The sequence below is a fragment of the Rhizobium sp. Pop5 genome (assembly GCF_024721175.1).
Lineage (GTDB): Bacteria > Pseudomonadota > Alphaproteobacteria > Rhizobiales > Rhizobiaceae > Rhizobium.
The window spans coordinates 229,408-285,881 of record NZ_CP099400.1 but is presented as its reverse complement, the minus strand read 5'-3'; the positions used below and the strand labels follow the sequence as shown (position 1 = coordinate 285,881).

Here is a 56,474-nt window from a genome sequence, read left to right as displayed (position 1 = left end):
CTCGGAGAAGATCGGCAGGGCGGCGGCGCCGAGGATCGCCGTATCCTTGCCGGTCATGCCGATCATGACGCGAGGAGCGGTGCGCTTCTGGCCGGGATCGATCGGGGTGTGCAGCGGCTCCAGCCGCTCCGCAAGCCGGAGCATCAACGATGTGGATATGCTGCCGCCGAGCACGATGGTCTGCGGATCGAAGGCAAGCTCCAGAAAATCGACGGTCTGGCGCAGCGGCTGCACGGCCTGATCGAGCCAGGCGTCCAGACCCTCGCCGCCCTTGGCGATCAGCGCATCGAGATCGTCTGGCAAAAGCTCCTCGGCGTTGGCGATGCCCATGAATTCGTAGGCGACGGTCGGCGAGATGTAGCGATCCAGACAGCCGCGTTTGCCGCAGCTGCAAAGCTTGCCCTGCGGTTCGACGATGATGTGCCCGATCTCGCCGGCATTGTTGCGGCTGCCTTTGTAGAGGTGGCCGTCGAGGAACATCCCGGCGCCGATGCCGCCTCCGCCTGCGAGAAAAAGATAGACGAAGCTGGCAAAACCGCGGGCGACGCCATGAAGGCGCTCGCCGATCGCTGCCGCCGTCGCATCGTTCTCAACCAGCACAGGTACCTTCACCCGCTGTTCTAATTCATGCCCCACAGGAAAATCCTGCCAGCCGGGCAGGTTCTGTGGGCTGAGAGAAGTGGTGCCGCCGTCGGCATAGCGGCCGGGCAGGGCCATTCCGACGCCGAGCAGCCTGTTCCGGTCGAATGCGAAGGCCTGTTGAAGATCTTCGACGATGGATTGCAGCACCGGCATGGCGGTTAGAGGATCGGCATGCTCGACATGGCGCTCGATGCGCGCGCAGACGACGCCGGAAAGATCGGTCAGGACTCCGCTTGCGCGCTGGCGGCCAAGTTCCAGGCCGATCGAATAGGCGCCGCTCGGATTGATGCTGTAGGGGATGATCGGCTGGCCGCGTGCCAGCTTTTGCGCCTTGGCCGCGACGAGAAGGTGCGACCTCTCCAGCTCCTCGACGATATTGGACACGGTCTGCGCCGTCAGCGCGGTCATCCGGGCGATCGCGGCGCGAGACAGAGGGCCGTTCGTGCGGACAGCCTCGATCACCACACGCCGGTTGTGAGACTTGGCCTGTTCGAGGTTCGTGCCGGAGATCGCCTTCATGTCGCCTTCAAAGGAAATGGTCCATCACCCTTGTCACAAGACGGACTCGGATGAAAGCCACATTCTTCGCCGCGTCTTACTCGCCGGCGGCCTCGATCCGATAGACCTTGCGCCTTTGCAGGAAGCCGAGGATCGCGATCCCGGACAATCCGGTAACGGCGCTCAGGATAGCGGTTCCGGAATAACCTGCCGCAGATGTGCCTGCGGCAAGACCAGCGCGCCGATCCCGGCGCTCGCAAAGATATTGACGGAGATGAGTGCGCTGCCGAGCCCCGGCCTGTCAGCGATGAGATCCTGCAGATAGGTGATCGGAATGCTGATGATCGCCGCCGCGCCGATACCCGCAATCAAGGTGAGCGCGTAAAGATGCCATGGCTCGGAGGCAAAACCGAGAAGGCCGAGAAATACAGCATAGATGATGGTGCCGGCGGCAAGCGCCGTCATCTGTCCGGTCTTCCGCGCAATCCGCGACCAGACGATGATGAAGATGACCTCGAGCAATGCAACGATGCCGACGAGGATGCCGACATCGCTGAGCCGCCCATGCGCCGCACCCGTCGCGATCAGCGGCAGAAGGGCGTCGTTGAGATGCAGCGTGCTGGTGATGAGCGCCACCCCGAGGATATGCGCAGAGATTCGGGGCGATACCACCTGACGAAGCGCGCCGAGATAGCTGAGATGGTGAGCTGCGGCCATCTCCGTTCCCGTCCGCTTCGGCAGGGCAAAGACGATGATGCCCTGGCAGATCAGACACGAGATGCCGGCAAAGAGATAGGCTGGCAGCATGCTCGACGCGCCCGAAAGCACGAGGCCCGTAATGCCGGGGATCAGCACCCAGGAAAGCGAGATCATGGCGCGCACGCCGGAGTTGGCCGTCACCATGTCGTTCCGGTTCATGCCCTGCATCGCCGCACGCGCATTGGCAAAGAGTAGCGAGTTCAACGCCCCGTAGATCGGCAGGGGCAGCAATCCGCTGATGATGAAGATCGCCGCACTCGGAAAAGTATAGACGATGCCGTAGCCGACGATGCCGAAGAGACAGGCACCGATCATCGCCGATCGATATTCGCCGAGCCGGTCGGCGAGATTGCCGAGCAGGACGCTGACGACGACGTTCACGGCCGCCGATGCAAAGGTCAGGACGGAATAGAGGCTATCGCTCAGCCCCAGTTCACGGATACCCACGATTGAACGATAAGGAGCCGTCATCGCTCCCGCCATTCCGAAGGTGAAAATGGCGATCATGCTGGCGCGGATCGCCGGATTGCGGAAGACATCGGGAAAGAGGCGGCTCATGCGGTCACGTGGACTTCAGTAATGTTCCGATTGAGAGAAGGTACGTGCAAGCTCAGCCTGGCCGGCCGTGAGACCGCAGTCGACAGGCAGGCAGACGCCGGTGATCGCTGCAGCCAGCGGGCCGGCAAGGAAGCCGACGGCATTCGCGACGTCCTTGGGATCGACCACGCGCTGCAGCGGATACCAGCGGCGCGCCTCCTCGAAAACGTTCGGATTGGCGGCGGCGCGCACTTCCCAGGCCTGCGTTTTCACGGTCCCGGGCGCGACCGCATTGGAGCGGATGCCGAACTTGCCGTATTCCACGGCGACCAACCGGGTGAAGTGCAGCAGGCCTGCCTTGGCGGCGCTATAGGCCGGGTGTCCGAAGACATTCATGCCGTTGACCGAGGCGATGTTGACGACGGACCCTTTCGAAGCCTTCAGCATGGGCTCGAAGGCGCGGAAACATAAGAATGCCGCTTCGAGATTGAGCGCATTGTCCGCCCGCCAGATCTCCGGCGTCGTGTCGTGGAGGCTGGTCGCGCGGGCGGCACCGGCATTGTTGACGAGGGTTCGAACCACGCCGGCATCTGCAGCGCGTTTCGCCAATTCGGCAATGCTTGCCTCGTTGGTCACGTCACATCCGACGGCGACGAAACGATTGCCCGGCCCGAGCTTCGAAGCCGCGGCGGCGGCAGCCGTCACATCGATGTCGGCGAGCAGCACGACATCGTGGTCATCGGCAAGCCGGGCGGCGATCGCCGCGCCGATATCGCCTGCAGCACCCGTCACGATGGCTGCCGATTGGGTCATTTGCTGTCGCTCCCGTTCATAGGATTCAATCTCCAAGCAATTGCCGGTCGTCGCCGTCCCGGTGAAGGACGAGCTGCTGCTTGATGCGCCGAAGCGTCGTCGTCGCCTTGGGCTGAACGGCGTAGGCGACCAGGCTCGAGAGAATATCGACCATCGCGATATAGGCGATGCGCGTGGACGTCGGGCGGTAGATGTTGTTGCCTTCCGGAAGATCGATCGGCACCACGATCTCGGCGGCCTTGGCGACGGGGCTGTCCGTCTGGGTCAAAGCGATCGTCTTCACCTTGGTGTCGCGGGCAAGCTCGAAGGCCCGCACCAGCTCCATATTGCGCCCTGAGAAGGACGAGCCGATCACCACGTCGCCCGGCCTGGCCGCCGCCGCCATCATCAACTGCATGCTGTGGTCGGAACTTGCGGTAATGCGCAGACCGAGACGAAAGAGGCGGTTCTGCAACTCGTCGGCGATCATCGACGAATTGCCCCCGGAGCCGAAGGCATAGATCATATCGGCCTTGGCGATAAGCGAAACGGCGGCCTCGATCGCGGCAAGATCGAGCGACCGATGCAGGAGGAAGAGTGCGTTCTGGGCCTTGGTGATGATATCCTGGGCGACATCGGCCGGATCGGTGCTCTTCGATTCCGGTTTCAAATAGCGCACGCCTATATGCGCCGTCCTGGCAAGCTGCACCTTGAAGTCGGAAAAGCTTTCGCAGCCCAGCCGGCGGCAAAAGCGTGTGACGGTCGGCGGCGAAACCTTCGCGCGTTCCGCAAGCTCGATGATCGAGGCATTCACGGCAAATTCGAAATCATTGACGATGATCTCGGCGATGCGGCTCTCGGAGGGGGAGAGCCGGCCTTTGTCTTCCTGCAATGTCGAAAAAATATCCAAACCCGTCCCCCCGATGGCTCCATCAACTCTTCTTCTTATAGGCCACGCAGTCGATCTCAACCTTGCAATCGACCATCATCGATGATTGCACGCAGGCACGCGCCGGCGGATGCTCGCCGAAATACTCCTGATAAATCTTGTTGAAGGTCCAGAAATCACGGGGGTCGTCGAGCCAGACGCCGACGCGCACGACATCCTCAACGCCGTAGCCGGCCTCTTCGAGGATATCAAGAACATTTGCGATCGTCTTGTGGGTCTGGGCAATGATGTTGCCGTCGATGATCTCACCATCTTCCATCGCAACCTGTCCGGAAACATAGAGCCATCCGTCGGCTTCCACGGCGCGCGCAAAAGGCAGCGCCTTGCCGCCGGCGCCCGTTTGAACAGTGCCATAGCGCTTGATAGGCATTCCCAAGTCCTTGCAAATTATTTTCTTGATAAGTTGACAAGTGACCATAGAAAGCGGAATTTGACCAGTGAAAAACGTGTTTTATGAAAAGAATTTCAATCCGGGGCCAGCATGCGCGATCCTTTCAAGAATCCTTTCCCGCCCGACAGCGCCCGCCACGCGATCTGGGAAATGCTCGTTTCCCGCGATATCGATGCCTTTCTGGCTGCCGATTGGTCGATGGTGGAGCATGACTTCGTGGAAGAGGGCTTCATCGGCATCGACGGCCGCAAAGAAGTCAGCCCCGATAAGTGGCGTCTCGCTTTCCCGACGCTGGCAGCCTATCGCCAGGAGTGGCTGAGGCAGGCGAAGGATTTCGCCGAACAGAGTTTCGCGGAGGACCCGCGTACCGCGATTTTCACCACGACGACGCTCGAAGATATCGAGATCGAAGGCGACATGGCACTCGTGCGCAAAAAATTCGACGGCGGCATCACCAGGAGCGACAATACCCGCGACGTCCTGCAATGGCAGACGCTCTATTACTGCAGACTTCACGAGGGACGCTGGAAGATCTCAGGTTTCACCGGCTACCTGCCGAACCCGATGGGTTGAAGCGGAGCCGCTAAGAAGAAGGCCACTTTCTTGCGCATTTTCACGGCAGCATTGGCGACCGAAACCAACACATTCTCCCCGATCTGCGTGGATCGCCGCGCATTCGAAGCCTCGCTTTACGCCCCGCCCGGCCAGCACCCCGAAACGCCGACGCTCTGCACCGCGCCGATCACCGTCGGACGGCGCGTCGCCCGGGAAAAAGGCTGGGAGCTGATCGAGGGAACCGCCACCTGGGCTGACCCCGCAGGCCTCGTCAACCGGACGACCTACGAAGAACTGCGTGACGAAATCCTCGGCCAGCTCACAGCGGCAATGCCTGTCGATGCCGTCGTCATGGGCCTGCACGGCGCCATGGTGGCCGCCGGTTATGAGGATACGGAAGGCGATCTTCTCCAGCGCATCCGCGAGATCGTCGGGCCTGACGTCCTTATCTGCGCCGAGCTCGATCCGCACAGCCATTTGACCGCAAAGCGCGTCGCGGCGCTCGATTTCGCCGTCTATTTCAAGGAATTCCCGCATACGGACTTCGTCGATCGCGCCGAGGACCTCTGGCGCATCGCTGTGGAAACGCTCGAAGGCCGGGTCAAGCCCGTCATGTCAGTGTTCGATTGCCGCATGATCGACGTCTTCCCGACATCACGCGAACCCATGCGCTCCTTCGTCGACAAGATCATGCAGATCGAGAATGACGATCCTGAGATTCTGTCGATCTCCGTCATCCACGGCTTCATGGTCGGCGACGTTCCCGAAATGGGAACAAAGCTGCTTGTCGTGACGGATAACAAGCCGGAAAAGGGCGCGACCCTGGCGCGTGAACTCGGCCTCGAACTTTTTTCCAAGCGCGGCACCTTCATGGTCCCGCAGATCGACGAGAAGGAAGCAGTCTCGCGCGCGATCGCCGCAAAGGCATGGCCCGTCGTCATCGCCGACGTCTGGGACAATCCGGGCGGGGGCACTGCCGGCGATGCGACCGTCGTCCTCGGCGAGCTGATCGCCCGCGGCGTCAGAAGTGCCGCAATCGGCACCATCTGGGATCCGATGGCCGTGCAGATTTGTTTTGCGGCAGGCGAGGGGGCGGAAATTCCGCTGCGTTTCGGCGCCAAATCGGCGCCCGGCACCGGCAATCCCATCGACGGCACCGTCAAGGTCGTCAAGCTGGTTAGGAATGCCGAGATGCAGTTCGGTGAAAGCCTGGCACCCTTCGGCGATGCCGCGCACATCGTGCTCGATGGCATCGACATCATCCTGAATTCCACGCGCGCCCAGAGCTTCGATCCGAGCCTCTTTTCCGTGATGGGCATCGATCCCACGAAGCAGAAGATCCTGGTGATCAAATCCACCAATCACTTCTTCGCGTCCTTCTCGAAGATTGCGGCGGAAATTCTTTACTGCTCGGCGGGAACGCCCTATCCCAATAATCCGGCGACGACGCCTTACCGGCGGGCGCCGAAGACCATTTGGCCGATCGTGGCCGACCCACATGGGATAGAACGCGGAGCCGCCTAGATGCATGACAACAGGTTCGCCGTCGTCGCCAAGGCAGGTGATAAGATCGCCGATCTCTCGACGCCGCGGCCTGTCATCGACGAGGCCCGTGTGGCTGCAAACATCGCCCGCGTCCAATCCTATATGGATCAGCACGGGCTGAACTTTCGCCCGCATATCAAGACGCACAAGATCCCGGCCCTTGCCGTCGCGCAGGTCGCCGCAGGCGCCAAGGGCATCAATTGCCAGAAGGTGACGGAAGCCGAGGTCTTCGCCAAAGCCGGCTTCGGGGACATCCTCATCACCTTCAATATCCTCGGACAACAGAAGCTCGAGCGGCTGGCCAGGCTGAACGAGAAGATTTCGGCCTTGAAAGTCGTTGCCGACAGCGAAGTGACGGTCGACGGGCTCGCCGCGCATTTTTCCGGACACAAGCCGCTGATGGTGCTCGTGGAATGCGACACCGGTGCCGGCCGCTGCGGCGTGCAGACGCCGGAGGAAGCGGCCTCGCTCGCCAAGCGCATCGCCGCCGCCGATGGCCTCACCTTCGGCGGCATCGTGACCTACCCGAAGCCGCAATCGGCCGCCGCCGTGGAAGCCTTCATCGCAGAAACGGTGAGCCGCCTGAAATCGGACGGCATAACCTGCCCGATCGTCAGCAATGGCGGAACGCCGAGCCTCTTCGAGGCGCATCTCGTCAAATCGGCGACGGAACACCGGGCCGGCACCTATATCTACAACGACCGCCAGATGGTGCGCATGGGCCATTGCACCGAGGATGATTGCGCCATGCATGTCCTGGCGACCGTCGTGTCGCGGCCGAACGCCGACCGCGCCGTCATCGATGCCGGCTCGAAGGCGCTGACTTCGGATCTTCAGGGCTTCAGCGATTACGGGCTGATCGTCGGGTATCCCGAGGCCCGCATCACCAGCCTCTCGGAAGAACACGGCGTGATCGATCTCTCAACCTGCACCGGCCCCCGGCCCCAGATCGGCGAGAAGCTCTTCATCATCCCGAACCACACCTGCGTGGTTTCCAACCTCTTCGACACGATGGTCTTCCATCGAGGCGGCGTCGTGACTCGCGTCGAAGAGGTCGCCGCTCGCGGTCTCGTCTGGTAGGGGGCGGCTGCGATTGAGGGCGAAAGACCCTGATCGCCGTAGGCTGCAGTTATCGGTGGATTGCCACCGATCTCGGTATCAGCAAGGATGCAGTCGCTGATATCGAAAGACGTGCGCGGCGGATGACTTCGTTGGGCTAATATGGGACATAGGCTTTACGAGCCAGTGTCCGCTTTGTGGCCGGAAGCGGTCAGGCAGATTCGGCGTCCGCATGGCAGAAGCGGATGGTCGGGTCGACACACTTTTAGTCTCATCTGACCCAGAGCGGACTCTCGGCGCGTGGTGCCTCTGACGAAAGGCGGACATTGTTGAGAGTGAGTGTAGGCCTGCGCGATGTCAGCAACGCAACACTCGGCTGTTCGAAGGTCAGCGGCCCATGCATGACCGCGACGCGAGCGCCGACTGACCATTGAGCCGCGTCGGCGATCGCAATCGTAGAGGTCGCCCAATTCGCGATTGCGTCGAGGTTGGCATCTGAGTTTGGGATAGCGAAAGACCTGGTTAGCTCTTGTGAACGCTATCGACTTCGAACGCCGTCTCCTGGGGTGGCGAGGTGAAGCCGCCCTTGATCCCCTTGCTCATCGCCGGCTTCAAGATTCCATCGCGAAACGCCTCCCAGCTCGCCTTGGAGTCGTGAATAGCAACGATCGTCCAGCCCCCCGCGGATGGTCCCGCGGCATGGAAGGTTTGCCCCTTCGGCAGAGCGCCGCCCGCCGGGTGCACGGCAGCGATCGAAGCCTCGTATTGTGACTTCGTCCCACCTGCAAAATGGTGAACTATCCCGTAAGGCATCTCTTCCTCCATTGTGACGTTTGAGTGGTTCCTTTCTATAGGCCATCGTAAGTGTTTTAGCGACCCCTAATCTACGCGAGTCATCGAGCAGCTGTGGGTAAAGTGACGTTGGTGGGTTTCCACGGGAATGCGGAATGCGCGAAAGTGGGGACGAGCCAGCTTGTCGACCATGAAATACATCCGACCAGGGAAGGCCGCCAACGCTCCCCTTCTAGCGCAACCGCGGCCCCCAGAACGTCGTGCCTGCAACGTCTGCTTTCAGGAATTGGCAGAGCTAGTTTCCATGGCCGACATGCGGGCGCGTTCCCGCCAGACATTCACCTTAATCCAAATGTACCGAATGCTAACCTTGATTAGGTGAGTTCGTTGGCTGAGCACATCCAGGTAGAGTGTCTTCTCACCGGATTGAAGGCCGTGATAAAAGGAGCCCATGGGCATCAAGAACTATCTAATCGAAGGCGGCTCGGGTACTGGAAAGACGTCTGTCGCTACCGAACTGGAGCGGCGGGGCTACCATGTCGTCCATGGTGACCGCGTTTTGGCCTATGTCGGCGACCCCGAGACAGGCCAGGCGCTCGCGGGACCACCCGAAGGGGCAGACCGCATCGCTTGGGGATACGCTCACTGGATCTGGCCTGTCGACAAGGTCCGAGCTATAGCTGCCGACACCACCCATCCTGCTACGTTCTTTTGTGGCGGTTCGCGCAATTTCCACAAATTCCTGCACCTGTTCGATAAGGTTTTCGTGCTCGACATCGACGTTGAGACGTTGAACCGACGATTGGATGGGCGGCCGAATGAGCCGGGCTTCGAGCCGGCTGAGCGGGCCCTGGTACTCCGCTACCATCGTACCCGGGAATATCTTCCTGCCGGCAGTACTATCGACACGGCGAATACCGTCCCAAGTGTCGTCGACGACATCCTCGCTAAACTCACCTGAACCAGTCTCGTCAAGCCGCCGTCGGGTTGATCACGTTCATATCGATTTCCGTCAGTTCCACGCGCCGCTCGAAGGCAATGCCGGCTTCGTCGAAGAGATGGCAATCGGCGGCATTGATGCCGGTCGAAACAGGCGCATCCGGACGGATGCCGACGCTGCCGGGAAGCATGGCGCAGAAATTCTCACCCTCACCGTTGAGCGATGCGTAGGCGACAGTATTGGCTCCAAGGCGCTCGATGACCGTCGGCGTCACGGTAAAGACGATATCGCCACCGCCGAGCTGGATATGCTCCGGCCGGATGCCGAGCGTCAAAGATTTGCCGATCATGCCCTCGCGCGGTGTCACCGGCAGAACGGCGGTCTGGCCCTGATAATCCACCTCGACGCCGTTGGCGCCGACGCCCTTGCAGGTTACCGGCAGGAAATTCATTTTCGGATTGCCGATGAAGCCCGCGACGAACTGGTTCGCGGGCTTGTGATAAAGCTCGAGCGGCGCGCCCGTCTGGGAGATGTTGCCGGCGTCAAGCACGACGATCCGGTCGGCCATCGTCATGGCCTCGACCTGGTCGTGCGTCACATAGATCATCGTCGCCTTCAACTGCCTGTGCAGCTTGGCGAGCTCGATGCGCATATCGGCGCGCAGGGCCGCATCGAGGTTGGAGAGCGGCTCGTCGAACAGGAATATCTTGGGTTCGCGCACGATGGCGCGGCCGATCGCGACACGCTGGCGCTGGCCGCCCGAAAGCATGCCAGGTTTCTGCTGCAGCCGCTGCTCGAGATGCAGGATGCGCGCGGCATTTTCGACTTTGGCCTTGAGCTTTGCCTCTTCCATCTTCTCGACACGGAGCGGGAAGGCGATGTTCTCGAAAACAGTCATGTGCGGGTAGAGCGCGTAGGACTGGAACACCATGGCGATGCCGCGCTTGACCGGCGGCAGGTCATTGACCCTGACGCCATTGATGACGATATCGCCGGCCGTCGTCGCGTCAAGACCGGCGATCATGCGCAAGAGCGTGGACTTGCCGCAGCCGGACGGGCCGACGAAAACGACGAACTCGCCATTCCTCACTTCGAGCTGCACGCCCTTCAGGACTTCATAGTCGCCGTAGAACTTCTGAACTTTGTTGAGAAGAAGCTGTCCCAAAAATCTCTCTCCGCCGGCGGCCTTCGTCGCATGTTCGATCAGGGGAGGGATCGCGGCTTATGCCGCGATCCCAAGAGCCCAAAAAGGGCTTACTTGAACGCCTCGATTTCGCCGGCTGCCTTTTTGAGCGCGGCTTCCGGCTCGGCCTTGCCCGTTACCACCGACTGGATCATCTCGATCACCGAGTTCTGGAAACCCTTATAGTCGGTGAAGAGCGGCTCGGGGCCACCGTAGCTGATGCCCTCGATGAGCGGCTTCCAGTAAGGGTCCTTGGCGACGAATTCGTCGACCTTTGCCGAAGGACGCAGCGGGGTGAGGCCGGCGCCGCCCTGCAATTCGTATTCCGACTGGACCTCGGGCGAGGTGATGAACTTGGCGAACTCAGTCGCCTTGTCCTCGACACCAGAACCCTTGAAGATCGCAAGGCTGTCGGTGATCAGAAGCGTTCCCGGGCCTTTGGCGTCGGGGCCAAGCGGCAGCGTCGTGATGCCCCAGCTGATCTGCGTCTTCTTCAGGCGGTCGGCCGCACCCGATCCTGCCTGGATCATGGCGACCTTGCCGTCGAGGAAGATGGCGCGGACTTCGTTCTGCTCGTAGGCCGTCGGGCCTTCCTCGGCATAGGCCGAAATGTCCTTATACGCCTTCAGCGCGGCGAGGATCTGAGGGCTGTCGAGCGTAACCTTGCCATCGGCATCGATCACGCTGCCATTATTGGTGTAAACCCAATGCATGAACTGGTGCATCGTGTTGTCGAAGGTCTTGGCGGAGAGACCAAAGCCCGGGATGCCGGTCTTTTCCTTGATGGTCTTGGCCATCTCGATTTCTTCGGCCCAGGTCTTCGGCGGCTTCTCAGGATCGAGGCCGGCCTGCTTGAAGAGGTCCTTGTTCCAGTAGAGCGCCTTGGTGGAAAAGGCGATCGGAACGCCCCACTGCGTGCCCTCGAAGGTCACCGTGTCGACGATGTGGGGATAGTAGCCCTTCTTCTCGTCATCGGTCATCGGCACCTTGACGATAAGATCGTTCTGCGCGAATTCCTTCAGCGTGCGCGAGCCGACATAGGCCATGGCGACCGGGGTGCCGGCGGCTGCGAGCGTCGTTGCCTTGTCCTGGCACTGCGCCCAGCCGACGACCTCAGGGGCGATCTTCCAGCCAGCGTTCTTTTCTTCCCACTGCTTGATGTATTTGGTGTGGACCGGGTCGATCGTGTCGCCGCAATAGATCCAGCTGATTTCCTTGTCGGCCGCATGGGCAGTGACCGCGGTCAGTGCGGTCGAACCGAGCAAGGCGAGCGCCATAAGGCCTGTCTTGATTGTTATACTCACGTCGTGACTCCCGTTCTTGTGTTAGCTGTTCACTCGTCTTTTGGTCTTATTGTTTCACCGCACCGGCGGTCAGCCCGCCGACGAGGTAGCGCTGAAGGAAGAAGATGACGACCATCGCCGGCGCAATACCGACGAAGGAAGCCGCCATGAGTTCGTTCCAGATGACCTCCTGCTTGCCGAAGTAAGCAAAGAGACCCACCGGCAAAGGCATGTATTCGGTCTTCGAGTTGAAGGTCAGCGCGAAGATGAATTGCTGGGCGTAAGCGCCGATGAAGGTGGTGATGGCGACGACGATGATCCCCGGCATCGCAATAGGCAGGATGACACGGCGAAGCGTGTAGAAATGGCTGGCGCCATCCATATAGGCCGCTTCGTTGAGCTCTTGCGGAATGCGGATCATATAGGTGCGCAGCAGCCAGATCGCCGAAGGGATCAGGAAGGCGACACCCGGCACGATCATCGCGAGATAGGTGTTGAGCACGCCCATGCTGCGCATCAAGCGGAAGAGCGGAATTAGAAGCACGGCGCCGGAGAACATGTTCACCGTCAGGAAGGCGCCGAGCAGAATCCCCATGCCCTTGAATTCGAACTTGGCGAAGGCATAGGCCGCGGGAATAACGAGGCAGAGCACGATCACCGTAACGATGATCGAGATGAAGAACGAGTTGAAGATATAGCGCCCGAAACCCGGCACGCTGATCCACATCGTCCGGTAGGCCTCGAACGAGCCGTTCTCCGGCCAGAAGCGATAGGGCGAGGAGAAGAGCTGGCTGAGGGGCTTCAGCGAAACCATGAAACCTTCGAAGAAAGGCGCCAGCACGAAGAACAGGAACAGGGCGATGCCGCAATAGATCAGGATGATTTCCCACCAGCGGTAACGGTCGATCATGGCAGCACTGCTCATGCGCGCTTCTCCGGGTTGAGGCGGCGGGTGACGCGGAAATAGGCAAAGCAGAAGAGCGACAGGAAGATGCAGATCAGCACAGCGCGCGCGGCCCCTTCACCGTATTTCTTCGAGCCGATGGCGGTGTGGTAGGTATCGATGATCATTGTCGTGGTCTCGCCGCTCGGGCCGCCCTGCGTGAGAATCCAGATGATGTCGAAGGAGTTGAAGGTGGCGATCAGCGACAGCATGGACATGGTGATGATCGCAGGCACCATCAGCGGCAGGGTGATGCGGCGGAAGCGGTACCAGCGGCCGGCGCCGTCGGTCCAGGCGGCCTCGTAGAGATCCTTCGGAATGGACTGGATCGCCGCCAGGAAATAGATCGTCACCAGCGGTACGCCGATCCAGACGTCGGTGACGATCGTCGCCCAGAAGGCGGTGCTGCCATAGGCGAGGAAGGCGACCGGACCGTCGACCAGGCCAAGGCGCTGCAAAACGCCCGATATCATCCCGAACTGGCCGTTATACATCCAGCCCCACATGAAGATGCCGATCGCCATCGGCACGATCCATGGCGGCATGGTCAGGAGCCGGAACAACGAGCGGCCGGGCACGGCGGCATTCAGCATCGTCGCGCCGAAGGTGCCGATCACCATTTTCAGCGCGACCGAGAAGAACGTCCAGATGAAGGTGCGGAAGATGACCTCCGCAAACGTGGCGTTGAAGATCTTCTCGTAATTGACCCAGCCGACCCATTCCGTCGTCTTTTTCAGCGACGCATCGGTGAAGGAGAGAATGAACGTATCGACGAGGGGATAGGCGACGATCGCAAGGACATAGAGGACTGCCGGAAGAAGAAGGATCCAGGCGAAGATGAAGGCGCTTCTTTGGACACTCATCTTGCCGCCTTCCTCAAGCCGCTCTTGCGTGAAGGGCCTCGTCGAAGCGGTCCCAGATGGGGCGCAGGTCGACGACCGTTTTCCTCATCCTTGCTTCGTCCATCGCGAGCGCCAGAATGCCGGCTTCGAGCGCGTTCAGCGTGGAGACGGGAAGTTCGAGCCCGGTGCGCACGCTTTCGAGCAGATCACCCGCCATCTGTTCATCGGCGCCGTAATGCTGGGAGAGCTCGGTGGCGGCGTAAGTGTTCTCGACCACTTTGTTGCCGGTCAGCTGTTCGTGCACGTTGAGGTAGCCGCGAACGAAATCGCCTTCGGCCATACCGCGCGAACCCATGATGGCGAAACGGCGGAACTGGTCGGGCACATTGAGATTGGTATGGAAGTTCATGCCCACACCATTGGCATATTCGACGATCGCCACCTGATAATCGATGATGTCGGCATCGCTGTCGAAGACCTTGTCAGAGCCCATCCATCCGCTTGGCTTGCGATGGAAAAGCTCGAGATCGTTGATGCCTTCGCGCGCCGGGTCGTTCGCCGGGATGAAGCTCTTGCGGCCGCCGAAACTGGCGACGCGCTCCGGCCGCGCGCCAACGACGCCATTATAAAGGTCGAGGTCGTGGCAGCATTTCTCCAGCATGAAGCTGCCGGAATAGCGCTCGTAACGACGCCAGTCGCGCATGAAGAAAGCGCCGTGATAGGGCTCGATATGTTCGGAAGCTTCGATCGACACGATCTGACCGAGCTTGCCCTCGGCCTGGATGGCACGCAGATCCCGGTAAAGAGGAGAATAGCGCAGCACGAGACCGACCATCAGCCGCTCATGGCCGAATTTCGCCATCAGATGGGCAAGCTCGATGCTCTCGGCGATTGTCGTGACAATCGGCTTTTCGCAGAAGACCTTGAGACCGGCCTGAAGGCCCAATCTGATATGGTCGAGATGCATATGATTGGGAGAGCCGATCATCAGGAGATCGAGCTTCTCGGAGGCAAGAAGCTCTTCCGGCGAACCATAGGCCTTGCCGACCGAAATTCCCTTTTCCGTCAATCCGGGAAGCCCGGCGGGATCCGGGTCCACATAGCCTACGATGTCGAAGCTGCTGTCGATCGCCTTGAAGACGTAGCCGAGATAACCGAGCCGGAATCCTAGCCCTATGATTCCCACTTTCATGCCGATCAGGTTCCCATTTAGGTAATTTATTTTCTTTAAGTTGGGACAAAAAACGAAGGGCGTCAATAGAAAACGGGCCTCAAAGCATGAGTATGAAATTAATTTTCATAGATCGGTAGGCGGCTGCCGATTCCGCGTCTCGAACGGCAAATTGCGTCGGCAAATCGAAAAGGGCGGGCGTCGACGCCAGGGATCGGCGGATGCCGGCGTCTTCGCCGCAAGCTATGATTGCGCCGGCAGGCTCACGCAGAACTCGCGAAATGTTGACAAGAGTCGCGAGCTTACGTGTGTAGGATGGCGTGAGAACCCGAGGCAAGGGAGGAGCCATCATGACCCGTATGACAGCCAAGGATTTCCCTCAAGAACTTCTCGAACTCTACGACTATTACGCGCACGGAAAAATCACCAAGCGCGAATTTCTCGACCGGGCCGGCAAATTTGCGGTCGGCGGGGTGACGGCAGCCGCCATTCTTGCGTCTCTCAGCCCCGACTATGCGCTCGCGACCCAGGTGGAATTCACCGATCCCGATATATCAGCCGAGTACATCACCTATCCCTCGCCGAAAGGAAATGGAGATGTGCGCGGCTATCTCGTCCGCCCCGCGAAAGCTGCCGGCAAGGTCGCCGCCGTGGTGGTCGTGCACGAGAACAGAGGCCTGAACCCCTATATCGAGGATGTGGCGCGGCGCGTGGCAAAGGCGGGCTTCATTGCGCTTGCGCCCGACGGGCTCACCTCGGTCGGAGGCTATCCCGGCAATGACGAAAAGGGGCGGGAACTCCAGCAGAAGGTCGACCCGGAAAAGCTGATGAACGACTTCTTCGCTGCGGTCGAGTTCCTGATGTACAGCGACCTCACCACCGGCAAGGTCGGCATCACCGGCTTCTGCTACGGCGGCGGCGTCGCCAATGCCGCTGCGGTCGCCTATCCCGAGCTTGCCGCCGCCGTGCCTTTCTACGGCAGGCAGCCGCGCACCGAGGATGTGCCCAAGATCAAAGCACCGCTTCTCCTCCATTATGCCGGGTTGGACAAGGGGATCAACGAAGGCTGGCCTGCCTATGAGGCCGCGCTGAAAGCGTCCGGGAAAACCTACGAGGCCTATATCTACCCCGACGTCAATCACGGCTTCCACAACGATTCCACGCCGCGCTATGACGAAGCGGCCGCCAAGCTCGCCTGGCAGCGAACGGTGGACTGGTTTAAGAAATACCTCGCCTGAGACGACCGTGGCTGAAGATCACACGATGGGAAGGCGCTCCCGCCGCCCGGTAGCGTGGCGCAGCTATTGCGAACCGTCGACTTTGCGTCTTCCCCGACTGACGATCATGCCGCCGACGATCAGAACAATGCCGGCCGCGTTCGCCGAGAACGATGCTGGGACGGCGCGCGCATAGTCGAACGCCACCCCCGTTACCATCTGCCCGCCGATGATCAGCAGAGCCGAATTGACCGCGCCTATTCGCGCAATCGCCCAGCTGCCGGCTGCCACGAAGATAACGCCGATGGGACCACCCAAATAGATATACCAGGGCGCCTCGGCTGCGCCGGCAGGAAGCAGGCCTCCGACGAAAAGACCGAGGCAGGTAAGGACGACAAAACCGACGGCGTGGTTCCAGAAAGATGCGATCAGCGGCGTCGTGGAGATGCTCAACCGTCCATTGAGCTGACGGCTGAGACCGACGAGCATGCCGCCCAGGCAAGCGAGGAGAACGAAGACCGTCATGCCGCACCTCGCCCGAACAGGATGATGAGCGCGGCCCCCATGATGACCAAGCCCAGCGCCACGACATCTCGTGTGTCGGGACGCCGCTTCTGCAGGCCGAACAGTCCCCAACTGTCGGCCGCAACGCTGAAAGCGACCTGGCCACCCAACCCCAAGGCCAAAGTGCCGGAGAGCCCGAGTGGTGAATTGACCGCAGTCGAGGTCAGAATGACCGTTGCCGCGCCGGATATTCCGCCGAAATAGGCCCACAAGGGCGCGCTGGAGGCCTTCCCCAGCTTTGGCGTGCCGCGCCGGCGGATCAGCAGGAGAAGAATGATGGCTGCGATGATGCCTGTGCCGTGGGCGGTCCATGACGAGAAGAGGGGATTTCCATAACGCGCCAGCTCCCCGTTGAGGTGCACCATGAACGTCAGGAGCCCACCCGTGGCAAAAGCTCCGGCAAAGTAGATCGGATGCGGATTTCGTGCTCTTTCGATGGTCATTGGAGATCCCGTTAAAGAATCGCTTTGCGACGGATATTATTGCCACTAAGGCCAATCATCGGCATTTTCAGCAAGATAATGACGGTCGCCCATCTGCCTGTTGTCGGCGCTCGGCGTCATGCGGGACGCCGCAACCGATGTGTCGCGACAGTTGTGACGGCATGCTTCTTCAACATCTGCGATCCATGCGCAACAGTGATTGTCGCAAGTCGCTTCCGCTTTTGGCAATTGTGCGGTAGCCTCTCTTTTCGTTTGCATTGAGCGAAGATTTTTCGCTCGACCCCAAAGACGCCGGCGAAGTTTCGACCGTCCAGAGTTTCGGAACAGTTTGCGTCAGCCGTGATAAGGCAAAAAATGCGATGTGAACGGAACCATGATGCCTGCACTTGGGTTTCGAACCTTAGCGTTCAAAAGGAGGAGCACTATGCCCACGGTTGCTGCGACACCCATCACGCCGCCCGATCAGCATGTCGTCACCGCCCGCGAAGCCATCGAGCCGCTTTACGAAAAGCTTGAGCTTCAAACGGAGTCGCTCGTTCTCTCCGCAGCGCTGGAAGCAGGATGGTCTCCGGACGAGGCAATGGAAGCGCTGGCGGCGCTCAGACTGCAGGACGCACTTTCCATCCTCGGACCAACGGTCTAGCCGATTCTTTCGAGAACAAATCGACGCTTCGGCAAATCCGAGAGATCGGGTGGCAGGAACCTTAAGATCGTGGTGCAGTGCTACAACGTGCGTGTTCGCCCGAAAGACCGCAACAACAGATTGAGAGAGACGGCAACCTTGTCGATGTCGCGAATGTCCCGCGAATATTGACCGGTGTAGAGTTTTACAATCATGCTGTCGCGAGCAGAGCCGCTGAGCTCGAAATACAGGTGCAGGTAATAGTCTTCGTTGTCGCCGCCGCGACTAATACTCCTTCGTCGTTGAGTGACCTGTCCGAGCTCCGCTTCGAAGGGGGCGAAGCCGGCGAGTTTCAGCATGACCGATTTGGATTGAAATCGTGCCATGTTGGGGACAGCGACGACCGCCTTATCCAATGCCAAACTGACGACTTGGCCGGGGACATCGTTTACAACAGCGGGCTCATCGAGCTTGAACGCATGAAACAGGCGCCGCGGTTTCTCAAAGCAGATGAGTGATGCGATGAGCAGGACGACGATATTGATACCTGACCACCAGGCCGCAACCGGCGAAAACAGGCCTTGTACATGCGAGGTTTCCGGGACGAGGTTCACCAGCAGACCAAGGACCGTGATCATGATCATGCTTGCGATCCAGGCGAGGCTGTAGCGGTCGAACTGGTTTAACTCGTTTCCACTGCCCTTTGGCGTCACCTTGAACGGCTTGCCAAACGGTCTCACGAGGCTGGAGACCACTGTCGGCAACATGCGGAATGTCGCAAAGGTCCCGACGGCGCTGGAAACTACAGGCAGATAGCGCGTCGGCGTGATCCATAGCATAAGCAGGAAATACGCCGCCAGCAGCGGCACCTGATGAGACACGTAATCGGCTACATCAGTGAAATAGAGCGGCAGTAGGCCGAACCAGAGATAGACGATGGGGACGAGCAATATCATGAAGCGGACCAGATACTGCACCAGCCAGGACGCTGGCAGGAACATGATCCGTTGAAAGAGCGTCAATCCGGGGCCGCGCAGCGGGCCATTATACAGGTAAAGGGTTTGAATACCTCCCTGGCACCACCGTTCGCGCTGCACAAAATAACCGGTCAGGTTTTCGGCGGCCAGTCCCATCGATAGCCGCTCGTTCAGGTAGCGGGTCTTGTAGCCTTTGTTGAGCATCGAAAGAGTTGTCAGCAGGTCTTCTGTAATCGACTCCGTGGGAAAACCGCCTATTGCGTCGATGGACTTGCGGCGGGCAATCGAGCATGATCCGCAGCAGAAACTGACGTCCCAGGCGTCTCGACTGGGCGCGATCTCGTCGAAGAACAAGCGCTGCTCGTCCGGCCAGATATTCTCCAGGCCCAGATTTGATTGCACCGGATCGACATTGAAGAAATGTTGAGGTGTCTGGACGATGCCGATGCTGTCGTCGGAAAAGAAGGGCAACGTCCGGCGAAGGAAATGTCGATAGGGAACAAAATCGGCGTCGAAGACCGCAATAAACTCGCCCGAGCTGACCTTCAGCCCATTGTTCATATTGCCCGCCTTGGCGTGCTTGTTGTCGGCGCGCGTGACGTGGATGACGTTCTTCTCTTCGCAATAGGCCCTCAGCCAATCCCGGCGCTGATCGTCAAGCACATACACATTCAGTTTGTGGGGGGGATAATCCAGCGAGCGGGCGCCGATGATGGTTCGCTCGAGCACATCGAGCGGCTCGTTATAGGTTGGAATGAAAACATCGACAGTCGGCAGCTCATGCTGCTCTCGCGCAAAGAAAACCCGAGCCAGCCTGTCCGCTTCTGCGCTCCTGTCGACGTAGCGGCTCATCAATACCAGAAAAAGGATGACTTCGACGCACGCCAGTATCTCGACGATGAAGAGGATCCAGACCCAGTAGAAACTCGCGCCGTCGTTGGGATAGGGAAGCACCGTCTCCGTCAAGCGCCAGAACATATATCGCAATGCGACTACTGCCACAAACGCGCAGGTTACCGCCCGTGTCCAGGTGTGTTGGCGCGACCAATTGAACGGCCCCAGGAAAAAGAAGGCCAAAACGAAAAGGGTCGGAACCAGCGCTACAAGATACTGAACCACAGGCTTTTGACCCAGTTGGACACGTCGATGCCGTGCTTGGAAAACCGTACCTGCACTGTGCGCCCCACTTGGCAGGAGTTCGCGAAGTCGTCGTTCATGAAGGATGGATCAAGGCGAACCCGAATGCGGGCATTGCGCTGGGTCGACGGCGGCAGACTGGCGGCAAAGGAATCGGTCTCGACCAAAGCCGAACTGCCTCTGACAGAAACGACCGTGCCCTTGAAGACATCGCTGCGGCCGAACAAGCGCACCTGCGCGACAAGTCCCGGATAGATCTCGTCATAATTGACCTCGGGAACAAGGATATCCACAAACAACTCTCGACAGTCGAGGAGGCGCATCAGCTCGTCGTTCAGCACAACGTTGGAACCGCTGACGATACTCCTCGTCCAGACAACGCCGTCGAAGGGCGCTACCGCGGTTGCGGATTCAAGACTGCTGATGCGGTCTGCCTCTTTGACCAGCTGCTTTTGAACTTCCGTGGCTCGTGTCTCATTTTCCGCTATGCGCGAGTTCAAGTCGTTGATGCGAACGAGGACCTCGTCCTCGCGCTGTCGCGAATAGGGCACGTCATTCTGTCCGTCGCCGAAGACAAAGATACCCTTGCGGACCGCATCGAGCCTTTGTTGCAATTGATCGACAGTCATATTGCTGATTTTGACCTCACCGTCGGTCGCGGCTCCAGCGGCGCGCGCGGCCTCTACCAGCTTCTGTGTAAGAATACCTTTCGACTCGAGCTCCATCCGGCGGTTCAGGTCGACCTGCGCGACCAGATCCTGAGCTTGCGACACTTCGACTTTTTTCCGCAGGATTTCGACTTCGCGTTCGAGATTGGCAATGGTGGTCTGCTTGTAGACTTCCAATCTGGCAGACAATTCCTCGCGAAGCGCGGAGAGTTCCTCCCGTTCCTTTTTAAGTGCCACGACGCGGTCGAGCGCCGTGTTGCGATCTGCCTCGAGGGAAGCGAGGATCGCGCGATTGACGCGCGTATTTCTGATTTCTGCGAGGGATTGTCCCGCTTTGACCGGACTGCCGACCTTGAGCGGGTCTTCCGCAATCGTGCCGTCGATTGGAGCATTAACGACCGCAAACCGCGCATTGACCGTGCCATCAAGGCTCGTAAAGCCGGTAATCGTCGGCAATGAGACGACAGTCACGACTGCCAGCAACAGCAACCCGACAACGATGCGTGTGATGCGATGGTTCCAGATCATGTCGGCATCCGAAGGTATCGCTTCCGCAGCCATCCGTCTCTGCCGAGCAGACGCAAACGGATGCAACTAATTCTTGCATACTTTAGCGCATGGAAATTTATAGACAAGTGATGGTCGCACCTGCGACAGAAAACAATTCGGCTCTGGATGAAATGCCGCCGACGGAGGCGTGGCCGTATCGATGGTGCAGGCGTATGGTCAAGCCATCTCCGGCGCACCGACTGACGTGGTGGGGTGATGGAAATCGCTGCACCGCGCCTGGTAACGCCGCCATCTCATCTAGGCAGCATAATTCCACGCGATCTTTTTCCAGAGCATGATGCCGAAAAGCGTGAGCGGTTTTCTCATGACATCATGCTCTCGCTCTTTCATTGAGAACAGGATTCAGATTTTAGGCTTGGTCGGCCTAAAATCATCCTGTTCTAATGCGGTCGAAGCTTTTTGGTCGCGATCAGCATGACGAGATCTTCGGAGGCATCTGCGAGCTCCAATGCCAATTCCGCAGCCGACCATCCACGTTTCTGCAAGCCGACGAGCATTTCCACCATCGCGACTTCGACCTCTCGTCTGCAGCTCGAAATCGGCTTCAATTCGATTTGTTTCTCATCACATGCAGTAGTCATCTTAGCCTCCGTTCTGCCATAGAAATGGCAGCGTCACAAAATTCGCCAATGGGTGGATATGGTAAGGGTTGCGTGCAAGCCTCGGCCTCGTTACGCATCGACACAGACGGCCTCGGCCTGCGCGCAACCCCTTCGCGTCCTTATTTGCCGATGTTCGGCCTCAGGAGCGTCTCGCACGTAGGTGAGCAGAGGGAGCCCGCACGATTGGCGATAGGAATTTCCTGGCGCCAGAGGGTTATGAGAGAAGAATTCCTGTCGTAAGCCGATGCTCGCGCAAAGCGCGCACGAATATTGCCCCGATAGTTCACGACCTATCCTCCTCTGCTTGCATATTTTGTTGTGAATTAGTGTCGTTTCACGTTGAGAGTGCTTTGAAACTGCATTGCACTGGCAAGTGAGTATTTGGGCTTTCAGAACGTCCTTCGGAACTAACCCTTGCTCATTTAAATACAGGAACAGGACGCTATTGTCGTTATCGCCGCATCCTGAAAATTATCGGTCCGTCCATTTCTGCTCGCAGGAGAATATGATAAGTAGATTATACACGTAGAGCTTCAGTCGATTCGGTTCTATCGGATGGGGTTGCGCGGACGTTTCAGTCCGCGAAAACGGATTTTATGCTTCAGTTTCAAAAGCCCGAATCGGCTTACGCGCTGGAGGAATTGGATGGTTACGGAGTCTGGAGATGACCCCGCTGCTGGAAAGGGATGGCCGGCCCACCTGGAGCGGCGGCGCTGGCCGCGCGAACCGTCCCCCCAGAAAGAACATCGGGTGGACGCTCCACCGGCGCTGGTGCCCTTGCGATTTTCGACACATGACCTGCCACTGAGAGAACAGTTCCAGTCCTGGCGATCACATATGGCGCCGCTTGTGGATGTTCATCTGCCGGATGGAAAATCAGAGGGCGACGGGTTCCTTGCGGAGCAGACCGGTTGGCATCTCGGCGATATTCTGATCGTTCAGCAGCGCGCGCAGGCATGCAGCTATATTCGCGACCAGGCCATGCTGCGGTCGAGCCCGATCGATCATTGGAACGTCGGCGTACTGCGCAGCGGCCGGGCCTGGACCGAGGCCAATCGGCATGTAACGGAGACCGGCCCGGGTGAGTTATTTTTCAGGTCCCTTGGTTATCCTTACCGCGGGCGGATGACCGATACCGTCGCTGTGCTCGTCTTCTTACCCTATGAACTGTTGACCCGTGATGCGAGTCTTCTGCAGAGCGCCAACAACATCGCCCTCTCCGGTAGCCTGGCTGAATTGCTCGTCAGCTATATCAACGGACTGGAAGCGAACCTGGGCAATTTGACGGTGGAGGAGGTGTCGCGGGTCATACGGACGATCGGCGATATGGTCGTTGCATGCGCCGCATCGTCGACAAGTTTGGATCGCGGTCAGGAACAGACCAATATGGGGCTTATGGAGCGGGCGCATCGCTATATTCACCTCAATCTTCATTCAGATAGCCTGACGCCTGACGTCATGTGCCGTGCGCTGGGCATCTCGCGGACGCGACTCTACCAATTGTTCGAAACGAGCGGGGGCGTCTTCAATTACATTCGCAAACATCGATTGCTGCAGGCATATGCGGATCTTACCAACCCGACCGACAACCGGCCGATCTCGGAGATTGCCGAGGCCGCCGGCTTCGACGTTGCAGCCAATTTCACGCGCGCGTTCAGCCACGAATTCGGACTCAGCCCGCGTGAGGTCCGAAAGACAATAGCAACTGAACGCCCCGCCATGCCCGCAACACGTTCCATGCGACGTTCCGGGACAACGATCGGCGATTGGCTGACGCTCGCACGTTGATGTGGGAAAGCACCAAAAGCCATTGATATTGCCGCATATTTTTCAAAGAATTATACAGCGGTGTCTGCTGGAGACTTTCTAGTTCCATAAGATCGATTACGCCACAGCCGATGTAGCCGCGGTGGGTTCAAGGATGAAGTGCGACTTGCGAATGATACCAATGGGTTATCACTCGCAAGGAAGATGCAATGAAACGGACCTACTCCCATATTGATCTGGATGAACGACGCAAGATCGCCCGGTGGCGAATGACTGGCCTGAGCGTTGAGAGTATTGCCGAGAAGCTCGGCCGGCATCGTTCGACGATCTTTCGGGAGATCAAACGCAACACGTTTATCGACAACGATGTTCCGGATCTCAACGGCTACTACTGCGTCACAGCGCATGATATCGCTTGTGACCGGCGTACGAAGCTGCGGAAGCTGGCGCGCTTCTCTGACGTCAGACAATCTGTCATCGACCGGATCGTACACGGCTGGTCGCCACAGCAGATTGCAGGACGCATGCGCCTGGAACGCCATCCGATCTCTGTCAGCCACGAGACGATCTACAAGTTCGCATATTCGCCCGACGGGCACGCCATCAAGCTGTGGCGGCACCTACCGGAGCATCGTGCGCGACGCCGACCACGACATGCCAGACGCAAGCATGGTCAACGGTTTAGCCCGGAACTCAACATCTTGCGGCGCCCCGATGTCGTTGCCGAGCGCAAGCAGTTTGGGCATTGGGAATGCGACCTGATCCAGTTTCGGAAAAAGTTCGGCAAGGCCAATGTGACGTCGCTGGTCGAACGAGTCAGCCGCTTCGCGATCTTCCTGCGCAACAATGACCGTCAGTCCCGTCCTGTCATGGACGGCCTTGTTCAAGCACTGCAGGCCCTGCCCCACCTTGCTCGCCGTTCCATCACCTTCGACCGGGGGACGGAGTTCACTGACTGGCCGTATCTGCAAGCCAGCATCGGCGCCCAAACCTGGTTTTGTGATCCGCAATCGCCCTGGCAAAAAGGCACCGTCGAGAACACCAATGGCCGGGTCCGGAAATGGCTTTCGAGAGAGGTCGATCCACTGTCCGTGACCGACGCCGACCTGATCGACGTCTGCAATCGGCTCAATGATACGCCACGCAAATGTCTTGGCTATCGAACGCCCGCAGAGGTCTTCCGCAAGAAACTGCTCGCCCAGATGCGGTATGCAGGTTAGCTTGACCAAGCCCGCAAGTCGCGGTTCAGCATGAACTCACACGCAAAGTTAAAGTGTCCCGTTTCTGCAAAGTTGGAATGTCACCTTCCCCTGGTTTTGATGACCGACGCAGCGACGGTCGACCGGCTATTCAAAAAGAATGAGGCTTGCCGGAGTTGGCGGCATCGGTTTGACCATGACGCCGGCAAGGCCGGCCAGTCTTGCCATCTCGGTCAGCTCACTTTGCGTATAAGCCTGACCCGCCGGCGTGCCGGCCAGCATCTCCCAGGAGAACGCCGCGGGAAAAGGCGGCGACACACCATCTTCGTTCGGCACGAAGTCGACTGCGGCGATCCGACCATCCGCTGAAAGGCTTGCGATGATTTTTCGCAACAGCTCAGCACATGTCGGCAAGTCGAAGTGATGCAGGAAATTCGGCAGCAGAACGAGATCGTAGCCCGTACCCCACTCTACATCGAAGGCGCTGCCGGCGATCGTCCTGTACCGGTCAGCCACTCCGGCCTTTTCCGCATTCTGCCTCGACAATTCCAGCACGGCGGCCCAGTCGACGGCGACGATTTCCGCCGATGGAATGATTTTGGCAATTTCGATCCCGAAAACGCCAGGACCTGCCGCTATGTCCAAAACTTTTTTGGGAGGCTTAGGCCAGCTGGAGATTTCCCCAGCCAGTATTTTGGCGCTGAGACCGGTAAAGGAGCCCATACCGCGGGCAAACTTCAACCAGACGGGATTGTCTGCCGACATGTTCGCAAGTCCGACCGACCCGCCGTTCCGCACGACGGCGGCCGGGTCGCGCAGAAAATTATCCAATATTTCGGGTGCGGCGATGAATTCGACGGCAGAACCCATATAGGCCGGCGAATTGCGATCGAGGAACATCCTGGTCGAGGGCGTCATTCGGTATTCTTCGCCCCCCTTAGTCAGGAAACCGTGTACCACGAGGTAGTCGCACAGGATGCGCACTCCGCGTTCCGAGGCGCCTATTGCCGACGCCAGCAGCGCTGCTGTTTTGCCTTCGCCGATGTGAGTAAAGAGATCAAGCTCGATGGCCGCCCTGATCGCTGCCGTCTTTCGGCATGCAAAAAGCGCATCAACCACGAGTTCGGGCGACACGACGCCAGCATGGGCGTCCTCGGCGAATGTTTCCATGAGATCCCCCCAGAGCCTTCGAGCAGTCTTGTCTGAGCGGCAGAAATTATGCGGGTATTCACCTATTCTACAATACTTACCGCGCTAACCCTATCGGGTGGCCGCTTCAATGTCCAAGCTGTCTGCCCTACCAACTGCATGACGTGATGACAGCTCATGTCTTTGAGCGCAGGATTGAGCGTAAACTAGGCGCGCCAGGGCAGATAGCCGGCTGAAGCCGATCAGCGCCACCCTTGGCGACGATCGGTACGCGGTATGCCTATTCCAGGAAGTAGACCGAGCGGCGAAGGGACTTCTATCGCAACGACGCCAGCGCCGCCGCTCCTACCAGAGCTTCATATGCCGGTTGACGTCCTTGTAGAGCAGATAGCGGAATCGGCCGGGGCCGCCAGCGTAGCATGCCTGCGGGCAGAAAGCGCGCAGCCACATGAAGTCGCCGGCCTCGACCTCCACCCAATCCTGGTTCAGGCGATAGACGGCCTTGCCCTCCAGCACATAAAGCCCGTGCTCCATGACATGGGTTTCCATGAAGGGGATTACGGCGCCCGGCTCCAGGGTCACGATCGTGACATGCATGTCGTAGCGGAGGTCAGCAGGATCGATGAACCGCGTCGTTCCCCAGCGCCCCTCGGTGTCGGGCATTGCCGAGATGGGATGGTCATCCTCATGTGTGAAGATCGCTGGCGGCGACTCCAGCCCCTCGACTTCCTGGAACGCCTTTCTGATCCAGTGGAAGATCGCAGCGGTCGAACCATTGTTTTTCAGGCGCCAGGCCGAACCAGCCGGAAGATAGGCGAAGGAACCTGGCCGCAGTGCATGGCTGACGCCATCAAGCACCACCGTCATACCGCCTTCGACGACGAAGAGCACCGCTTCTGCCCGCTTGTCGGACTCCGGCCGGTCGCTTCCGCCGCCTGGCTGAACTTCCATGATGTATTGCGAGAAGGTCTCGGAGAAGCCGGAAAGCGGCCGCGAGAGAACCCAAGCCCGCGTGCCCGTCCAATGCGGAAGGAAGCTGCTGACGATATCGGTCATGACGCCGCGGGGGATGACCGCGTAAGCCGTCGTGAAAACGGCCCTGCCTGAAAGCAGCTGACTCTGCGGCGGCAATCCGCCAAGCTTCGAATAATAGTCGCTGTTGTTCATGGTGCAGATTTCCGAGCATGTGGCTATGCATCTGCTTTATGCGCCGCCGGACGGTTAGGCAACTCCCAAGCGGGCGGAGGCTGAGCTACCGGTCAGCCATCACCAGATGACCCGGGCCGACCGCGCGATAGGAGGTGACCGGAGGCTGATAATCGACGGATCGCATCGGGCTCTTGATCTCGTCGTTCGCCACCATCCGCTTTTCGTGACGGCGATCCGGATCGGGCACCGGCACGGCCGAAATCAGCTTCTTCGTATAGGGATGCTGCGGATTTTCGAAGACCGCGGCGCGCGGACCGATCTCGACGATCTCGCCGAGATACATCACCGCCACCCGATGGCTGACGCGCTCGACCACCGCCATATCGTGCGAAATGAACAGGAAGGCGAGATTGAGGCTCTGCTGAAGATCGAGCATCAAATTAATGACTTGCGCCTTGATCGAAACATCGAGCGCCGAGACGCTTTCATCGGCAACAATGACCTTCGGCTGCAGGGCCAGTGCGCGGGCGATGCAGATGCGCTGCCGCTGGCCGCCGGAAAATTCATGCGGATAACGCGAAGCCATCTCAGGCGACAGGCCAACCTTGACGAGCAAGTCGGCCACGACCTCCTTTGCCTGTTTGGCATTGCCCATCCCGTGCTCGATATAGGGTTCGGCGATCGACGCGCCAACCGTCATGCGCGGATTGAGGCTGGCGAAAGGATCCTGGAAGATCATCTGCACGGATTTGCGCATCTCGCGCAGATCCTTCCTGTCGAGGCCGAGCACCTCCCTGCCCTCGACGAGCACGGAACCGGCCTGAGGTTCGATCAGGCGCATGATGGCGCGGCCGGTCGTCGATTTGCCGCAGCCGGATTCGCCGACGAGAGACAGCGTTTCACCGGCATGAAGATCGAAGGAGACGTTTTCGACCGCATGCACCCGGCTGGTCAGCCGATTGAAGAGGCCGGAGTGAATGTCGAAACGCTTGGTGAGGTTCCTCACCTGAAGCACCGGCTTTGCCGCCACCGTATCGGCGGCCTCGGCGGGCGTGTCCGATTCCCCCGTCGCCGTATTGACCACAGGAAAACGCAGCGGCCTTTGCCGGCCCTGCATCGAGCCGAGCACCGGCACGGCCGAAAGCAGTGCCCGCGTATAGGGATGTTTGCCGCGGTGGAAGATGTCGGCGGTGGCGCCGCTTTCGACCTGTTCGCCGCGATACATCACAACAGTCCTGTCGGCGATCTCGGCGACAACACCCATGTCATGGGTGATGAAGAGAACGGAGGTCCCCTCCTCATCCTGCAGCATCTTGATGAGATCGAGGATCTGGCCCTGGATCGTTACGTCGAGCGCTGTCGTCGGCTCGTCGGCAATCAAGAGTTTCGGCCGGCTGGCGAGCGCCATGGCGATCATCACCCGCTGGCGCATGCCGCCGGAAAAGCGATGCGGGTACTCGTCGAAGCGCGAGGCGGCCGAGGGGATGCGGACCTTTTCCAGCAGCCTGATCGTCTCGGCCCTGGCATCGGCCTTGCTCATATCGGAGTGGCAGAGCAGCGCTTCGGAAATCTGATCTCCAATGGTGAAGAGCGGATTGAGCGATGTCATCGGCTCCTGGAAGATCATCGCCACTTCGTTGCCGCGCACCTGCCGCATGGCATGTTCCGGCAAGGCCAGAAGATCGCGTCCGCCCAGCATGACGCGGCCCTGGATGCGGCTCGTATCCGCCTGCAACAGCCGCATGATCGAGAGCGATGTCACGCTCTTGCCCGAGCCGGATTCGCCGACGATCGCCACCGTCTCGGCCGGCGCCACCGTGAAGGACACGTCGCGCACGACAGGCTTCCAGGCGCCATCCACCAGGAACGACGTCGTCAACCCTTCGACGGAAAGGACGGGAGCGGTGGTCTCGATCGGCTGCGGCTGGGCGCTCGCCATGTCGGTTCCTCTTCGGTTCAATCCGGCCAGCGCAGCAGACCGTCGAAGCGATGCCGGCTGCGGTTCTCGATGGGTGTGGCGATGATCTCGTTGGAAGCGCGCGCCTTGTCGAGTTCCTCGCCGAGACGGCTTGCGACGATCACCTCCTGGCCCGGATGCAGGTTGCACGGATCGAGATAGAAGTAGCGGTGCTCGACTTCGTGATCACGCACGATGATCGGCGGGCTGCCCTTGGCCAGTGCATCGGCGAGATCCCAGGCGGTGATATGGGCCTGCTCTGGATCGATGATGAGACGCAGCCGATCGAGCGGATTGTTGGTCGGGTCGGGTTCGATCAGCGCAGTGACGCCGGGACGGCCGTCGAGCGACTTCTTCCAGAGATTGAGATAGCCGGTCTCGCGTTCGCGAATGCCGGCATGGTCGCGATTTTCCCACGCTTCCAGCGCCGCCATGACACCGAAGATGCTCTCCTTGCCGACCTTCATGCCACGGCCGATGCCCATGTTCTGCAGGAAGGCTTGACGCACCAGTTCCTTCTTGCCGACGACGATGCCCGAAGTCGGGCCGCCGAGGAATTTGTGGCCGGAATAGAGCGCGATATCGGCCCCCTGCTCCAGGAAAATCCTGAGGTCGTATTCCGAGGCCGCATCGACGATGACGGGCACGCCCCTGGCATGGGCGATCTCGGCGAATTCCTTGAGGTTCAAAAGGCCGTAATCGACGACGTGGTGGGAGACGACATAGACGGCGGCAGCAGTCCTGTCGGTGATGGCGTTTTCCATGTGGAAGCGATGGGTCGAGGTCGCCTGTCCCACAAGAACGACCTTGCCGCCGGCAAGCCGGATCGCCTGGTCGACGGGCGCGCCGTAGCTGACCACATGGCCCATCTGCACCAGGACTTCGTTCTTCTCGGACACGGAATCCGGCAGCTTCTCGATCGCTAGCAGATTGTCGCCGGTAATCGCGCCGGCGACGGCAAGCGAAATGCCAGCCGAGCAGGAGGCGGTGACGAAGCCTGCCTCGCCGCCCGTCAGCCTGGCGATGACGGCGCTTGCCTTGCGCTGCAGATCATTGATCTCGACGAAGTGCGGCAAGATCGACGCCATCGCCTCGATCGCTTCCGGCACGACGATGGAGGCGCCGAGGCTGGTCATCGTGCCCGATACGTTGATGACGGGGCGAAGGCCGATCGATGGTCTCATATCAGTAGGCATGAAATTCTCCGGAATTCTGGCTCTGGAAGCGGGATAAGATGGAACGCTGCTCCAAATAAGAAAGCTGTCGTCAGCCGTGCAAGGCGACGATGGCTTCGATTTCGACGGTGATGTTGCCCGGAAGCGACCCGAAGCCGACGGCCGAACGGGCATGTTCGCCGGCCGGCCCGAAGACTTCGATCAACAGATCCGAACAGCCGTTGATGACGCTCGGATGATCCTCGAAATCAGGCACGGCATTGACCATGCCGAGCAGCTTGACCACCCGTTTGACCCGGGAGAGATCGCCGAGCGCCTCATGCATGACCGAGAGCAGGTTGATGCCGGTCAGCCGCGCATGGCCATAAGCCTCTTCGACACCGACGCCGCCGGCGCCGACCTTGCCGGCATGCAGGAAGCCATCGGCTTCACGCGGGCCTTGGCCGGAGAGATAGAGCATGTTGCCTTCCAGCACATGCGTCACGAAATTGGCGATCGGCGGCGGTGGCGGCGGAAGCTCGATGCCGAGTGCAGCAAGCCGTTCATAGGGCGAGTTCTCAACCGTGTCTGCGGCGGGAAACTGATTCACGCTAACTCCTGTCATGCGAATTCGATTGACGAATGTCGTTTGGCCGATCTTTCGTCGGCGGATTAAAGGTCCTTGCGAAGTCTTGGATCGAGCATGTCCCTGAGGCCGTCGCCGACCATCTGCAGCGACAACACGGAAAGAATGATCGCGACACCCGGAAAGAGCGTCATCCAATCGGCCTGGCCGATATATTGCCGGCCTCCGGCGATCATCGTTCCCCAGGTCGGGATTTCGGGGCTGACGCCGAGGCCGAGGAAAGACAGGCCGGCTTCGGCCAACATGGCGCTCGCAAAGAGGAACGTGCCCTGCACGAGGATCGGCGACAGCAGATTGCGCAGCACATGCCGCGTCATGATGTGGAAGGTCGAGATACCAAGCGCCCTCGCCGCCTCGACATAAGGAAGCTCGCGAATAACCAGCGTCGAGGCGCGCACGATGCGGGCAAGGCGCGGCGCATAGACGATCGACAGCGCAATGATCACGGTGGTCAATGACGGGCCGAGGGCGGCGACGAGCGCGATCGCCAGCAGAATATCCGGGAATGCCATCATCGCGTCGATCAGCCGGGCGATCGGCGTATCAAGCTTCTGAAAGAAGCCGGCAAGCAGGCCGAGGGTCACGCCGATCAACGCCGACAGGGTCACGACGGCTGCACCGACCAGCAGCGACAGGCGGCCGGCGAAGATCGTACGCGAGAAGACGTCGCGGCCGAACTCGTCCGTGCCGAAGAAGAAGATCCCACTCGGCGGCTTCAGCCGGTTGACGATCGAAAGCTTGGACGGCGAATAGGGTGCCACGACAGGCGCGAAGGCCGCGAGCAGCACGAAAATCGTCAGGATCAGCAGGCCGCACGCGACCGTCTTGCGCTTCAAGAGGCGGCGTACGAATTTGCTGCCTTCGCTTTCGACCGGTTTGATTGCGATATCGGCCATCAGTAGCGCACCCTCGGATCAACCAGCAGGTAGAGCATGTCGATCGCAAAATTGATCAGCACATAGAGCGCGGCGATGACGAGCAGAGCCCCCTGGATGACGGGATAGTCGCGGCGCAACACCGCCGAAACGACGAGATTGCCGACTCCCGGCAGGCCGAAGACGGTCTCAGTAACGACGGCGCCCGAAATCAGCACCGCCGCCGTGAGCCCGATCACCGTCAGGATCGGGATCAGCGCATTCTTCAGCGCGTGCTTGAGGATGACCTTGCGCTCGATCAGCCCCTTGGCGCGCGCCGTGCGGATATAGTCGTCGCCGAGCACGTCCAGCATCGACGCGCGGGTGAAGCGCAGGATCAGCGCCGAGGAGACGATGCCGAGCGCGAAGGCCGGCAGCGTCAGATGGTACATGCGGTCCGCGAAGGTCGAGCCGGGGCCGCCATAGCCCGAGACTGGGAAGAGATTCAGCCTGACGGCGAAGAACTGCATCAGGATGAGGCCGAGCCAGAAGCTTGGAATGCTGGCGGCAAACATGGCGAGCGTCGTTGCCGCCTGGTCGATGAAGGAGCCACGGCGATAGGCGGCATAGATGCCGATCGGCAGGGCGATGACGGTGGCGATGGCGAGCGAGAACAGCGTCAGGAAGAAGGTCGGCTCGGCGCGGTCCAGCAGAGCCGAAGTGACCGGCATGTTGAGGAAGATCGACTGGCCGAGATCGCCCTTCAGCAGCTGGCCGATATAATAGACATATTGCAGGCCGAGCGACTGATCGAGGCCAAGCCGGGATCTGAGATCGGCAATATCCTGCGGCGTCGCATCCGGTCCGAGCATGACGGCGGCCGGATCTCCCGGTGTGACGCGCACGATGACAAAGACGATCGTGACGACGAGAAACATCACGACGATCATGCCGAACAGGCGCTGGAGGATGTAGCGGATCATGAATGGCCTGTTTTTGAGCCCTTGCAGATGCGACAGAAAAGAAGACCGGCACCGACCACGAAAAGCGGCGCCGGTGGCGGTGTTTACTTCTTGATCGAAGCGTTCCAGAAATACGGCCACGGAGCCGGATCGACGCCTTCAAGCTTGACCGACTTTGCCGAGACCGCGTTGAAATCACCGATCTTCATGAAGGGCGCATCCGCATAGATCGCCTTCTGGACATCGGCCCAGAGTGCCACGCGCTTCTTCGGATCGACTTCCGAAGTGAAGGCATCGACCGCAGCCTTGCGGGCCGGCGTATCCCACCATCCGGGCGAACTGGTCGAGAGCGAACCGATGAGGGCCGGCTCCGGCAGGAAGGGGCTGTGGGTGATGTAGATATCCCAGAGCTTCGGATCGGTGCGACGCTGCGTCAGCGTGGCCCAGTCCACCACCTGCATATCGACGGTGAAGCCGGCGAGCTTCAGATATTCGGCGGCGACCTGCGCCATCTTGTAATGGAATTCATACTGGCGGCTCGTCAGGATACGGATCGGCTCGCCATTGTAACCGGCTTTTTTGGCGGCGGCTGCCGCCCCTTCCGGATCGGCGACGTTATAGGCGCCCTCGGCACCGGCATCCGTCGACCAGGCAAAGGTCTTCGGATAGATCGAGCCGTCGAGCGCATAGAAATCCGTGCCGCCGAAGGCTGCGGCCAGCATGTCTTCCATGTTGAGCGCTTGGCGGATCGCCTTGCGAACCTCAACATTCCCGGCAACGCCTTCCTTCGTGTTGAACACGAAAACAGGATAACCGAAGGGCTTCAGCATGACCGGCTGCGAGGCGGTCGAAGCCTTCAGCTTATCGTAGGATTCCACGGGTATGGAATCGACATAATCATACTGGCCGGAAACGGCGGCCTCGACGCGGGTGTTCGGATCCGGCACCGGCACGAAGCGGATCTCGTCGAGATATTGATGACGGGCGCCGCCGTAACCATTGCCGTCGCCTTCGCGGGACTTATAGCCATCGAAACGGACGAGCTGGATATACTGGTCGGCCTTGCGCTCCTTCAGCATGTAGGGGCCGGTCCCGATGAATTCCTTCATCGGTTCGTCCTGCTTTTCGGAGGGGATGATGATCGCGGCCGAATTGTTGAAGGCGAGCAGCGAGGTCAGCGGTGCGTATGGCTGCTTCAGCGTGATCGTCACGGTCGCGGAATCGGTCGCCGCGATCTTGTCGATGAAGCCGGCCACCTGCTTGCCGCGCGAGGCGATCTTCATCCAGCGGGTGAGCGAGGCGACGACATCGTCCGACGTCATATCGCTATTGTCGTGGAACTTGATGCCGGTCCTGAGCTTGATCGTATAGGTTTTGCCGTCGGCGCTGATCTCGGGCAGGCTTTCGGCCAGCAGCGGCGTGACATTCCAGCTCCTGTCGAAGGTGTAGAGCGTTTCGAAAATATGCTGCGTGACGATGCCGACAAGATCGGCCGTCGACGACATCGGATCGAGCGTCGGCGGCTCGCCGATCGTCGCGACGTTGATAACCCCGCCCTTCTCCTGGGCAAGCAAGGTCGAAGGCAGGGCGACGAGCGCAGTGCCGAGCAGGAATGCGACCAATGTTTTCATGTGAGGCTCCCGGTTTAATTCCATAATTATGTAATTCATCTTTTTGTAACAGAATAGAAGCTGGAACTAACGTGTCAAGCATGAGCGGCCGATTATGCAGCCGCGGATGGCCCATTGTCGGAAAGGCACCATTTTCAGCTGCGCTGCCCTCTGCCCGAAGCCTGCGTGATATGCCAAGGTGAGACGATCGCCCTGCGGCAAGATTTCAAAGGAGGGAGATGCGGATGAGCATCGATTTCAACGACGGAAAATGGCTGAACGAACCGGCGAGCTGGCACGCCGACGAAACCGGCCTGACGATGACGACAAGCGAGAAGACCGATTTCTGGCGCGAAACCTATTACGGCTTCACCCGCGACAGCGGCCACTTCCTCGCCTTTCCCACCGGCGACAGCTTCACCGCACAGATCCGCATCCAGGGCGAATTCCGCAGGCTCTACGACCAGGCCGGCCTGATGGTGCGCATCGACGAGAAACGCTGGGTGAAAACAGGCGTGGAATTCACCGACGGCGAAGCCTTCCTCAGCACCGTCGTTACTGACGGCAGATCCGACTGGTCGGTGTCGCAGCCCTTCAAGGAACTCGAAGATTTCCGCATCCGTGTGACGGTCGCGAACGGAGCGATGCGGATCCAGGCCTCCCGCGACGGCAGCTTCTGGCCGCTGCTGCGGCTAGCGCCCTTCCCGGCCGCAGACCGCTATGAGGTCGGGCCGGCTGCGTGTACGCCGGAGCGTAGTGGGCTGAGGGTGCGGTTTTCGGAGTTTTCGATTGGGGCGGCGATTACGACGGATCTGCATGATTGGAGTTAGAAGTCCCCGGCTTCGCCACACGCATAGTTTACGTGAAACATCTGGCATCTGAACGTAAAAGATGAATAGCAGACACGTTTCGAGCATACTTAATCAAGTCTGCAACTGCCGAGTTTCGCTTAAATATATAGGTGTATTTTAGAAATACATTGCACCCACGGTTGCTGCTGCTATTCTTTTCGAAAGAGGAGAGGACAGCCGCATGGCGAAACGGCAACGACCGGCCCAGCCCCGAACGGAATCCGAGGGCAGCATTCAGGAGAACCTGGTCAAGACTCGAATCGGGGGCGATCTCTCGTCCTTCATGAAGGGCGATCCGGATCGTCCGAAGAAGGCCAGCAAGACCCCTGAGAGTTTCGATGTCGTCATCGAATTCAATCGCGATTTTCCCGGCGGCGCGACGGCGGCGCGCCAGCTCCTGTTCGAGGCCTATCTGCTCCACCTCGACAGGATCGGCGCGACGGATGAAAGCAACAATCTGCGGCGTTTCGGCATGTCGGCGCCGCTCGGCATGCCTGCGGTCTCCGATGATAGCAAGCTCGACCTCTCCCAGATCTTTTCGAACGGCAGCAGGATTGCCGCCAAATCGCTCTGGACCGACAGCTATGTTTTCGCCACCCTGACCCGGGAAGCGATCGGCCGGCTGGCGATCTGGACGATGGCCAAGGGCGACGACGAGAAGAGCGACGGCAAGCAGAGGGATATTCCGCTCGTCTACAAGATCTGGCACGATCACGAGATCTCCCGCTGCGTCTATGAATCCGTCCGGACGATCAAGTGCGATGCGGCTCAAGCCTCATTCGCTGCCAGCGGAAAGGGCATCGTCTGGGCCGTGGCCGATACCGGCATCGACAAGAACCATCCGCATTTCTCGACGCTGAAAACGCTCGAATTGCCGGATGGCCTCAGCCACTGGGATTTTACATCTGATAATCCCGATCCGGCTTCGGCACCGGCGACCGCGCTGACCGACGCCGCAGGCCACGGGACTCATGTCGCCGGCATCATTGCGGGCCGCACGTCTATATCGGAAGACCCGAAGACGGAGAGAGTAACGAAAATCTCGGTTACCTCGGAAATACGCAACGAGGATGATACCAGGTCTGAGGTGACCGATGAGCATCAGGGCGCGATCTCCGGCATGGCGCCGCATTGCAAGCTGATGAGCCTGAAGGTGCTCATCAATGAGAAGCAGGGGAAACTCAGCAACCTGCTGGCCGCCATCAACTACATCCAGCGTTCGAACGACTATGGGCGCAACATCAAGATCCACGGCATCAATCTCAGCCTGGGATATGTGTTCAATCCGGTCTGGTTCGCAGCCGGGCAAAGCCCGCTCTGCGTCGAAGTCAACAGGCTGGTGCGCTCGGGGGTCTGCGTCGTCGTTGCGGCCGGTAATGCCGGCTATGGTACAGTGGCGCAATTTTCCGGCGCGGTGGAGCGCGCGGCCCATAGCGGCACGATCATGGATCCCGGCAATGCCGCGCTCGCCATCACCGTCGGCTCGACGCATCGCGACATGCCGCATACCTACGGCGTCTCCTATTTCTCCTCGAAGGGGCCGACAGCGGACGGGCGCATGAAACCCGATCTCGTCGCCCCCGGCGAGCGCATCATTTCCTGCGCGCTCTATGACGCCGACAAGCCTGACGAGGCGCCGTTCCGGGAGGATACCGGCACGAGCATGGCGGCACCGCACGTCTCCGGTGCGATCGCCGCCTTTCTGTCGGTCCGGCGCGAATTTCTCGGCCAGCCCGAACGCGTCAAGGAAATCTTCGTCGGCGCTGCGACCGACCTCAAGCGGCGGCCGGAGTTTCAGGGCGCCGGGCTTCTCGATCTGATGCGAACGCTGCAAGCTGTGTAAGGAGGACGCATGGACACGCTTGGCCCCTCGCCATTCCTATGGCTCGAATTCGACAGGGACGGTGCGATCGATCCCACGTTGACGGGAAAGCTCGCCGCGCTGCTGAACCAGCCCGATATCACCGATCTCGTGGTGATGTCACATGGCTGGAAGAACACCAAGGACGACGCCCGAACGCTCTACGGAACGCTGTGGGCGAATGCCTGCAAGAAGCTTGCTGCGGACAAGGCGCGCCGCACTGTCGTCGCCGGCGTCGTCTGGCCGGCCAAGGCCTATCGCACCAATTTCGATGAGCAGACGCTGGTGACATCAGGCGGCGGCGCCCAGGCAGCCGGTGGAACGGTAGCGGAAATCAGGGATATCGATGACAAGGTTTTCGACGAGGTGCTGGCCGATTTCGAGGATCTCTTCGGCTCGGATGGCACTGCCACGGTCGAAAGAGCGCGCGCCGCGGCCAAGACCCTCGATGAAACGGCATCGCTCTTCCTCGTCAGGAAAGGCAACAAAGCGATTGGCTATCCCGGAGCCGATACGGAACTCAAGGCCGATGCCGAGCCCATCGCGCTCGCGACGGAGGATGCCAACAGCGCCAAGGTGCTGATGGAAGGGCTGGTCCCGCCGCCGACCTTCAATATCGAAAGCTCCGTCGGCAAGACGCAGGGTCTCGGCGACGTCGTCTCGGGCCTGATCTCCGGGCCGAGAGCAGCCGTCGCGCGGTTCCTGAACCAGTTGACCTACTACGAGATGAAGAACCGCGCCGGCATCGTCGGCGAGGCGTTGACCGAAAGCGTGCTGTCGAAACTCGTGTTGCAGCGGCAGATCCGACTGCATCTCGTCGGCCACAGTTTTGGCGCCCGGCTGGTTTCGGCGGCGGCGAACAAGCTCGCGCCCGTGACCAAGCTGGAATTCTTCTCGCTCACTTTGCTGCAGGGCGCCTTCTCGCATAATGGCTTTGCCAAAGAGATCAAGCCGGGCCTCGCCGGCGCCTTTCCTGATGTCGTGGGCAAGCCGACCGGGCCAATCTGCGTCACCCACACCCACAACGATCTTGCCTGCACGCTCGCCTATGCGCTGGCCTCGCGCCTGTCGCGCGATATCGCAAAGGGTATTGGCGATGCGAATGATGCGTTCGGCGCGATGGGGGCGAATGGTCCGCAGCACCTGAAGGCGGGACAGGCGGTCGCAGACGATACGGATGCCGTCTTCGCGCCGAAGCCAGGCAAGGTGAACACCTTCCTGGCTGACAAATACATCATCAAGACAGCCACCTCGGATGCTCACAACAACGTCGCGAACGAGGAGGTCGGCCGACTGCTGGCAACCATTGTCGGCTGATCGCCTTTGATAATTCGCCGCATGGCAGCGTTCGCAGAATTGTCATTTTCGGGGTGACATGCACCCCGTTCTCTGCAAAATAGAGCCTGATGAGAGACAGGGGCGTCCGTCGAAAGACGGGCTGAGAAGCACCCTTCGAACCTGAACCGGATCATGCCGGCGGAGGGAGTCGCTCGGGGTTGGGCTTTGCCCGCATGAACCGCCCCGTGCCTGCCCCCGCCTGAAAGGGGCAATATGCAGACCGAGACCACGCCGGGTACGATGCTGAAGACGATGCGGGAAAAGCCGCCGCTCGTTCAGTGCATCACGAATTACGTCGCCATGAACATCGCCGCGAACGTCCTGCTCGCCGCCGGCGCTTCGCCGGCCATGGTGCATGCCGCTGAGGAAGCCGGCGAATTCGCCGGGATCGCGAGCGCACTGACCATCAATATCGGCACGCTCTCGACGCAATGGATCGAAGGCATGCGGGCTGCGGCCAAGGCTGCGAACGCGGCTCGGAAACCCTGGGTGCTCGATCCGGTCGCCCACTACGCCACGGCCTTCCGCCGCAGTGCGGTCGCCGATCTCCTGGCGCTCAACCCCACCGTCATCCGCGGCAATGCTTCCGAAATCATCGCGCTTGCTGGCGGCGAGAGCCGTGGCCAGGGTGTCGACAGCCGCGATCCCGTCGAGCATGCAGAAGATTCGGCCCGACGGCTCGCGAGGCGGCAGCAGGCGGTCGTCGCCGTCACCGGCGCGGTAGATTTCGTGACCGATGGTGAGAAGGCGGTGCGTATTGCGGGCGGATCGGCCTTGATGCCGCAGGTCACCGCGCTCGGCTGCTCGCTCACCTGCCTCGTCGGCGCCTTCGCCGCGACCGCGCCCGAAGATATCTTCGGCGCGACGGTCGCAGCCCTCGCAACCTTCGCTGTCGCCGGTGAAGATGCGGCACTCGGTGCGGCCGGCCCCGGCTCCTTCTCCTGGCGCTTCCTCGATGCGCTGGCCGCGATCGATGCCGAAACGCTCGATGCCAGGGCAAGGATATCGCCCGCATGAAAAGTTTCGACCTTTCGCTCTATCTCGTGCTCGATCCCGATCTCTGCGCCGGGATCGGCATGGTCGAGACGGCGCGTCTTGCCGTTGCCGGTGGCGCAACGATGGTGCAGTTGCGCGACAAACATGCCGGCACCGCCGGGATGATCGAGACCGGCCGCGCCTTGAAACAAGCGCTAGCTGGAACCGGCGCCCTCCTCGTCGTCAACGACGACGTCGAGGCGGCGATTGCCATAGGCGCCGATGGCCTGCATATCGGCCAGGAGGATATGGATGCCCGTAAAGCGCGAATGATTATCGGCCCCGAAATGATCCTCGGCCTTTCGGTCGAAACCGAACTGCTTGCCGCAGCCGTCGATCCCGATCTCCTCGATTATACCGGCGTCGGACCTGTCTTTGCGACGCCGACCAAGGCCGATCACAAGCAGCCGATCGGTTTTGACGGCCTTGCGAAACTGGTAAAGGCTTCTCCGGTGCCATCTGTCGCCATCGGCGGGCTCAAGGCCGAACATGTGGCCGAAGTATTCGCAGCCGGCGCCAAGGGGCTTGCTGTCGTCTCTGCAATCTGCGGCACTTCGGACCCTAAGGCAGCCACGCGCCGCATCGCCGCCGAAATCCGAAAGGTCCGTCCATGATCCGCAACGTTCTCTCCATCGCCGGCTCCGATCCCTCGGGCGGCGCCGGCATCCAGGCCGATCTCAAGGCTCTTTCCGCCCGCGGCGTCTATGGCATGGCGGTGCTGACCGCATTGACGGCGCAGAACACACAAGGCGTCACCGGCGTGCATCTGGTCCCACCGCAATTCGTCGCCGATCAGATCAATGCCGTCTTTGCCGATGTGCGCGTCGACGCCGTCAAGATCGGCATGATTGCCAATGCGGGAATCGCCGAAGCCGTCGCCGCAGCGCTCTCCGACCGGCGCGGCATTCCCATTGTCATCGATCCCGTGATGATCGCCAAAGGGGGCGCGGCCCTGCTCGCGCCTGAGGCGATCGACGTGCTGACCCGCCGATTGCTGCCGATTGCAACCCTGCTGACCCCGAACCTGCCCGAAGCCGCCGCCCTGTTGCACCAGGCCGTCGCGACCAACCGAGCGGAAATGTCGGAACAGGCCGAGAGGCTTCGCACACTTGGCCCGGCCGCCGTACTGGTCAAGGGCGGCCACCTCGACAGCGATGAAAGCCCCGACGTGCTGGCCACGGCCGATGGCCTCCACTGGTTTGAAGCTCCGCGCGTGCCGACCAAGAACACGCACGGCACCGGCTGCACGCTCTCCAGCGCGCTGGCGGCCGAACTTGCCAAGGGTGCCCCGGTTCAGCGGGCCGTCGCCATCGCCAAGGAATACCTCGCCGGCGCTGTCGCAGCTGCCGGAAGTCTCAGCGTCGGCTCCGGCCATGGTCCGGTGCAGCATTTTCATGAACTTTGGAAACACGGCGAATAACCGGCTATCCGGTAATCCCGTCAAAAAGCGCAACAAGAAAACGGCCCGGCCCTCCCCGGGCCGTTTTCCGTTCGTCATCCACCTTGCGTTGAACGCCGGCTTCGGAGCGGGAGACCGCACCCGGCCCATTTGAAAAACCCTGTTGACAAGCTCGGCCAGATGGCCAAGTCTATAACATTAAAAGGGTATACATTCCGTAATAGCGGAATATTGGGAGGAATAACAGGTGCCAGACCTGCTTGTGAGCTTATATTCCACCAAGCTCGCCGAACTGAAACAAAAGGCCGACGATGTCGCTGCCTCCATCCGTCCGGCCCTTCCCCCGGAACTTCATCTCGTCGTCAACTGGGTTCGCGAACAGTTCAGCGAGAATTGGGCAAGTGAAGTCTCGGTCGCCTTCTCCCGCCAGCCAGTTGCCTGCCTGATCGCCGTGGAAGCGGGCAAACTGCTCGGCTTTGCCTGTTATGACACCACCGCGCGAGGTTTCTTCGGCCCAACGGGCGTCGCCCCGGAGGCGCGTGGCAAGGGTATCGGGCTCGCCCTCTTTTCCGCCTGCCTTCAGACCATGAAAACGTCAGGTCATGCCTATGCCTTCATCGGCGATGCCGGCCCGGTCGATTTCTACGCCAAAACGGCAGGCGCAATTGTCATCCCCGCCCCCGACAAGGGCATTTACGAAGGCATGCTGAGAAGCGCGCCGAAATGACCATCTGATACCGGAGTTACAGAATTGTCCTCGACCCCGCTCGCCCTTTTCGTCGGCCTTCCGAACCCCGTCATTTCGGATGATGAATTCGCCCTCTTCCGCGAGACAAATCCGCTCGGCCTCTTCGTCGGCCGGCGCAATCAACGCGAGCCGGAGCAGACGAAGCGCCTGATCGAACGATTCCGCGAAGCCGTCGGCCGCGATGATGCGCCTGTTTTCACCGACCAGGAAGGCGGCCGTGTGCAGCATCTCGATGCTGGCCCCTGGCCGCTCTTCCGCAGCTTCGGCCAATTCGCCGAACTTGCGCGCCGCGATTTCGATCTCGGCAAAAAAGCGCTGCGCCTTTCCTCCCGGGCCATGGGCGCGATGATGACGGAACTCGGCCTTTCCAGCGGCTGCTCGCCGGTTCTCGATCTCGTTTTCGAGACGACGAGCGCGGTCATCGGCGCCCGCTCCTTCGGCCCTGATCCCGACTTCATCGCAGCCCTCGGCCGCGAGGTGGTCGACGGCCTGCTCGAGACCGGCAACATGCCTGTCATGAAGCATATTCCCGGCCATGGCCGCGCGACGCTTGATTCCCACAAGGAGCGCCCGGTCGTCGACGCCAGCCGCGAGACGCTCGCCGCCACCGATTTCAAACCCTTCGTCGCGCTGAAGGACACGCCTTGGGCGATGGTCGCCCATGTCGTCTATTCGGCTTACGACGCCGAGCTGCCGGCGTCGATCTCGCCTGTTATGCACGACGTGATCCGCAAGGACATGGGCTATGAGGGCGTGCTGGTCTCCGACTGCATTTTCATGGAATCGCTCGCGGGCACCCTGCCGGAACGCGTCAGACAAGTGCTCGACGCCGGCTTCGACATCGCGCTCCACAGCCATGGCGACATTCCCGAAAGCGAAGCTGCCGCCAAGGCCGCCCGCCCGCTGACGGACGCCGCCCTGAAGCGCATCGCCGCCGGCCAGGCCCGTCTGGGCAATCTCAAGATCGATTATCGCGCCGCCCACCGGCAAGTCGAAGACATGTTTGCCAGCGTGTCGACCGCCTGACCGTCATATCTCACTCATAAGAAAAAGGGGAATAGAACATGAAAAAATATCTTCTTGCAGCCGCTGCACTGACGCTTCTTTCGGGATCCGCCATGGCGCAGACGATCCTGACCGCGAATATCGAACCGGCGACGACCTGGGTGCGCAACTTCAATCCGTTCAACCAGACCTCGTCGCGCCAGTCGACGCTCGACTTTATCTATGAACCTCTCGTCATCTTCAATCGCTTCGACAGCAACAAGCCGGTCTATCGTCTGGCCGAAAGCTTCAAGCTCTCCGACGATCTGAAGAGCATCGAATTCCAGCTGCGCCCGAACCTGAAATGGTCTGATGGCAAGCCGCTGACCGCAGCCGACGTCAAGTTCACCTATGATTACCTGAAGAAATTCCCGGCGCTCGACTTCGTCAGCATCTGGACCTTCGTCACCGATGTGCAAGCCGTCGACGCCCAGACGGTGCGCTTCACGCTGGCCAATCCGAGCTCGCTTGCCGCCGAGCAGATCTCGCAACTGCCAATCGTTCCCGAACATGTCTGGAAGGATGTCGCCGATCCCGTCACCTTCGCCAACGAAGACCCGGTCGGCAGCGGCCCGCTGACGGAAGTGCCGCGCTTCACCGGCCAGACTTACGACCAGTGCCGCAACCCGAACTACTGGGACAACGCGCATCTCAAGGTCGACTGCATGCGCTTTCCGCAGCTTGCCGACAACAACCAGATCCTGACGGCAACCGCCGACGGCACACTCGACTGGGGTGTCTCCTTCATTCCCGACATCGACAATGTCTATGTCTCCAAGGACTCGGCGCATTTCCACTATTGGTATTCGCCGAGCAGCATGGTCGCCTTCCTGTTCAACTTGGAAACAGCAAACGAGAACAACAAGAAGGCCTTCAACGACGTGAAGTTCCGCCGCGCCGTCGGCATGGCGCTCGACCGCAAGACGATGATCGACGTCGCCGGCTACGGCTACCCGACGCTGAACGAAGACCCCGGCTTGATGGGCGAGCTCTACAAGAGCTGGGCGGACCCTTCCATCAAGGCCGACTTCGGCAAGTACGCGACCTATGACGCCGGCGCCGCCAAGGTGCTGCTCGACGAGGCCGGCTACAAGGACAAGGATGGCGACGGCTTCCGCGACAATCCCGACGGCAGCAAGATCTCCTTCTCCATCATTGTTCCGAACTCCTGGACGGACTGGGTCGATACCGTCAACATCGCCGTCGAAGGCATGCAGGCGGTCGGGATCGACGCCAAGATCGAAACGCCCGAGGAAGCCGTCTGGACCGGCAACCTCATCGGCGGCAAGTTCGATGCGGCGATCAACAGCCTGCCGGCCTCTGCCTCGCCTTACTATCCCTACAAGCGTGCCTTCAGCGCTTCCGACAAGGGCAAGACCCGCTTCACCGCGCAGCGCTGGTTCAACCCCGAGGTCGAGAAACTCGTCACCGAGTTCACCCAGACCGCCGACCTTGCCAAGCAGAAGGAAGCGATGAACAAGGCGCAGCGCATCGTCGCTGAAAACATGCCGATGATTCCGGTCTTCAACAATCCGAACTGGTATCAGTACAACACCAAGCGCTTCACCGGCTGGTCGACCAAGGAAAATCCCTTCGTCAATCCGTCGATTTCGCGCACCAATCCGGCACGCCTGCTGAACCTGCTCGCCCTGGAACCGGTGAAATAAGCATCATGCTCTCGGGAGCGGTGTCAGAACATGATGCCGAAAAGTGTAAGCGGTTTTCGGATGACATCACGCTCATCTAAAAGCGCCGCTCCCGTCACGACGGAGTTCCCATGGCTTTTCTGCTTCGCCGCCTCGTCTTCTACATGGCAGCCTTCATCGCGGCAGCGACGATCAATTTCTTCCTGCCCCGGCTGATGCCGGGCGATCCCGTGCAGATCATGTTTTCGAGCGCCGGCACCGAATTGCCGCCGGAAAGCCTGCAGGCGTTGAAACTCACCTTCGGCTTCGTCGACGGCCCGCTCTGGCAGCAGTATCTCACCTATCTCGGCAGCATCTTCACCGGCGATCTCGGCCGCTCGGTCAAATATTTTCCGCTGCCGGTCACCTCCGTGCTCGGCCATGCTCTCGTCTGGACCATCGCCCTGATGGGCACAGCGACGATCGTGAGCTTCGCGCTCGGCACCTTCCTCGGCATCGTCGCCGCCTGGCGGCGCGGCAGCAGGTTCGATGTCGTCGTCTCCGTCGGCGCGATTTTCGCGACCTCGGTACCAGCAGTCGTCACCTCGCTGATCGTGCTCTTCATCTTCGGCTTCACGCTCGGCTGGTTTCCGAACGGTTATGCCGCCGACCCGTCGCTCGATCCGGCCTTCAGCCTGCAATATATCGGCAGTGTGGCCTATCACGGCATCCTGCCAATGGTGACCCTCTGCACCGTGCTGATCGGCGGCTTCACCGTCACCATGCGCAACAATATGATCAACCTGCTCGGCGAGGACTATATCGTCATGGCCCGCGCCAAAGGCCTCTCTGACCGGAACGTGATGCTCTGGTATGCGGCGCGCAACGCGCTGCTGCCGACCGTTTCCAGCCTTGCCATCGCCATCGGCACCATTCTCGGCGGCTCGCTGGTGACGGAGGTCGTCTATAACTATCCCGGCCTCGGCAACATTCTCTATCAGGCGATCCTCGCCCGCGACTATCCCGTCATCCAGGGCCAGCTCCTCATCATGACCGCGACCATGTTGATCGCCAATTTCATCGTCGACGTCAGCTATGTCTTGCTCGACCCGCGGCTGAAGGGAGCATGAGATGAAGACCCTGCTTCGAAACCGCAAGGCGCTCACCGGCCTCGCCATTATCGCCTTCATCCTCATCGTCGCGATCGCAGCCCCGCTATTGACGCAGTACGATCCCGCCGCCCGCACTGGACGACCCCACCAGGCGCCGTCACTCGACCATATTCTCGGCACGACGCGCATCGGTCAGGACGTCTTTGCCCGGCTGATCTATGGCGCCCGCACCTCGCTCGCCGTCGGCTTCGGCGCCGGCTTGCTGATCACGCTCGTCGGCACCGCGCTCGGCATCATTTCCGGCTATCGCGGCGGCAAGACGGATGAGGTGATCAGCTTCTTCACCAATATGGTGCTGGTCGTTCCGAACCTGCCGCTGCTCTTGGTGCTTGCCGCCTTCATCGGCCAGGCCAGCCCCGTCGTCATCGCCCTCATCCTCGGCGCCACCTCCTGGGCCTGGGGTGCGCGCGTCACGCGCGCCGAGACGCTTTCCGTCAAGCAGAAGGATTTCGTCAAATCGGCCGAAATGATGGGGGAGCCGCAATGGCGCATCATGACATCAGAGATCTTCCCCAACGTGATTTCGATCGTCGGCATCAATTTCATCGGCAGCGTCATCTTCGCTATCATCACCGAGGCGACGCTGGAATTTCTCGGCCTCGGCGATCCCAAAGCGATCTCCTGGGGCACGATGCTCTACAATGCGCAGAAGGCTTCCGCCCTTTCGGTCGGCGCATGGTGGGATATCCTCACGCCCTGCTTCGCGCTTGCCTTCCTCGGCATCGGCATGTCGCTGCTCAACTTCGCCGTCGACGAGATCGCCAATCCGCGTCTGCGCACCGGCAATCACCTGAAGCGCTGGTCGCTGCTCGTCCGTTCCGGGGAGGGCCGCCTGTGACCCAGCCGCTGCTTTCGGTGAGGAACCTCACCATCGATTATATCGGCGAAGAGAAGGATTTCCGCGCCGTCGACGACGTCAGCTTCGATGTCGCGCCCGGCGAAGTCTTTGGCCTTGCCGGCGAGTCCGGCTGCGGGAAGAGCACCATCGCCTTCGCCATCAGCCGACTGCACAAGCCGCCGGCACTGATCCGGAAGGAGAGCCGCATCCTGCTCGACGGCCGCGACGTGCTCGGCCTCGACCAGCAGGCGCTCAGCGCCTTCCGCTGGCGCGAAGTCGCCATGGTCTTCCAGAGCGCTATGAACTCGCTAAACCCGGTGCTGCGCATCGAAAGGCAATTCTATGACGTGCTGCGCGCCCACAAGAATATGGGCCGCGCGCAAGCCCGCGAGCGCACCGCCGAGATGCTGAAGCTCGTCGATATCGCGCCGGACCGCATGCGCGACTATCCGCACCAGTTTTCCGGCGGCATGCGCCAGCGCATCGTCATCGCCATCTGCATGGCGCTCGACCCGAAGCTCGTCGTCATGGACGAGCCGACGACGGCGCTCGATGTCGTCGTTCAGCGCGAGATCCTGCAGCGCATCAACGAGCTGCGCCGCAGCTTCGGCTTTTCCGTGCTGTTCATCACCCACGATCTCGGACTGATGGTGCAGTTCTGCGATCGCATCGGCATCATGCTCGCTGGCCAGCTCGTCGAGCAAAACAGCGCCGAGGCGATCTACCGGACACCGCAGCACACCTACACGAAAAGGCTCTGGGCCTCCTTCCCGTCGCTTCACGGAGGCGTGCTGCTATGAGCGAAACCATCCTCGCCCTCGACAAGGTGACCAAGACCTTCGGCCACGGCGCATCCGCCGTCCACGCCGCTCGCTCCATCTCCTTTTCGCTACGGGCCGGCCGGGCGCTCGCCCTCGTCGGCGAATCCGGCAGCGGCAAGACCACCTGCGCCCGCATGGCAATGCGCGAATATCAGCCGACATCAGGGCAGATCCTCTACAAGGGCCGCCCGGTCGAAGGCGCCAAGGCGGACGAGATCGCCCGCTATCGCCGTTCGATGCAGATGATCTTCCAGGACCCCTTCGCCTCGCTCAACCCGGCGCATACGATCGCTCACCATCTCAAGCGGCCGCTGAAGCTTCATCGCCCTGACATCAAGGGAACTGAGATCGACGCGACAATCCGTGAACTGCTCCAGCGCGTCAGGCTCGATCCCGATCTCGTCGCGCCGAAATATCCGCATGAACTCTCCGGCGGCCAGCGCCAGCGCGTCAACATCGCCCGCGCGCTCGCCGTCAAACCCGAGGTGATCGTCGCCGACGAGCCGACGTCGATGCTCGACGTCTCGGTGCGCCTCGGCGTGCTGAACCTGTTGAACGAGATGAAGCAGCAGATGAACCTCGGCCTGCTCTATATCACCCATGATATCGCCACCGCCCGTTACGTCGCCGAAGACATCGCCGTGATGTATGCCGGCCAGATCGTCGAATGGGGCAGCACCGCTCGGGTGATCGACAGTCCGCTGCATCCCTATACAAGACTGCTGCTCTCGGCGGTGCCCGATCCCGATATCCGCTTCGACGACCCGAAAGCCCGGCTGAGGCCCGACGAGGTAGAGGATATCCGCCGCCGTTCAGCCGCGCCGCAGGACGAAATCGTCGAAGTGGAGCCGGATCACTTCATGCGGATGGTATGAGGCCGGCTTGCTGGCCTCGTTCTTCGCCCTATGCTAGGGGACGGTCCCTTTCATGTGAGGCGAGACCGTCATGCTGCCCTGGATCCAGCTCGATTCCGCAACCATTCCCGGCGAAGGCGGCGAACTCAGGCTGAAGCAACGCGGCAGCGAATTCTCGATCATGCTCGGCGCCAACGAGTTGATGAACAGCCGCCTCAGCGGCTCGGAGGAAGCGCTTGCGACCCTTTCCTGGGAACGGATCAAGGCACATCCCAAGCCGAAGATCCTGATCGGCGGGCTCGGCATGGGCTTTACCCTGCGCGCCGCCCTCGCCGTCCTTCCCGAAGATGCAGGCGTCACCGTCGCCGAACTCGTGCCGGCCGTCGTCGCCTGGGCGCGCGGGCCGATGGCGGAGGTCTTCAAGGGCTGTCTCGACGATCCTCGTGCCGGCATTTATCAGGGCGATGTCGGCGAGGCGATCCGCGCCGGGAAGGGCGCCTATGACGCGATCCTACTCGATGTCGACAACGGCCCGGACGGGCTGACCCGCAAATCCAATGACCGGCTCTATGATTCTAACGGCCTTCGCGCCGCTCGCGACGCGCTGCGCCCCGGCGGCGTGCTCGCCGTCTGGTCGTCCGGTCCGGACCCCGATTTCACGCGACGCCTCAAGGACAGCGGCTTTTCCGTGGATGTAGCCAACACCCGCGCCAACGGCAAACGCGGCGGTGCCCGCCACGTCATTTGGCTGGCGCTCAAACCGACCCGCTGAAACGCGCCTAGCTGCCCGAAGCGATCCTCCGGGCCGCATTGATGGCGCGGCGGGCGCCGGCGCGCAGTTGCACGGTCTCGGCACCGGCGATGACCAGATCGAAGCCGTATTTCAGCAATTCGCCGGCCCGCTCGCCGTCGCCGGCATAGGCACAGGCGAACTTGCCATGCGCCCGGCAACGCGCGACGGCATGCTGCATGGCGCTGTCGATTTCCGCCGCGTTCGGCGCCACCTGATCGCCGTTCGACAGTGCGATCGAAAGATCGGAGGGGCCAATGAAAATGCCGTCGATGCCGGTCACGCCGAGGATGCCGTCGATCGCGTCGAGAGCGGCGCGGGTTTCGACCATGGCGATAGCGACGGTGAGGTCATTGGCGCTCCTGAGATAGTCGTCGGCCGAAAGGCCCATATGGTTCAGCGCCAAAGACGGTCCCCAGCTGCGCTCGCCGAGAGGCGGATATTTCGTGGTCCTGACGAGCGCCCTCGCATCTTCCGCCGAATTGATCATCGGCGCGATAATGCCGGAGGCCCCGGCATCGAGCAGACGCGAAGCGGATGCAAAATCACCGACGGGAATGCGCGCGATGGCCGGCTTGCCGGCAAGGCGCGTCTGAGCGACGGCATTTGCCGCCGCCGGCATGTCCCACATGCCGTGCTGCATATCCAGCACGACCGCGTCGAAAGCCTCCTGCGCCAGATGGTTGACGAGCATGGCGTCGGGAATGCCCACCCAGGCCGAGATCATGCCGCCCTGATGCTTCCTGATCCGGTCGGCAAAGCCGTCGATTTCACCTGCGCTCATGTCGTTCTCCTCAATTCGACAGGCCATCAACGGCCGGGTTGTTGCCAGATAGCAACAACATTCATCCTCTCCGGCGCAGCCGCGAGACAATGACCACCACAGCGATGCCCACCGCCGCCAGAATCGCTCCCCAAAGCACCCAGATCGTTTGGGCGATCATGAAAGACGAGGCTGGATAGGGGAAATAGCCGCTTCCCTGCCCGATCCAGATCAGTCCAAGGACGATCATAAGCAGTCCGATGACATAGCCGGTCGTTCGCATATTGAAGCCGCCTTCGCTGGAGATTCGCTTCACAATGTCGATCACTGTCGTTGCTGACAAGGCTTCTTCTGCCGGTAAATGGAGCTGGCGCTAAACGTTCCCTCGCACCTCATCGACCAGCCATGCGCTCAGCCTTTCGTTGTGAGCGCTTGGAGATCGCGCCGGTATCAGCCAGTAACCACGGTCGGGCGCCTCTAGTGGCGGGCCGGCCTCGACCAGCATGCGCGCCGATAGAAGCGTATCGACAAGCCCCATCCAGCCGAGCGCCACGCCCTGCTCGCTCAAGGCAGCCTGGACGACCAGCGAATAGGTATTAAAACTAATATCACCTTGCCCGGCATGCGCGTCCCGGACAGCGGAGAATTCGGTGAAATAGCGGCGCCAGTCGAACCAGGGCGGCGGCATCGGCGTGTCGAGATGGATCAGTCTCGCCTTGGCGAGCTGCCCCGGATTTTCGAACGGCCCGTTGCGGTCGAGAAAACGCTGCGTGCAGATAGGCACGACCTTTTCCGGCAGCAGAAGCGTTCCAACGGCGCTGAATTCCGCCCCCGACCCGAAAACGATCGCGGGATCCGCATCGTCGCGCAGACCGGCCTCGACCCTTTGCGTCGCGACGATCTGTATATCCGTTTCCGGATGCAGAAGGCGAAAGCTCTCCATACGCGGGATCAGCCAAAGCGCTGAAAAGGCATAGTCGGTTCTGAGCCTGATCACCGGCCTCTCGGCCTCGGCCCGGAAACTGCGGGCGAGTGCATCGATGTCGCCGACCGCCTTGGCGGCCACCTCCAGAAGCCGCTCGCCTTCAGCGGTCAGTTCGACGCCACGATGCTGGCGCCGCAGCAGGCTGACACCGAACTGTTCTTCGAGCCGGCGGATCTGATAGCTGACGGCAGGCTGGGTCAGCCCGAGACGCGCTGCCGCAGACGAAAAGCTCCCGAGTGCTGCGACCTCGACGAAGAGGCGCATCCATCCAAGTTCAGGCGGGCGCTCTGACATAAAAATCTCTTTGATCAGATATCAATAAAAGCCGACTTTACAGGCGAGATGATAGGCGCTTCAATAAAATCTTCAAATAGCAAAAGGCAATTCACATGGCCCGCCCGAATATTCTCATCCTGATGGTGGATCAGTTGAACGGGACCTTGTTTCCCGATGGTCCCGCCGATTTCCTGCATGCGCCGCATCTGAAATCATTGGCCGAGCGCTCGGTACGTTTCGCCAATACCTATACGGCGAGCCCACTCTGCGCGCCGGCGCGGGCCTCCTTCATGTCCGGACAATTGCCGAGCCGGACTCGCGTCTACGACAATGCTGCGGAATTCGCCTCCGACATCCCGACCTATGCGCATCATCTGCGCGCCGCCGGATATCAGACGGCGCTTTCCGGCAAGATGCATTTCGTCGGCCCCGATCAGCTTCACGGCTTCGAGGAGCGGCTGACGACGGACATTTATCCCGCCGACTTCGGCTGGACGCCCGACTATACCAAGCCAGGCGAACGCATCGACTGGTGGTATCACAATCTCGGTTCGGTGACCGGCGCAGGTGTGGCCGAAATCACCAACCAGATGGAATATGACGACGAGGTCGCCTATCACGCCACCCGCAAGCTCTTCGATCTCTCGCGTGGCCAGGACGGGCGCCCCTGGTGCCTGACCGTCAGCTTCACCCATCCGCACGACCCTTATGTTGCGCGCCGCAAATTCTGGGATCTCTATGAGGACTGCCCTGCCCTCGACCCCGGTGTCGCGCCAATCGCCTTCGAAGAGCAGGATCCGCACTCACAGCGCCTGATGAAGGCCTGCGACCATGAGGCCTTCGACATCAGCCGCGAGCAGATCAGGCGGGCAAGGCGGGGTTACTTCGCCAATATCTCCTATGTCGACGAGAAGATCGGCGAAATCCTCGGCATCCTGGAGCGGACCCGCATGGCCGAAAACACGATCATCCTCTTTGCTTCCGACCATGGCGATATGCTTGGCGATCGCGGCCTCTGGTTCAAGATGAACTTCTTCGAAGGCTCGGCCCGCGTTCCGCTGATGATCTCGGTCCCGGGCTGGCAGCCCAAGCGCATCGATCAGCCAGTCTCGACACTCGACGTGACGCCGACGCTCGCTGGCCTTGCCGGGATCGATATCGCCGCGTTGAAGCCATGGACCGAAGGTGAGGATCTCGCAGCGCTTGCCGAAGGCACCGGCAGCCGCGGACCCGTGCCGATGGAATATGCGGCCGAAGGTTCCGAAGCCCCGCTCATCTGCATCAGGGACGGTCGATACAAGCTATCGCTCTGCGAGAAGGACCCGCCGCTGCTGTTCGACCTCGAAGCCGATCCAGATGAACTAACTAATCTGGCGAGCGATCCCTCGCACGCCGAGACCTTGGCGCGGCTCACCGAACAGGCCAAACGGCGCTGGAACCTTGCCGATTTCGACGCGGCCGTGCGCGAAAGCCAGGCGCGCCGCTGGGTGGTTTACGCAGCGCTTCGCAACGGCGCCTATTATCCATGGGATTATCAGCCGCTGCAGAAAGCCTCGGAGCGTTACATGCGCAATCACATGGACCTGAACATACTCGAGGAAAGCCAGAGGTTCCCGCGCCAGGAGTGAGCCTGATCAAGCCGTCCTGCGCGCCGGCGCCTCGCACAGGAAATCCTCGATGAACTGTTTTTGCAGCAGGATGCCGTCCCATTCGTCGGCGAAGAAGGGCGAGTCGTAAATCAGCGTGAAAGGACCTGCGTAACCAGCCTGCTCGCACATCTCCAGGCACTTGCGGTAATCCTCGGCATCGAGGCCGGCAGCGCCGTAATCGGCCTTGGCGTGGCAGATTTCAGCGCGGTGCATGATATCGGCGAGGCCCTGATATTTTGCCGGCGCGGCCCAATTGCCAAGATCGCCGTTGAGCCCGACCTTGCCGTCCAGCCGGTCCAGCAGCCAGTTCATTTCGACCGGCGATGGCAGCAGGTCGAACCAATTCTCGACGACGACGCGCACGCCGCTGCCTTCCGCCTTTTCGGCGAGCCAGTTCAGGTGACGGGCGGCGCGGGCGAGGTTTTCCTCCGTCGGCTTCTGCTTGCCGGCAATGACCCGCATTCTCTGCGCGCCGAGGGCAGCGGCAATGCCGCTCCACTCTGCCATCCATTCGACGTCGCGTTGGGCCGTTTCGGCATGGCTGGGATCGCCGTCTTCGACGAGCAGCGTCTGGAACAGCACGTTCGACGCCGCCATCGCGTCGCGCAGTTCATGGAGATAGGCGGAGTCAAGGCTCGGCAGATGGAAGGAACAAATCTCCAGCCGGTGGATGCCGCGTACCGCGAGCGCCGCCGGCATGTCGATCAGCGCCGCGGCACCGGGACCGTAGGGCTCCTTCGGCGCAGCATTTTTGTCGGGATCGGGACTATAGGCATGGACGGCGCCAAGCAGCCGATGCAGCGACCAAGTCGAAACCGCGAAGCGTCCGTTCTGCAAAACCTGCATATGTCTTCCTCCAGGATCTCCTCATGCCATCAATGGCAACAAACTCCCGGCGGTTCAATTAAGAATTCAGGTAAAATCGCCGCGGATGAACGCCTCGGCGGCAAGGCTTGTCCCGAGCAGCGCCTCGTCGCGGCGGGCCGTCGCCGAAAGCAGCAGTGCGACCGGCATGCCGGCCTCCCCGGCGCCGCAAGGAATGGAGACGCCACACCAATCGAGGAAATTGCCGAGCGCGGTGTTGCGCAGTGTCTTGTTGTTCGTTGCGAAAAACAGATCGTCATCCTGTTCCAGCGGTCCTATCGGCGGAGCGACATGGGCGACCGTGGGAAAAGCGATCAGCCGGTTGCCGACAAGGCGCTCAGTGTCGGCGATAAGGCGGTTGCGGGCATCGAGGATCGCGATATAGTCAGGCAGCGTTGTCTTGCTTCCCAAGCGGGTGCGCATGACGACCCGGCGGTCCATTCGGTCCGCATCGGCTCCCGCCAAACGTTCGTGGTGAAGCGCGAAAGCTTCCGCCGTTACCAAGGGACCATATCTCGCCATCAGATCGAATATCTCGGAGAAAGCGGGAATGATGATGCGGGAAACACCGGCGCCGGCCTTTTGAAGACGTTCCAAAGCCGCCTCGAACGCGGCGACGACGCCGGGCTCCACTCCATCGAAGACGATATTTTCTGGCACGAGCAGTTCCACTCCATGCAACGGACGCTCGACGATCTCAGGCGCCGTCAGCCCCCGCATGGCAGCATCGATCCAGACCGCGTCCTTCACGGTGCGGCATAGCGGCCCCAGCGAGTCCAGGCTTTTTGCCAAGGGATAGACACCCTCCATCGCATAGCGGCCACGGGTCGCCTTATAGCCGACGATGCCGTTTAAAGCGGCGGGAATACGAACCGAGCCGCCGGTATCCGTGCCCATCGCAACCGGCACCAGCCCGGCTGCAACCGCGACGCCGGCACCCGAGGATGAACCGCCGGGAATGCGCGGAAGATCAGCGCTTCGCGGATTGACGGGCGTACCGTAATGCGGATTGATACCAAGGCCAGAGAAAGCGAATTCGCTCATATTGGTGCGACCGACGGCAACCATGCCAGCCTGTCGGAGAAAGGCGACGACGGCAGCATCGCGCTCGGCTGGTGCATCCGCGGCCAAGAGGACGGAACCGGCCGTGGTCGCCAGGCCTTCAATGTCGAAAAGATCCTTCCAGGCGATTGGAACGCCGTCCAGCAATCCGAGCGAACGCCCCTCCCGCAGACGCTTCGAGGAGGCGAGTGCCTCTTCCATCGCCCGGCTTTCGGTGAGCACCGTGAAAACGGCCTTGTCGGCATAGTCGGCGATGGATCCGAAGATCGCCTCAGCCACTTCAACCGGATCGGCCGCGCCACCTTGAATGAGAACGGAAAGCTGCGCGATCGACATCGCACCGAAGGATTTGCTCATGGGACGATCCAAAAGAAAGATGGACCTGACGACTACCCCGGATCGTTCCAGCGAGCCAGAGCTTCACGATTTTTTGCGATTATTAGAACGATTTTTTGAACACTGAGTTTGCAGATTGCCCCTTCAATTACCACGATTGAAGACACACATGCTGCTCGCGTGAGGAGTGGGCTCGGCATGAGGGTAAGAGGTTTGCTCTTAAAGAACCGACTCCGCATGTGTTGCAGGAGTAATTAAATGACAGATAGTGAAACTTTAAGCCGCCGCCAGGATATGGTGACCCTTCATGCGAAAGAGGATGAAACCATCGGCTTGGGCGAGCGCGACTATGTGGATCATGTCAGCGCGCAGAAACTTTCGGGCTTCGAACGCATTGTCGTGGTCGGAGCGCTTGTTGTCTTGAGCTTTGCAGGGTTTGCCGCATATTCTTCCGGCAATACAGACCCGATGACGACGTCAGCCATCGCCGCCACATCAGGCGACAGCGCGCCGCATCATCCGGCCTACGGCCATTGCCGCGAGAGCAGCCCTTACGCCGAAAGGGTCTGCTGACCGAAAAATACATCGCCGGGCATGGCAACCTTGGCCCAGGCTGCCTCGACAGCAGAAAGGGAAGGACCATGGCCGGCGAGATCGACTACAATCTTCACCGCTTCATCGACGCCCAGAACGGCGTCTATGAAAAGGCGCTCTCCGAGCTGAAAGCCGGGCGCAAGACCTCTCATTGGATGTGGTTCATCTTCCCGCAGATCGCTGGTCTCGGCACCTCTGTCATGGCCGAGAAATATGCTATCCGTTCGGCCGAGGAAGCCGCCGCCTATCTCGCCGATCCCATTCTCTCGAGCCGGCTGCTGCGCTGCGTCGAAGCGATCCTGTCCGTCAAGGGCCGATCCGCCCATGAGATCCTCGGCTCACCCGACGACCTCAAATTACGCTCGTCGATGACCTTGTTTGCGGCAGTCAGCGACCACGGCTCGCCCTTCCACCGGGCAATCGAGCATTTCTATCAGGGAAAATTCGACGAGCGCACGACGACGATCCTCGGCGCCGGCGATTAGGGCCTTTCGCTGCAAGGGCTCTAGCTAACGGCCCGGCCTGCTTTCCAGCGCGTCAATTTCCTCGGAAATCTCACTCAACCGCTGGCGCAGATCGTTGTCGGTGCCGTCATCAACTTCCTCATCGCCGAAGCAATAACGCGCATCATGAAGCTCCAGCTTGGCTTCGAGCTCCGCGCGTTTGGCATACAGGCGCTTGAGATAGACATAGTTCATGTCTCTGCCTCCGCGTCATCCTCCCTCGTGGAAGAACGACACCGAAGCAGTAAGGTTCCCGGGATGGTTCAGGCGAAGGAGGCGATCGCTGCCCTGCAGGCCTTGGCGAAATGGCCGCAGCATCCATCGGCGCCCATGGCCTGGCGGCTGACACGCGCACCTTCGAGAAGCAGCGTCAGCGTATCGGCAAGCAACTGGGGCTCGCGCGCACCGGCCGCCGAACAGAGTCCGACCAGGCGATCGCGCTGCTCTGCCTTGTGCCGTTCGATCATCTCATGAGCGGGATGGCCCTCGCCCTTGAGTTCGATAGCGGCGTTGGCGAGATCGCAACCGGCGGGCTCGCCGTTGAGACACTGCGCCCGCATATCCACCCAGGCATCCAGCTGGGCACGCGGATCGCCGGGATGCTCCACCTCCAGCTCACGCCAGATGACGCTCGCCTTTTCAGAGGCCCGGCGCAGTGTTTCGCAGACGAGTTCATCCTTCGAGCCAAAATGCCGATAAAGCGTCATTTTGTTGGTGAGAGCCGCGTCGGCGATGGCATCGACGCCGATGCCGCGGATACCGTGCTCGCGGAAAAGCTCCAAGGCAGTCGAGACAATACGCTCCCGCGGCGGGATGCGATCTTCTGGAGCGACTGCGGAGATTTCATTCGAAGTTTCTGATTTTTTTGCGGACGAAGTCCTTGACATCAATGTGACCGATCGGTAACAAACGTACTGTTACTTACCGGTAACACCACA

The 56,474-nt window shown here is 60.5% G+C and carries 55 protein-coding genes, 1 pseudogene and 1 riboswitch (1 of these 57 running past the window's edge); of the genes and pseudogenes, 25 read left to right on the top strand and 31 right to left on the bottom strand.

What is annotated here, in order from left to right:
• From NE852_RS25215 to NE852_RS25195, 5 genes and pseudogenes are all read right to left on the bottom strand, one after another.
• Positions 1 to 1,161 carry the 5' portion of an ROK family transcriptional regulator gene (locus NE852_RS25215; protein WP_258156748.1) on the bottom strand. Its footprint begins 42 nt before the window's first position, so only the first 1,161 of its 1,203 coding nucleotides appear in the window; it begins with the start codon at positions 1,159 to 1,161; its stop codon lies beyond the left edge, outside the window.
• A gap of 76 nt (positions 1,162 to 1,237) precedes the next feature.
• Positions 1,238 to 2,457: pseudogene (locus NE852_RS25210) on the bottom strand (MFS transporter).
• Between the two features lie 15 nt (positions 2,458 to 2,472).
• Positions 2,473 to 3,249 carry an SDR family oxidoreductase gene (locus NE852_RS25205; protein ID WP_008531302.1) on the bottom strand — a complete coding sequence of 259 codons (777 nt, stop codon included), beginning with the start codon at positions 3,247 to 3,249 and terminating at the stop codon, positions 2,473 to 2,475.
• 25 nt (positions 3,250 to 3,274) lie between these two features.
• Complete coding sequence (locus NE852_RS25200; protein WP_008531301.1) at positions 3,275 to 4,138, bottom strand: MurR/RpiR family transcriptional regulator; 864 nt, start codon at positions 4,136 to 4,138, stop codon at positions 3,275 to 3,277.
• A gap of 22 nt (positions 4,139 to 4,160) precedes the next feature.
• Positions 4,161 to 4,547: a RidA family protein gene (locus NE852_RS25195; protein WP_008531300.1), complete on the bottom strand. Its 387-nt coding sequence runs from the start codon at positions 4,545 to 4,547 to the stop codon at positions 4,161 to 4,163.
• Between the two features lie 111 nt (positions 4,548 to 4,658).
• Between NE852_RS25195 and NE852_RS25190 the strand changes: the two genes are divergently transcribed.
• Genes NE852_RS25190 through NE852_RS25180 form a run of 3 tightly spaced genes read left to right on the top strand, consistent with a single transcriptional unit; the run spans position 4,659 to position 7,748 of the window.
• Positions 4,659 to 5,141 carry a hypothetical protein gene (locus NE852_RS25190; RefSeq protein WP_008531299.1) on the top strand — a complete coding sequence of 161 codons (483 nt, stop codon included), beginning with the start codon at positions 4,659 to 4,661 and terminating at the stop codon, positions 5,139 to 5,141.
• A 30-nt stretch (positions 5,142 to 5,171) separates the two neighbouring features.
• The gene (locus NE852_RS25185; RefSeq protein ID WP_258156747.1) at positions 5,172 to 6,647 is read left to right on the top strand and encodes a M81 family metallopeptidase; all 1,476 of its coding nucleotides are present in this window, start codon (positions 5,172 to 5,174) and stop codon (positions 6,645 to 6,647) included.
• A complete protein-coding gene (locus NE852_RS25180) occupies positions 6,648 to 7,748 on the top strand; it encodes a D-TA family PLP-dependent enzyme (RefSeq protein WP_008531291.1) in 1,101 nt (366 codons plus the stop codon).
• A gap of 501 nt (positions 7,749 to 8,249) precedes the next feature.
• Here NE852_RS25180 and NE852_RS25175 read toward each other — a convergent pair.
• The gene (locus NE852_RS25175) at positions 8,250 to 8,540 is read right to left on the bottom strand and encodes a hypothetical protein (RefSeq protein WP_037173240.1); all 291 of its coding nucleotides are present in this window, start codon (positions 8,538 to 8,540) and stop codon (positions 8,250 to 8,252) included.
• Between the two features lie 430 nt (positions 8,541 to 8,970).
• Here NE852_RS25175 and NE852_RS25170 point away from each other — a divergent pair, with 430 nt between their 5' ends.
• Positions 8,971 to 9,480 (top strand): nucleoside kinase, encoded by a 510-nt coding sequence (locus tag NE852_RS25170; RefSeq protein WP_008531287.1) that lies wholly within the window; start codon positions 8,971 to 8,973, stop codon positions 9,478 to 9,480.
• Positions 9,481 to 9,490: 10 nt separating this feature from the next.
• Here the strand turns inward: NE852_RS25170 and NE852_RS25165 are convergent, their stop codons facing one another.
• The 5 genes from NE852_RS25165 to NE852_RS25145 form a co-directional block, all read right to left on the bottom strand.
• The gene (locus NE852_RS25165) at positions 9,491 to 10,624 is read right to left on the bottom strand and encodes an ABC transporter ATP-binding protein (RefSeq protein WP_037173242.1); all 1,134 of its coding nucleotides are present in this window, start codon (positions 10,622 to 10,624) and stop codon (positions 9,491 to 9,493) included.
• A gap of 89 nt (positions 10,625 to 10,713) precedes the next feature.
• Complete coding sequence (locus NE852_RS25160) at positions 10,714 to 11,919, bottom strand: ABC transporter substrate-binding protein (protein ID WP_258156846.1); 1,206 nt, start codon at positions 11,917 to 11,919, stop codon at positions 10,714 to 10,716.
• 73 nt (positions 11,920 to 11,992) lie between these two features.
• On the bottom strand, positions 11,993 to 12,850 hold the full coding sequence (locus NE852_RS25155; RefSeq protein WP_008531282.1) for a carbohydrate ABC transporter permease: 858 nt from the start codon (positions 12,848 to 12,850) through the stop codon (positions 11,993 to 11,995).
• Positions 12,847 to 13,731 (bottom strand): carbohydrate ABC transporter permease, encoded by an 885-nt coding sequence (locus NE852_RS25150; RefSeq protein WP_008531281.1) that lies wholly within the window; start codon positions 13,729 to 13,731, stop codon positions 12,847 to 12,849. The genes NE852_RS25155 and NE852_RS25150 overlap by 4 nt, the downstream gene beginning before the upstream one ends.
• A gap of 13 nt (positions 13,732 to 13,744) precedes the next feature.
• Entirely contained in the window at positions 13,745 to 14,902 is a 1,158-nt protein-coding gene (locus NE852_RS25145; RefSeq protein ID WP_008531280.1) for a Gfo/Idh/MocA family protein, read from the bottom strand.
• Positions 14,903 to 15,231: 329 nt separating this feature from the next.
• Between NE852_RS25145 and yghX the strand changes: the two genes are divergently transcribed.
• Positions 15,232 to 16,119: a YghX family hydrolase gene (gene yghX / locus NE852_RS25140; RefSeq protein ID WP_258156746.1), complete on the top strand. Its 888-nt coding sequence runs from the start codon at positions 15,232 to 15,234 to the stop codon at positions 16,117 to 16,119.
• Positions 16,120 to 16,182: 63 nt separating this feature from the next.
• On the opposite strand, the gene NE852_RS25135 is transcribed toward yghX, so the two are convergent.
• A complete protein-coding gene (locus NE852_RS25135) occupies positions 16,183 to 16,623 on the bottom strand; it encodes a DMT family transporter (RefSeq protein WP_008536876.1) in 441 nt (146 codons plus the stop codon).
• Positions 16,620 to 17,105, bottom strand: coding sequence for a DMT family transporter (locus NE852_RS25130; protein ID WP_258156745.1), 486 nt, complete (start codon positions 17,103 to 17,105; stop codon positions 16,620 to 16,622). Before NE852_RS25130 ends, NE852_RS25135 begins: the two co-directional genes overlap by 4 nt.
• 424 nt (positions 17,106 to 17,529) lie before the next feature.
• Here NE852_RS25130 and NE852_RS25125 point away from each other — a divergent pair, with 424 nt between their 5' ends.
• A complete protein-coding gene (locus NE852_RS25125) occupies positions 17,530 to 17,748 on the top strand; it encodes a hypothetical protein (RefSeq protein ID WP_008531275.1) in 219 nt (72 codons plus the stop codon).
• Positions 17,749 to 17,828: 80 nt separating this feature from the next.
• On the opposite strand, the gene NE852_RS25120 is transcribed toward NE852_RS25125, so the two are convergent.
• The 3 genes from NE852_RS25120 to NE852_RS25110 all read right to left on the bottom strand — a co-directional run bounded on the left by NE852_RS25120 (position 17,829) and on the right by NE852_RS25110 (position 21,660).
• The gene (locus tag NE852_RS25120; RefSeq protein WP_008531273.1) at positions 17,829 to 19,823 is read right to left on the bottom strand and encodes a glycosyltransferase; all 1,995 of its coding nucleotides are present in this window, start codon (positions 19,821 to 19,823) and stop codon (positions 17,829 to 17,831) included.
• Positions 19,805 to 21,037, bottom strand: a complete 1,233-nt coding sequence (locus NE852_RS25115; RefSeq protein WP_008531271.1) for an HlyD family secretion protein — start codon at positions 21,035 to 21,037, stop codon at positions 19,805 to 19,807. Before NE852_RS25115 ends, NE852_RS25120 begins: the two co-directional genes overlap by 19 nt.
• 422 nt (positions 21,038 to 21,459) lie before the next feature.
• Positions 21,460 to 21,660, bottom strand: coding sequence for a hypothetical protein (locus tag NE852_RS25110; protein ID WP_008536899.1), 201 nt, complete (start codon positions 21,658 to 21,660; stop codon positions 21,460 to 21,462).
• 666 nt (positions 21,661 to 22,326) lie between these two features.
• On the opposite strand from NE852_RS25110, the gene NE852_RS25105 reads away from it, so the two are divergent.
• On the top strand, positions 22,327 to 23,469 hold the full coding sequence (locus NE852_RS25105; RefSeq protein WP_258156744.1) for an AraC family transcriptional regulator: 1,143 nt from the start codon (positions 22,327 to 22,329) through the stop codon (positions 23,467 to 23,469).
• 188 nt (positions 23,470 to 23,657) lie between these two features.
• Positions 23,658 to 24,668 (top strand): IS30 family transposase, encoded by a 1,011-nt coding sequence (locus NE852_RS25100; protein WP_008536882.1) that lies wholly within the window; start codon positions 23,658 to 23,660, stop codon positions 24,666 to 24,668.
• A 126-nt stretch (positions 24,669 to 24,794) separates the two neighbouring features.
• Here NE852_RS25100 and NE852_RS25095 read toward each other — a convergent pair whose 3' ends face one another.
• The 8 genes from NE852_RS25095 to NE852_RS25060 form a co-directional block, all read right to left on the bottom strand.
• Complete coding sequence (locus NE852_RS25095) at positions 24,795 to 25,817, bottom strand: methyltransferase (protein WP_008531981.1); 1,023 nt, start codon at positions 25,815 to 25,817, stop codon at positions 24,795 to 24,797.
• A 324-nt stretch (positions 25,818 to 26,141) separates the two neighbouring features.
• Positions 26,142 to 26,963, bottom strand: a complete 822-nt coding sequence (locus tag NE852_RS25090) for a bifunctional allantoicase/(S)-ureidoglycine aminohydrolase (protein ID WP_008531978.1) — start codon at positions 26,961 to 26,963, stop codon at positions 26,142 to 26,144.
• Between the two features lie 85 nt (positions 26,964 to 27,048).
• The gene (locus NE852_RS25085; protein ID WP_008531977.1) at positions 27,049 to 28,884 is read right to left on the bottom strand and encodes an ABC transporter ATP-binding protein; all 1,836 of its coding nucleotides are present in this window, start codon (positions 28,882 to 28,884) and stop codon (positions 27,049 to 27,051) included.
• A gap of 17 nt (positions 28,885 to 28,901) precedes the next feature.
• The gene (locus NE852_RS25080) at positions 28,902 to 30,098 is read right to left on the bottom strand and encodes an aminotransferase class V-fold PLP-dependent enzyme (RefSeq protein ID WP_258156743.1); all 1,197 of its coding nucleotides are present in this window, start codon (positions 30,096 to 30,098) and stop codon (positions 28,902 to 28,904) included.
• Positions 30,099 to 30,168: 70 nt separating this feature from the next.
• Positions 30,169 to 30,681 (bottom strand): RidA family protein, encoded by a 513-nt coding sequence (locus NE852_RS25075; protein WP_037173635.1) that lies wholly within the window; start codon positions 30,679 to 30,681, stop codon positions 30,169 to 30,171.
• A 47-nt stretch (positions 30,682 to 30,728) separates the two neighbouring features.
• The gene (locus NE852_RS25070; RefSeq protein WP_008531968.1) at positions 30,729 to 31,598 is read right to left on the bottom strand and encodes an ABC transporter permease; all 870 of its coding nucleotides are present in this window, start codon (positions 31,596 to 31,598) and stop codon (positions 30,729 to 30,731) included.
• On the bottom strand, positions 31,598 to 32,539 hold the full coding sequence (locus NE852_RS25065; RefSeq protein WP_008531967.1) for an ABC transporter permease: 942 nt from the start codon (positions 32,537 to 32,539) through the stop codon (positions 31,598 to 31,600). Before NE852_RS25065 ends, NE852_RS25070 begins: the two co-directional genes overlap by 1 nt.
• Positions 32,540 to 32,622: 83 nt before the next feature.
• Entirely contained in the window at positions 32,623 to 34,149 is a 1,527-nt protein-coding gene (locus tag NE852_RS25060) for an ABC transporter substrate-binding protein (protein WP_008531966.1), read from the bottom strand.
• A 224-nt stretch (positions 34,150 to 34,373) separates the two neighbouring features.
• On the opposite strand from NE852_RS25060, the gene NE852_RS25055 reads away from it, so the two are divergent.
• The 14 genes from NE852_RS25055 (at position 34,374) to NE852_RS24990 (ending at position 48,486) form a co-directional block, all read left to right on the top strand.
• On the top strand, positions 34,374 to 34,958 hold the full coding sequence (locus NE852_RS25055; protein WP_008531965.1) for a DUF1349 domain-containing protein: 585 nt from the start codon (positions 34,374 to 34,376) through the stop codon (positions 34,956 to 34,958).
• 202 nt (positions 34,959 to 35,160) lie between these two features.
• On the top strand, positions 35,161 to 36,822 hold the full coding sequence (locus NE852_RS25050) for a S8 family peptidase (protein ID WP_008531964.1): 1,662 nt from the start codon (positions 35,161 to 35,163) through the stop codon (positions 36,820 to 36,822).
• A gap of 9 nt (positions 36,823 to 36,831) precedes the next feature.
• Positions 36,832 to 38,157, top strand: coding sequence for a hypothetical protein (locus NE852_RS25045; protein WP_008531963.1), 1,326 nt, complete (start codon positions 36,832 to 36,834; stop codon positions 38,155 to 38,157).
• Positions 38,158 to 38,245: 88 nt separating this feature from the next.
• Positions 38,246 to 38,342, top strand: a riboswitch (TPP riboswitch).
• A 49-nt stretch (positions 38,343 to 38,391) separates the two neighbouring features.
• Positions 38,392 to 39,195: a hydroxyethylthiazole kinase gene (gene thiM / locus NE852_RS25040; protein WP_258156742.1), complete on the top strand. Its 804-nt coding sequence runs from the start codon at positions 38,392 to 38,394 to the stop codon at positions 39,193 to 39,195.
• Complete coding sequence (thiE, locus tag NE852_RS25035; protein ID WP_008531957.1) at positions 39,192 to 39,827, top strand: thiamine phosphate synthase; 636 nt, start codon at positions 39,192 to 39,194, stop codon at positions 39,825 to 39,827. The genes thiM and thiE overlap by 4 nt, the downstream gene beginning before the upstream one ends.
• The gene (thiD, locus tag NE852_RS25030; protein WP_008531956.1) at positions 39,824 to 40,633 is read left to right on the top strand and encodes a bifunctional hydroxymethylpyrimidine kinase/phosphomethylpyrimidine kinase; all 810 of its coding nucleotides are present in this window, start codon (positions 39,824 to 39,826) and stop codon (positions 40,631 to 40,633) included. The genes thiE and thiD overlap by 4 nt, the downstream gene beginning before the upstream one ends.
• 226 nt (positions 40,634 to 40,859) lie before the next feature.
• Positions 40,860 to 41,339 carry a GNAT family N-acetyltransferase gene (locus tag NE852_RS25025; protein ID WP_008531954.1) on the top strand — a complete coding sequence of 160 codons (480 nt, stop codon included), beginning with the start codon at positions 40,860 to 40,862 and terminating at the stop codon, positions 41,337 to 41,339.
• A gap of 24 nt (positions 41,340 to 41,363) precedes the next feature.
• Positions 41,364 to 42,386, top strand: coding sequence for a glycoside hydrolase family 3 N-terminal domain-containing protein (locus tag NE852_RS25020; protein ID WP_008531953.1), 1,023 nt, complete (start codon positions 41,364 to 41,366; stop codon positions 42,384 to 42,386).
• Positions 42,387 to 42,424: 38 nt separating this feature from the next.
• Complete coding sequence (locus NE852_RS25015; RefSeq protein ID WP_008531952.1) at positions 42,425 to 44,071, top strand: ABC transporter substrate-binding protein; 1,647 nt, start codon at positions 42,425 to 42,427, stop codon at positions 44,069 to 44,071.
• A gap of 110 nt (positions 44,072 to 44,181) precedes the next feature.
• Positions 44,182 to 45,159 (top strand): ABC transporter permease, encoded by a 978-nt coding sequence (locus NE852_RS25010; RefSeq protein WP_008531951.1) that lies wholly within the window; start codon positions 44,182 to 44,184, stop codon positions 45,157 to 45,159.
• 1 nt (position 45,160) lies between these two features.
• Positions 45,161 to 46,039 (top strand): ABC transporter permease, encoded by an 879-nt coding sequence (locus NE852_RS25005; RefSeq protein ID WP_008531950.1) that lies wholly within the window; start codon positions 45,161 to 45,163, stop codon positions 46,037 to 46,039.
• Positions 46,036 to 46,839: an ABC transporter ATP-binding protein gene (locus NE852_RS25000; RefSeq protein WP_258156741.1), complete on the top strand. Its 804-nt coding sequence runs from the start codon at positions 46,036 to 46,038 to the stop codon at positions 46,837 to 46,839. Before NE852_RS25005 ends, NE852_RS25000 begins: the two co-directional genes overlap by 4 nt.
• Positions 46,836 to 47,735 (top strand): ABC transporter ATP-binding protein, encoded by a 900-nt coding sequence (locus tag NE852_RS24995; RefSeq protein WP_258156740.1) that lies wholly within the window; start codon positions 46,836 to 46,838, stop codon positions 47,733 to 47,735. The genes NE852_RS25000 and NE852_RS24995 overlap by 4 nt, the downstream gene beginning before the upstream one ends.
• Positions 47,736 to 47,805: 70 nt before the next feature.
• Positions 47,806 to 48,486 (top strand): spermidine synthase, encoded by a 681-nt coding sequence (locus NE852_RS24990; protein WP_008531944.1) that lies wholly within the window; start codon positions 47,806 to 47,808, stop codon positions 48,484 to 48,486.
• Positions 48,487 to 48,493: 7 nt separating this feature from the next.
• Here NE852_RS24990 and NE852_RS24985 read toward each other — a convergent pair whose 3' ends face one another.
• From NE852_RS24985 to NE852_RS24975, 3 genes are all read right to left on the bottom strand, one after another.
• Complete coding sequence (locus NE852_RS24985) at positions 48,494 to 49,288, bottom strand: HpcH/HpaI aldolase/citrate lyase family protein (RefSeq protein WP_008531943.1); 795 nt, start codon at positions 49,286 to 49,288, stop codon at positions 48,494 to 48,496.
• Positions 49,289 to 49,349: 61 nt separating this feature from the next.
• A complete protein-coding gene (locus tag NE852_RS24980) occupies positions 49,350 to 49,550 on the bottom strand; it encodes a hypothetical protein (RefSeq protein ID WP_037173628.1) in 201 nt (66 codons plus the stop codon).
• Positions 49,551 to 49,640: 90 nt separating this feature from the next.
• Positions 49,641 to 50,546, bottom strand: coding sequence for a choline sulfate utilization transcriptional regulator (locus NE852_RS24975; RefSeq protein WP_308821744.1), 906 nt, complete (start codon positions 50,544 to 50,546; stop codon positions 49,641 to 49,643).
• 95 nt (positions 50,547 to 50,641) lie between these two features.
• Between NE852_RS24975 and betC the strand changes: the two genes are divergently transcribed.
• Entirely contained in the window at positions 50,642 to 52,156 is a 1,515-nt protein-coding gene (gene betC / locus NE852_RS24970; RefSeq protein WP_008531937.1) for a choline-sulfatase, read from the top strand.
• Between the two features lie 6 nt (positions 52,157 to 52,162).
• Here betC and NE852_RS24965 read toward each other — a convergent pair whose 3' ends face one another.
• Positions 52,163 to 53,023: a sugar phosphate isomerase/epimerase gene (locus NE852_RS24965; protein WP_008531936.1), complete on the bottom strand. Its 861-nt coding sequence runs from the start codon at positions 53,021 to 53,023 to the stop codon at positions 52,163 to 52,165.
• Positions 53,024 to 53,089: 66 nt separating this feature from the next.
• Complete coding sequence (locus NE852_RS24960) at positions 53,090 to 54,460, bottom strand: amidase (RefSeq protein WP_258156739.1); 1,371 nt, start codon at positions 54,458 to 54,460, stop codon at positions 53,090 to 53,092.
• A 273-nt stretch (positions 54,461 to 54,733) separates the two neighbouring features.
• Here NE852_RS24960 and NE852_RS24955 point away from each other — a divergent pair, with 273 nt between their 5' ends.
• Both NE852_RS24955 and NE852_RS24950 read left to right on the top strand, forming a co-directional pair.
• A complete protein-coding gene (locus tag NE852_RS24955; RefSeq protein WP_258156851.1) occupies positions 54,734 to 55,012 on the top strand; it encodes a hypothetical protein in 279 nt (92 codons plus the stop codon).
• 68 nt (positions 55,013 to 55,080) lie between these two features.
• Entirely contained in the window at positions 55,081 to 55,518 is a 438-nt protein-coding gene (locus NE852_RS24950) for a DUF1810 domain-containing protein (protein ID WP_008531928.1), read from the top strand.
• 24 nt (positions 55,519 to 55,542) lie between these two features.
• Here the strand turns inward: NE852_RS24950 and NE852_RS24945 are convergent, their stop codons facing one another.
• Both NE852_RS24945 and NE852_RS24940 read right to left on the bottom strand, forming a co-directional pair.
• Complete coding sequence (locus tag NE852_RS24945) at positions 55,543 to 55,731, bottom strand: hypothetical protein (protein WP_008531927.1); 189 nt, start codon at positions 55,729 to 55,731, stop codon at positions 55,543 to 55,545.
• A 68-nt stretch (positions 55,732 to 55,799) separates the two neighbouring features.
• Positions 55,800 to 56,423, bottom strand: coding sequence for a TetR/AcrR family transcriptional regulator (locus NE852_RS24940; RefSeq protein ID WP_258156738.1), 624 nt, complete (start codon positions 56,421 to 56,423; stop codon positions 55,800 to 55,802).
• Positions 56,424 to 56,474 lie beyond the last annotated feature (51 nt).

Excerpts from the sequence above, each read along its gene's own strand:
- NE852_RS25205 (WP_008531302.1), bottom strand. The coding sequence starts at position 3,249 with ATGACCCAATCGGCAGCCATCGTGACGGGTGCTGCAGGCGATATCGGC.
- NE852_RS25195 (WP_008531300.1), bottom strand. The coding sequence starts at position 4,547 with ATGCCTATCAAGCGCTATGGCACTGTTCAAACGGGCGCCGGCGGCAAG.
- NE852_RS25190 (WP_008531299.1), top strand. The coding sequence starts at position 4,659 with ATGCGCGATCCTTTCAAGAATCCTTTCCCGCCCGACAGCGCCCGCCAC.
- NE852_RS25180 (WP_008531291.1), top strand. The coding sequence starts at position 6,648 with ATGCATGACAACAGGTTCGCCGTCGTCGCCAAGGCAGGTGATAAGATC.
- NE852_RS25175 (WP_037173240.1), bottom strand. The coding sequence starts at position 8,540 with ATGCCTTACGGGATAGTTCACCATTTTGCAGGTGGGACGAAGTCACAA.
- NE852_RS25170 (WP_008531287.1), top strand. The coding sequence starts at position 8,971 with ATGGGCATCAAGAACTATCTAATCGAAGGCGGCTCGGGTACTGGAAAG.
- NE852_RS25160 (WP_258156846.1), bottom strand. The coding sequence starts at position 11,919 with ATGGCGCTCGCCTTGCTCGGTTCGACCGCACTGACCGCGGTCACTGCC.
- NE852_RS25155 (WP_008531282.1), bottom strand. The coding sequence starts at position 12,850 with ATGAGCAGTGCTGCCATGATCGACCGTTACCGCTGGTGGGAAATCATC.
- NE852_RS25150 (WP_008531281.1), bottom strand. The coding sequence starts at position 13,731 with ATGAGTGTCCAAAGAAGCGCCTTCATCTTCGCCTGGATCCTTCTTCTT.
- NE852_RS25145 (WP_008531280.1), bottom strand. The coding sequence starts at position 14,902 with ATGAAAGTGGGAATCATAGGGCTAGGATTCCGGCTCGGTTATCTCGGC.
- yghX (WP_258156746.1), top strand. The coding sequence starts at position 15,232 with ATGACCCGTATGACAGCCAAGGATTTCCCTCAAGAACTTCTCGAACTC.
- NE852_RS25135 (WP_008536876.1), bottom strand. The coding sequence starts at position 16,623 with ATGACGGTCTTCGTTCTCCTCGCTTGCCTGGGCGGCATGCTCGTCGGT.
- NE852_RS25130 (WP_258156745.1), bottom strand. The coding sequence starts at position 17,105 with ATGACCATCGAAAGAGCACGAAATCCGCATCCGATCTACTTTGCCGGA.
- NE852_RS25125 (WP_008531275.1), top strand. The coding sequence starts at position 17,530 with ATGCCCACGGTTGCTGCGACACCCATCACGCCGCCCGATCAGCATGTC.
- NE852_RS25115 (WP_008531271.1), bottom strand. The coding sequence starts at position 21,037 with ATGATCTGGAACCATCGCATCACACGCATCGTTGTCGGGTTGCTGTTG.
- NE852_RS25110 (WP_008536899.1), bottom strand. The coding sequence starts at position 21,660 with ATGACTACTGCATGTGATGAGAAACAAATCGAATTGAAGCCGATTTCG.
- NE852_RS25105 (WP_258156744.1), top strand. The coding sequence starts at position 22,327 with ATGGTTACGGAGTCTGGAGATGACCCCGCTGCTGGAAAGGGATGGCCG.
- NE852_RS25100 (WP_008536882.1), top strand. The coding sequence starts at position 23,658 with ATGAAACGGACCTACTCCCATATTGATCTGGATGAACGACGCAAGATC.
- NE852_RS25095 (WP_008531981.1), bottom strand. The coding sequence starts at position 25,817 with ATGGAAACATTCGCCGAGGACGCCCATGCTGGCGTCGTGTCGCCCGAA.
- NE852_RS25090 (WP_008531978.1), bottom strand. The coding sequence starts at position 26,963 with ATGAACAACAGCGACTATTATTCGAAGCTTGGCGGATTGCCGCCGCAG.
- NE852_RS25085 (WP_008531977.1), bottom strand. The coding sequence starts at position 28,884 with ATGGCGAGCGCCCAGCCGCAGCCGATCGAGACCACCGCTCCCGTCCTT.
- NE852_RS25080 (WP_258156743.1), bottom strand. The coding sequence starts at position 30,098 with ATGCCTACTGATATGAGACCATCGATCGGCCTTCGCCCCGTCATCAAC.
- NE852_RS25075 (WP_037173635.1), bottom strand. The coding sequence starts at position 30,681 with ATGACAGGAGTTAGCGTGAATCAGTTTCCCGCCGCAGACACGGTTGAG.
- NE852_RS25070 (WP_008531968.1), bottom strand. The coding sequence starts at position 31,598 with ATGGCCGATATCGCAATCAAACCGGTCGAAAGCGAAGGCAGCAAATTC.
- NE852_RS25065 (WP_008531967.1), bottom strand. The coding sequence starts at position 32,539 with ATGATCCGCTACATCCTCCAGCGCCTGTTCGGCATGATCGTCGTGATG.
- NE852_RS25060 (WP_008531966.1), bottom strand. The coding sequence starts at position 34,149 with ATGAAAACATTGGTCGCATTCCTGCTCGGCACTGCGCTCGTCGCCCTG.
- NE852_RS25055 (WP_008531965.1), top strand. The coding sequence starts at position 34,374 with ATGAGCATCGATTTCAACGACGGAAAATGGCTGAACGAACCGGCGAGC.
- NE852_RS25050 (WP_008531964.1), top strand. The coding sequence starts at position 35,161 with ATGGCGAAACGGCAACGACCGGCCCAGCCCCGAACGGAATCCGAGGGC.
- NE852_RS25045 (WP_008531963.1), top strand. The coding sequence starts at position 36,832 with ATGGACACGCTTGGCCCCTCGCCATTCCTATGGCTCGAATTCGACAGG.
- thiM (WP_258156742.1), top strand. The coding sequence starts at position 38,392 with ATGCAGACCGAGACCACGCCGGGTACGATGCTGAAGACGATGCGGGAA.
- thiE (WP_008531957.1), top strand. The coding sequence starts at position 39,192 with ATGAAAAGTTTCGACCTTTCGCTCTATCTCGTGCTCGATCCCGATCTC.
- thiD (WP_008531956.1), top strand. The coding sequence starts at position 39,824 with ATGATCCGCAACGTTCTCTCCATCGCCGGCTCCGATCCCTCGGGCGGC.
- NE852_RS25015 (WP_008531952.1), top strand. The coding sequence starts at position 42,425 with ATGAAAAAATATCTTCTTGCAGCCGCTGCACTGACGCTTCTTTCGGGA.
- NE852_RS25010 (WP_008531951.1), top strand. The coding sequence starts at position 44,182 with ATGGCTTTTCTGCTTCGCCGCCTCGTCTTCTACATGGCAGCCTTCATC.
- NE852_RS25005 (WP_008531950.1), top strand. The coding sequence starts at position 45,161 with ATGAAGACCCTGCTTCGAAACCGCAAGGCGCTCACCGGCCTCGCCATT.
- NE852_RS24995 (WP_258156740.1), top strand. The coding sequence starts at position 46,836 with ATGAGCGAAACCATCCTCGCCCTCGACAAGGTGACCAAGACCTTCGGC.
- NE852_RS24990 (WP_008531944.1), top strand. The coding sequence starts at position 47,806 with ATGCTGCCCTGGATCCAGCTCGATTCCGCAACCATTCCCGGCGAAGGC.
- NE852_RS24985 (WP_008531943.1), bottom strand. The coding sequence starts at position 49,288 with ATGAGCGCAGGTGAAATCGACGGCTTTGCCGACCGGATCAGGAAGCAT.
- NE852_RS24980 (WP_037173628.1), bottom strand. The coding sequence starts at position 49,550 with ATGCGAACGACCGGCTATGTCATCGGACTGCTTATGATCGTCCTTGGA.
- NE852_RS24975 (WP_308821744.1), bottom strand. The coding sequence starts at position 50,546 with ATGTCAGAGCGCCCGCCTGAACTTGGATGGATGCGCCTCTTCGTCGAG.
- betC (WP_008531937.1), top strand. The coding sequence starts at position 50,642 with ATGGCCCGCCCGAATATTCTCATCCTGATGGTGGATCAGTTGAACGGG.
- NE852_RS24965 (WP_008531936.1), bottom strand. The coding sequence starts at position 53,023 with ATGCAGGTTTTGCAGAACGGACGCTTCGCGGTTTCGACTTGGTCGCTG.
- NE852_RS24960 (WP_258156739.1), bottom strand. The coding sequence starts at position 54,460 with ATGAGCAAATCCTTCGGTGCGATGTCGATCGCGCAGCTTTCCGTTCTC.
- NE852_RS24955 (WP_258156851.1), top strand. The coding sequence starts at position 54,734 with ATGGTGACCCTTCATGCGAAAGAGGATGAAACCATCGGCTTGGGCGAG.
- NE852_RS24950 (WP_008531928.1), top strand. The coding sequence starts at position 55,081 with ATGGCCGGCGAGATCGACTACAATCTTCACCGCTTCATCGACGCCCAG.
- NE852_RS24945 (WP_008531927.1), bottom strand. The coding sequence starts at position 55,731 with ATGAACTATGTCTATCTCAAGCGCCTGTATGCCAAACGCGCGGAGCTC.
- NE852_RS24940 (WP_258156738.1), bottom strand. The coding sequence starts at position 56,423 with ATGTCAAGGACTTCGTCCGCAAAAAAATCAGAAACTTCGAATGAAATC.